This is a genomic window from Bacillus cereus group sp. BfR-BA-01524 (genome assembly GCF_022662595.1).
Taxonomy (GTDB): domain Bacteria; phylum Bacillota; class Bacilli; order Bacillales; family Bacillaceae_G; genus Bacillus_A; species Bacillus_A thuringiensis_S.
This window is the reverse complement of record NZ_JAKUDW010000001.1, coordinates 57412-115082: the sequence shown is the minus strand read 5'-3', so window position 1 is coordinate 115082 and position 57671 is coordinate 57412. Positions and strand designations below refer to the sequence as shown.

Genomic DNA, 57671 nt, shown 5'->3' with positions numbered 1-57671 from the left:
GATGGATTTTTACTAAGTTCCTCGCACTACCACCAATTGCAATAAGAGGCAATTTCTTATTGATTAACCATGGTAACGTTCGAAATTGAAACTCTAAATACTGTTGCATTCCCTCTAACTCATCTGTAGTAGGAATATCGCCTTTAATAAATTGTCGCTTTAAAGAAAGTGCCCCAAAAGGAAAACTATGGTACTCTAAAATCTCTCTATTTCTAAAGTATGTAACTTCCGTACTTCCCCCACCAATATCTACCGTTATTCCTTCTGAAAACGATGTAGAATTCATAACCGCCAAGTATCCGTAACGCGCTTCCTCATATTCTGATAATACTCTAAGAGTAAAGTCCGTTTGTCCTTCAACAAGCTTTTTAATTTCCTCTTGATTCTCAGACTGTCTAATTGTTGCTGTTGCAACACAAAGTACATGATGCAACTGATGGAACCTTGTACTTTCTTGAAATTGCACTAATGTCTGTAATAATACTTTTATTCCCTCTTCATTCAACACACCATCAATTAAGTAATTCCTTAACCTAGCAACCACTTTCGTATTTTCAATCTCTTTATAAAAACCTCCATTTTGCTTTTCATAAATAACTAAACGCATTGTATTAGATCCAATATCTATAATGGCATACTGTTGTTTTAATATTTCTTTCAAACTTCTCACTCTTTCATTATCAAATTTCAAAAACATATTCTATTACTATTATACAAAATAGTTGTTTTTTGTAACAATATTGCTTTAATATTGAAAATATATACAATCACTTTTTGCATATAATAAAAACCTCTTTTATTTATGGTATAATAATGAAAAATTGAAAGGAGATTCAATATGAAACCTTCACAACCACAATCTCAATTACAAAACCAACATTCTATTAATCGACTAGCTCAATCTATTTTCGTTGTGAATCGTCATGCTAAAGCAGCTACTAACCCTAAATATTTATACTGGTTAAAAAAGACAGCTTTAGAACGTTTGATTGCTGAAAAAAAAGCAATTAAAGAAGGATTACATTTTTCTAGAAACCCACGTTTTAGCCAACAACAATCTGATGTCCTTATACGTTTAGGCGATTATTTTTTCCACATCCCTCCTACAAAAGAAGATTTTCGAATTCTACCGCATCTTGGTCATCTTGAATCCTCCTATCGAAATCCGAAAACAACCTTATCTTTAACAGTAGCAAAAAAAACACTTCAAGATTATATTGGTCCTGAAGCATTGAAACAAGAAAAAAAATTAAGTGAACCTGTTCCATGGTATAGTCGTACTTATACAAAAAAATAAAACAGTTTGGCCAAGTGTAGGCCAAACTGTTTTATTTTTTCTCTTCTTTAATTTTAATATTTGCTTGTTTATAAAAAGCTACTTTTTCTGTATTATAAGACTTTGTGAATTCATTAAATTTATCTTTTTCTGACTCAATATCCTTATAAGATTGATTTACTACTTTTACTTTTTCACTAATATCTTTTAATTTAGTACCTTTATCTTGTAACATTGTATATAACTCTTTTTCTTGTTTTAAAGATTTATTATAGCTGTCATACATTTTATTAAATGAATCGTGTCGTTTCTCATAAGTGCTTTTCACTTTATCAGCTTGATTTTTCAACTTATTATCTTCAATTTTTTTCACATGCTTATCAGCTGACTTCACTTCTTCTTGCGCTTTATTTAAAGCCTCTTTTTCTTTTGTAAGTACTTTTTCTCGTTCAGTTGTATTCTTTGCTGCTTGATTCAGTTTTTCTTTAACAGTTTGATTATTATCTTTTCCCTCTTGCACAATCTGGTTATATAATTCTTGTCCTTCTTTCTCTAAATCCTCAAGTTTTTTTGCATCTTCAAACATTGTTTTTTCTTGTTTAGCAGCATTTTCAAACGCTACATATAATTCTTCTTCCGGTTTCGGTCCAAAACAACCGGCTAATAAAGTCATTGATAATGCAGTTATAATTGCTAATTTACTATATTTCAACATCTCTTCCTCCTACTTATAAACGACCATCGTGTAATATAAAAAAGTTATAAAATATGTAATTGTTCTATACACTCGCATCTTTTTTACGAAGATCATTAATATTGTTTGTACAAATTATTACTTAATATTACATTATTCTTTTTGAAGTATTTAGCAGTTCCATATCCATTTTTAAGTATAGTACTTCGTGTTTTTTAAAACCTGTTCACACTATGTATTCCCTTAATGGCCACAGAATTTCACCTCAGTCTTAATAAGACTATAATAGTTCACCTGATAAAAGGTGATCGTCCCGCTCTCACGTCTATCATTCCCTTTCCAGCTTTCTATCAAATAATCTCTTTGTTCATTTTACACAGTACAATCGATATCTCGCAACAACTTACAAATATTCTTTTCATTTCCTAAAAAGGAAAAGTGTAGAGCTTGCTTTCCTCTACACTTTTAAAATAAAACACATTGTGCAAATTGCATTGGCACTACCATCATAATTATATGCTTATTTCATATATTTTTAAAGACTTTTATTACAAACGCAGCGTTTTTTTGTAATAAAAGTCAAAAAAATGTTACAAATAAAACTTCTTCCTATCATATATCTTCAAATCAAAGTTTTACTCATTTTCTTGTAAATTTCTATACTGGTACAATTGATTTTGCGACTTTCTCAACAGTTCTTCAAATGTTTTTCCTTCTACTGGATAGCTAGCTGCTCCAAATAGAAGAGTGACACTGAGTAAATCACCTTCTATTTCACTTTCAATATTTTTCATTAATCTGTTTGTTATTGTTGATGTTTCATGACCATTATCAATTGCTACAATAACATACTTATTTTCATCCCACTTTGTAACAACATCTCCCTTCCGGATTGTCTTTACAATGGTACTCTCCAATTTTTTTACTAACACTCCCAATTTTTTTTCTTGCAACGTGTCTTTTAATCCTTCCCATTCTTTTACAGAAAGAATGTACACTGTAATATTACGGGAATCTCTTTCAGATAAAGCGGCTACTTTCCCAAAAAAATCAACAACAAAATCGTTGCTTGCCATTCCTCCTACTTCCACATTCATACGCTTGCTCGCTCTTTTATCGTACCAATGTCCAAAATAATAACTTAGTATCATTTGCAATATATAAATAATAAAGACGGTATAAAATGATCGTGAATCCAGTTTTGCAATTACATCCTGAAGTGCAATCCATTCTGTAACTGCCACTGTATTCCCAAGTAATAACCCACTAATTTTCCCTTTATGTTTCATACTTCTCCCCCCTTTTATACCAATATATGTTTCTATATCAATAATGTTTTTCTACAAAATAAAAAATGTACATATCCAATGTACATTTCTGTTTAAGCTTGTATACCTTTTCTACTCTATTTCATATATATAATATATAACTTTTATAGAAAGGAGTAATCTATATGCTACAAAAAGAGAATCTATCAGATTCTATGCGTTTACTAGCTGGTTTTCTATTATCATTAAAATTATTATTTACCTCTTTCGGCATACACTTTATTACAAACGATCAAATCGACGCTATTGTTAATGTTGTTTCATTTTTATTTATTCTATACTTTGGCTACAAAAATAACTATGTAGGAAAAAAAGGAATCGAACAAAAGAAAATACTCAAAAAACACAACCTTCACTAAAAAAAGGAACCTTTTGTATAGGTTCCTTTTTATCATTGACGCACAACAACTTCATTTGTTTGCAGTGGACCATATGATATCTCTTTATCTTGAAATGTATATGTAGCCTGAAAGAATGCTTGTTTAAGAGCTTTATCTTTATTAGCTTTTATTTTACAACGTAGTTCCACCTTTTCATTCGGTAACAAATCATCAATTCGCCACCTTACAAGCTGGAATAAAAACTCACTTATCCCCTTATCAACTTTTAAAGAATTAGGAATATAAGCAAAGTAATCTCGAATCATATGACTTACAACAACTCTCGAAATCATTTCTACCCCTTTATTTTCCACTTCAATTCGCATAATAAGTATGTCGTTTACATCGTAGGTCAATTCATACGAAAATTGTTCTGTATACATACTACCGATTTGTAATGTAACGGCTACTTGAGGAAATTCATTTTCCTTTTTCGATCCGTCAATCCACAATACTGGTTGTAGCGGTATTGAATACTTTCCTGTATTCGAAATTCGCCCCCATATTTTCATAATATATATTCACCTCATTTCAGATGTACCATACACACAATGAATTCCCAAAATTACTAAAGCTTGCTACAAGCAATGTTTAATATTTCTCTTCCTTTTATCTTATTCGACAATATGAAGAAAAAACCATTTTTCATCTATTAACAGAAGGTGTTCTTAATGAAATTTTTTTACAATTTCCTTCATTAAGTTTATGGCAATATTCAGTATGTCTCACTCTTTCTCTACTCATACGAAAGAATATTTTGACGGAAGAAAAAGTTTGCCTTATAGTCAAATTTGACTATAATATTCTTTATGGCATATTAGTGTACTTATGGAAAAGAAATTAAAATCAACTATACATTTAAATTTTTTATCCACTGCACTCAAAACTTAATATAGTTTACTTATTTCTAAAGGAGGGTTATATTTGGAAACTCAACCATTAAAAAAAGACGCCAACAAGACAAAATTTGTTGTTGCTGGTTTACTGCTTGGTATATTAATGGCGGCAATGGATAATACAATCGTTGCAACCGCAATGGCAACAATCGTTGGAGACCTAGGAGGCTTTGATAAGTTTGTTTGGGTCACATCAGCTTATATGGTAGCAACAATGGCAGGGATGCCTATCTTCGGGAAACTTTCTGATATGTACGGGCGGAAACGTTTTTATATTGGGGGCCTCATTCTTTTCTTATTCGGTTCTGCGCTTTGCGGAACAGCTTCAAGTATTGAGCAATTAAGTATTTATAGAGCTATTCAAGGTATCGGTGGTGGTGCCCTTATGCCTATCGCCTTTACAATTATGTATGATATCTTCCCACCAGAAAAACGCGGAAAGATGACAGGGCTATTCGGTGCTGTTTTCGGGACATCTAGTGTATTCGGTCCTTTATTAGGTGCTTATATTACAGACTATATAAGTTGGCATTGGGTCTTCTATATCAATATTCCATTAGGACTTATCTCCTTTTTCTTCATTACTAAATACTACAGTGAGTCTCTAGAATTTAGAAAACAAAAAATTGATTGGGCTGGTGCTATTACACTTGTCATAAGTATCGTTTGCTTAATGTTCGCATTAGAACTTGGTGGTAAGGAATATGCCTGGAATTCCACTGTAATTATTGGCTTATTTACAACAGTAGTTATTACACTTATTATTTTCTTCTTTGTAGAACGAAAAGCAACCGAGCCTATTATTTCGTTCCATCTATTTAAAAAACCTTTATTCGCAGCTAGTCAAGGAGTTGCCTTTTTCTATGGTGCTGCTTTTATTATCTGTACAGTTTATATTCCAATCTTCATTCAAGGCGTTCTTGGAGGTTCGGCCTCTAATGCTGGATTAATTTTAACACCAATGATGGTTGGTTCTGTAATTGGAAGTCAAACAGGAGGACAATTAGCTTCTCGAACAAGCTATCGTAACATTATGATGGTATCTGGTGTCTTCTTCGTTCTTGGTATTTATTCATTAAGTACTTTAACAATGGACACACCTCGTTTACTCGTAACACTATTTATGATTCTCGCTGGGCTTGGTGTTGGCTTCTCATTCTCAGTATTAAGTATGTCTTCTATTCACAAGTTAGAAATGCGAGACCGCGGTTCGGCGACATCAACAAACTCATTCTTCCGATCACTCGGTATGACTCTTGGTGTAACGATTTTCGGTACAATTCAAAATCATGTTTTTACAGATAAACTAAACTCTGTGTTCCCCCCTGAACTAGCAAAATTAGCTCCAAAAGGTGGAGACACAAGCTTCTTATTATCACCAGACGCTACCGCAAAAATTCCTGATGAAATATTAGCTGGTATTAAAGAAGCTCTCGCTACATCTATTGCGAACACATTCTTCTGGGCACTCATCCCGGCTGTACTAAGTGTTATTTGTATTTTACTTATGGGAAATGAACGCCTCTTTACAGGCCCTAAAAAGAAAGAAAAACAAAAGCAAGTCAGTTAATATAAAAAAGAAGCGGCATATCCCTTTATGAAAAAGGATATGCCGTTTATAATATGTATAAAGTTTTTATATACAGGAGTTGAGACAGCATGAGCATGAAATTAGTCATTCTCGGCTTGCTACTCGAAGGAGATAAACATCCATATGAAGTGCAGCATATTATGAAAGAACGACAAATGGATTGTTATATTAAATATGCTAAAGGATCACTTTATTACGCCTTCGAGCAATTAGAAAAGCAAGGTGCAATTCATATTACAAATGTAATTAGAGACACAAATCGACCTGACAAAACGATTTTTCATATAACAGAAGAAGGCAAAAAACTATTCCACACTTTACTATTAAAACAATTCGAAGCAAAAAACCAAATATATAAACCTATTTATTCAGCCTTATCTTTCGCTCACTTTAGCAATGATCACGAATTAGTTCCTATTTTAGAAAAAAAGAAAAACGATACTCTTCAATATTTACATACTATGCAAACGATATATGATTGTAATAAAGGAAAGGTTTCACGTGCACAACTATATATTTTACAAAGTGTAATTGAGCATATTACAGTTGAATTACAATGGCTAAACACCCTCCTTAAAGATGCTATAGCAGGCCGACTTTCAGAAGTTGCTATAGATGAAAATTGAGCTATGAAAGAAGGCATCCCTACTTCTTTCATAGCTCAATTTCTCTTTTTATACTGTAATATTATTAGTTACTTCAGAGCTAAAAAGTCAGAATAATAAGAAATAAAAACTTTGGAATTTTCTTATTTTAAAACAGTAGACAAAATTCCAAAAATTGTGTTAGAATTTGTTTCAATATCATATCGCTTGTTAAATTCCTTTCAAAAGGAAAATAGGTACACGAACATTTCGTTTCGTGTTTAAAAGGGAAGCTTGGTGAAACTCCAACACGGTCCCGCCACTGTAAATGCTGAGATTTCTTTTTGGTGCCACTGTGAAAACGGGAAGGTGAAAGAAATTATATGAAGCATAAGTCAGGAGACCTGCCTGTTTTAACAACACTGATAGATTCACGGATGATGATGAGGTGTTAAAACAAAAAGGAAGGCTTATTTTCTATGTCTTTGCACTTTTTGTTATAGGTATTTCCTAGTAAACGGAAATGCTTACTTTCAATTAGGGAGGAATTTAAAATGGCAATTCAAACAAGTAACTTAGGTTATCCACGTATCGGACTACAACGAGAGTGGAAAAAAACATTGGAAGCTTTTTGGTCCAATAAAATTGATGAAGAACAATTTTTAACAACAATGAAAGAAATTCGCCTTCAACACGTAAAAGTACAGCAAGAAAAAGGGATTGAACTCATTCCAATTGGCGACTTTACATATTATGATCACGTTTTGGATACTGCCTATATGCTAGGATTTATCCCATCACGTTTTTCTGAGTTTACATCTTACCTTGATGTATATTTTGCAATGGCGCGTGGCTCTAAAGATCATGTAGCTTCCGAAATGACAAAATGGTTTAACACAAATTATCACTATATCGTTCCTGAATATGAAGAGGGATTACAAATCTCTTTAAAAGATAATCGTCCACTTCGCTTATACGAAGAGGCAAAACAAGAATTAGGAGTAGATGGAAAGCCTGTTATTTTAGGTCCATATACTTTCTTAAAATTAGCTAAAGGCTATACACAAGAACAATTTCCTACCATTTTAAAACAGTTAGTTGCACCTTACGTACAACTGCTTTCAGAACTACATGCAGCTGGTGCACAAGCCATTCAAGTTGATGAACCGATTTTCGCTTCTTTAACTAAAGAAGAAGTTCAACAAGCAAAAGAAATTTATGAAGCTATTCGTAAAGAAGTTCCAAATGCGACTCTTCTTTTACAAACATATTTTGATAGCGTAGAAGAAAACTATGAAGAAATTATTACATTCCCGGTATCCGGTATTGGATTAGATTTCATTCATGGTAAAGAAGGTAATTTAAATGCTATTTCAAAATATGGATTCCCAGCTGATAAAACTTTAGCTGTCGGTTGTATAGACGGCCGTAACATTTGGAGAGCTGACCTTGATGAAGTTCTTGAGTTATTTACAACGTTACAAAAACAAGTTCAAACGAAAGATTTCATCGTTCAGCCTTCTTGTAGCTTATTGCATACACCGATCGATAAAACAGAAGAAACTCACTTATCGACTGAGCTATTTGATGCGTTAGCATTTGCAAATCAAAAATTAGAAGAGTTAGTTCTTATTCATTCCGCTCTCACTCAAGGTACAGAAAGCATTAGTAATGAGCTGGAAACATATCGAAACGTACATCATACAATTCGTTCATCTGCTGCACGTAACCGAGAAGATGTCAAAGCAGCACGAACAGCACTAAAAGAAGAAGATTTTTCACGTCCTCTTCCATTTGAAAAACGATACGAATTACAACAAGTTGCCCTGGAGTTACCGCTATTACCAACAACGACTATTGGTAGCTTCCCACAAACAACTGAAGTTCGTCAAACGCGAAAAGAGTGGCGTAACGGTGTTATTTCAAATGAACAATATGAACAATTTATTGAAAAAGAGACAGAAAAATGGATTCGTCACCAAGAAGAAATTGGTCTTGACGTCCTTGTACATGGTGAATTTGAAAGAACTGACATGGTCGAATATTTTGGTGAGCGCCTTGCTGGTTTCTCATTCACTAAAAACGGTTGGGTACAATCATACGGTTCCCGCTGCGTAAAACCACCTGTTATTTATGGTGATGTAGCCTTTATTAACGGAATGACTATTAAGGAAACTGTTTATGCACAAAGCTTAACGGAGAAAGTTGTAAAAGGAATGTTAACTGGACCTGTTACGATTTTAAATTGGTCCTTCGTTCGAAATGACATTCCAAGAAAAGAAGTTTCGTATCAAATTGCACTAGCTCTTCGTCACGAAATTGAACTACTTGAATCTTCCGGAATTAGAGTAATCCAAGTCGATGAGCCAGCACTTCGTGAAGGAATGCCACTAAAAGAAAAAGATTGGGATGCTTATATTACATGGGCAGTACAATCCTTCCTTTTAGCAACTTCTTCTGTAGCAAATGAAACACAAATTCATACTCATATGTGTTACAGTAACTTCGAAGATATTGTTGACGCGATTCGCGCATTAGATGCAGATGTAATTTCTATCGAAACATCAAGAAGTCACGGAGAATTTATTGATACGTTAAAACATACAACATATGAAAAAGGCATCGGTCTAGGTGTATATGATATTCATAGCCCACGTGTACCGAGTAAAGATGAAATGTATAAAATCGTAGAACAATCTTTAGAAGTATGCGATCCTAAATATTTCTGGATTAATCCTGATTGTGGTTTAAAAACGAGAAGAACAGAAGAAGTTATTCCAGCTTTAGAACATATGGTGCAAGCAGCGAAAGATGCTCGTTCCCTTTTAAAAACAAACGCATAACAAAAATGGGTTATCCTTTTCTCAGGATAACCCATTTTTTATTCTTTACTTTCAAAGAAGAATTCGTATTGTATTTTATATAATTCATCATCCGTTGGCTCTTCAAGAGGAATTGCTTGTAAGACAACTGTATAATCACCATTTGGAATAGGTATTTGAAATTTGTTTGAAAGAATACTCGTTATAACGATACTTTCATTTTCAACCGTAAAAGGAACCGTAATCGTTCTAACCACTTCTTCTTTTTCAATATGTTTCCCTGGGGTCACTTTCACTTCACAAGTATAATCAGAAAGTGCTTCAAAAATAACAGTTCCCTCTGCCTCAGCATAACCTCTTTCAAAATCTTCATCCGTCCAGTCTACATAAGGCTGCTCACCGTCATAGTTCATCAACATTAATTGCGAATAAGAAATTGTTAACTCCATAGTTCCCCTTCTCCTTCATTATGAAATGTACAAATACTACTTCACTTCAAACTTCACACGCGTACCATCTGGATATTTATCTAACTTATTCCCTACCCAAGAGCCTGCTCCGCGGTTATCCGCCGGACTTATATATTCAATATGTGCTCCTTTTCCGCCTTCCTTGCACATTGCCATTGGCCATTCATCACGATCATACCCTTTTTTTGATGGATATGGTGCTAACGACAATTTCCTTCTATCTGCAGCACCACCACGATCGATTGTACAAACTTCTGAATGCCCTTCTTTTATAGCATCCGTAATATGTTTTCCTGTCTCTGGATAACGTTCTTTCGGAAATTCTAACACTTGATCATACGTATTCGTTTTCTTTACACTTGTTTCCTCTGGCACAAGTACTTCATAGACTGCTACTAAAATAGACAGGATTGCGATAATTGAAATGATAATACCTTTTAATTGCTTCATGTATACCTCCATGTTTCTACCAGTTTCTTTTCCTCCGTTATTATAACAAACTTCTCCTGTATATGTTTTCAGACATTATTTTAGTTATTCCTTGCCATTCCGCCAAAAATTTTCATTTTTTCACTAATGCTGTAGAAAACTAATAGCCTTCCGACATTCTTTTTCAAAGGAAGTCCTCATAAAAGATTGAAATGATATATACGATACTTTTTGGGGAGGAAATATCATGGAAGCTACCTATAAAACGAAAGATGTCACGAATAAAACAGGCATCCCAAAACATATAGTCCGCAAATATAGTCAACTGTTAGAGGAACATGGTTATATGATTTCTAAAACAGCTGATGCTCGTATTTATAAACTTGATGATTTAAAACTATTGAAATCTATACATGAAAGAGCTGCCACATTACAAGAAGATATTTCAGAAACGATACCGATTATTTTAAAAGAAAAAGAGGACCCACCTGTACCAGTTATACAAGATAAGCAAGAGATACAACCGAAAGAAAAAGAAGATGGGCGTAACTTTGAGGAGTTCATGTTGAAACTTGAAATGCTAGCTCAATTAAATGAAGCAATTATTCATCAAAATTCTACTCTAATTACACAAAATCGTTTAAAGGATGAGAAACTAGATGAATTGATGCAACAAGTTTATGTAAAAGAAGGATCTCAAGAAAAAATGCTTCAAGAGTTAGTCGAGCACGCCGCTCAAACAGATGCATTGCAAAAAGAAAAGATGGACTTATTAATGAATCATATGTATAAACGAGAATCCAAACAGGAAGAAAAAATGAATAAACTTGTCAGTCAAATTTATAACAAGGACAGTAACCGTGATGCACAGCTTATGCAAGTTATTCGAGAAATTCAAGAAACAAAAAGAATGGTTGCTGCCTCAAAAGAGCAAAGCTTCTTTCAATCATTTAAAAGTTTATTTAGCCGAGCAAAACAAGAAAAAACAAATGAATAAACAATATAAAATAAAAAGTTACCTTCCATCGGTAACTTTTATTCCTTATTTTGTACAGCTGGTAATATAATAATTGCTTCAGTGCCTTTTCCACTTTCACTCTTATATTCCAATGTACCATTATGCGCTTGTAAAATACTAAATGTTACCATAAGCCCTAGTCCTGTCCCTTTTTCTTTTAAAGAATAATATGGTTGCCCCAGCCTTACTAACTGTTCTTTCGTCATACCAACACCACTATCTTTAACTCTTATTATGATTGTTTCGTCTTTTTGAATAGCTGTTACTTTTAAATATCCTTTATTTCCTTGAATTGCTTCAATACCATTTTTAACAACATTCATAATAGCTTGCTTTAATTTTGTCTTATCACCAATCGTATAAAGACTTTCTGAAATTTCAACTTGTAAATATACACCTTGCATCGCTGCAAATGACGACATGAGAGTGGTCATTTCTATTAATTGGGCTGATAAACAAATGTGTTCTTTTTTCTCAATTTGCGGCCTCGCTAAATTCAAGTAATCTGAAATAATTTGTTCCGCCCGATCCAATTCAGCTAATACGAGACGCATATAATCTTTATTCTTCACATCTTCCGTACTTTCTAGCAATTGGATAAATCCACGAACAACAGTAAGTGGATTTCGAACTTCATGTGCCACACTTGCTGCTAACTCACTTACAATATTAAGCTTTTCTGATTTTTGCATCTCTGTACGTAGCAATGCATTTTCATTTAAATATTCAGTTAAATACACCTGAAATACCATTGTCATAACCATGATAAGCGAGGCAAATATAAATCCACTATATATTTGCGAAATATACGGTGTAAACCCTGTTTCCAAAAGAACATTAATCATGCCTAATACTAAAGATACGAGCACATAAAATGATGAAATCATAAATGCTAAAATTAATTTCTTATCCCTTGAAAAAAGAGACCATTTCTTTGATAAAAACAGCGGAACTATCAATAGAAATATTACTTCTAAAACTGGAAGAAAGCTCATTCCCTTTAGTAACCATTCATATGCAACAAAAATAACCGCTGGGATTAAACCAACAATCCCACCATATAAAAAACCACTGACAATTGGAATTGGGTGAAAGTTATACCCACACACATTACCAAAACAAATAGAGTATGTCATGGAGAGAACGAGCGTAACGCTAGATAAAAACATAATAAAGTAACGATTTGGCTTCGGAGGCATTTCTTGATAGCGATTTAAACGAATCGCTTCATATGAAAATAGTGGTAAAATTATGATGGCAATTTGAATCAACAAATCACGGATAAGCTCCATAACCTCTCATCCCCTATATGTATTTTGATATGATTATATCATTTTATAGGTTTATTTGTTTTAAAATTTTGATTTTTCTTAACATATTTGTTAATTCTTTGTTAACAACTCATAATAATTGTTACAGATTTTCGAAATGATTGTAAACCCTGTACCAAATTTCCTTCGTGCAGTATACAATGAATACGGATTACAAAGAAAATGTAAAAATACTTTTTTAGACGGACAACTATAGCAAAATACAGCATATAATCCATACTATCTATGTTTACAAATAAGTGATCATTACTTTAGTAGGAGGAAGATAAATATGGCGGGTACTACGCTTGTTTTAAAAGAAGAAAATTTGGTTGTTCTAGAAAATGTTGAAAAATCAGTATATGAAGAGTTACAGCATAAAGCAGGAGATGAAGATTGCACATGTGCTGTGAACGAATCAGTTGTTCATCTTGGCAAGGTATCCTCTGTACTCTGGAATGAAGATGAAATAGATTGGGAATACGGATATTAAAAAGTCGCTTATAGCGGCTTTTTTTCTCTTTTCTCTCTCTTTCTAAATTACATATACAAAGCGCAATCATAGAAAATATGATAAAATGAACTTAATTTTCAAACGGAAGAAAGGGAGATACAATGGAACAATTCATTAACCCTAGAGTGAAGGATATCCAAATTTCTGGAATCCGTCAATTCTCTAACATGATTCAAAACTATGATAATTTGATTTCTTTAACAATCGGACAACCCGATTTCCCTACACCTTCTCTCGTAAAAGAAGCGGCAAAACGGGCTATTACAGAAAACTATACAAGCTATACACATAACGCTGGTTTACTAGAATTACGTAAGGCAGCTTGTAACTTCGTAAAAGATAACTACGATTTACATTACTCACCTGAAAACGAAACCATCGTTACAATTGGTGCTAGTGAAGCGATTGATGTTGCATTCCGAACGATTTTAGAGCCAGGAACAGAAGTAATTTTACCTGCTCCTATTTATCCAGGTTACGAACCTATTATTCGATTATGCGGTGCAACGCCCATTTTTGTAGATGTTCGTGAAACTGGATTCCGTTTAACAGCTGACGCGCTAAAAAATGCTATTACAGAAAAAACAAGATGTATCGTACTACCATATCCTTCTAACCCAACTGGTGTAACTTTATCCACAGAAGAATTAAAAGATATTGTAGATGTTTTAAAAGATAAAAATATTTTCGTCCTTTCAGATGAAATTTATAGCGAGCTTGTATATGAACAAAAGCATACATCTATCGCTCATTTCCCAAAAATGCGTGAAAAGACAATTGTCATTAACGGCTTATCTAAATCACATTCTATGACTGGCTGGCGTGTTGGACTTTTATTCGCACCAAGCTATTTAGCAGGACACATATTAAAAGTTCATCAATACAATGTAACGTGTGCTACTTCCATCGCTCAATACGCTGCAATTGAAGCATTAACAGCAGCTAAAGACGCACCAAAAATGATGCGCCATCAATATAAAAAACGCCGTGATTACGTATATAATAGACTCACTCAAATGGGCTTAACAGTTGAAAAACCAACAGGTGCATTTTACTTATTCCCATATGTTGGTCATTTGACATCTTCATCATTTGATTTTGCACTTGATCTTGTCAAAGAAGCTGGACTAGCTGTCGTTCCAGGAACAGCATTCTCTGAGTATGGTGAAGGCTATCTTCGCTTGTCCTATGCGTACAGCATCGAAACATTAAAAGAAGGTTGCGATCGATTAGAAGCCTTCCTAAAACAAAAAGCTAAGAGTTAAACTCTTAGCTTTTTTCTGCATAATGATCACAAGTGTGACGCTTTAGCAATTTATGTGGAATAATGATACATTTCGCAGTAGACTCCGCATTCTCTACTTTATCAACTAAAGCTTTTGCTGCTTCATATCCTAGTTGATAAATATTCACATCCACTGTTGAAAGCGGAGGACTCGCGATTTCTGATAGTAAAGCATTATTAAAACTTACAATAGAAACGTCCTTCGGTACAACGAATCCTTTTTTAGAAAGAGCACTTAACACACCCAGCCCAATTAAATCATCCGTTGCCATAATTGCTGTTGGCGGTTGCTTTAGTCCCATTAATTCTTCCACGGCTTGTTGACCACTTTCCCTTGAAAAATCAAAATGTAGAATATACTCTTTTGATAACGTAATGTCCGCTAGTTTTAAAGCATCGCTCATACCAGCTAAACGATCTCTCGTTACAAGTAAATCTGACCCACCACCAATGAACGCGATTTGCTTATGTCCCAATGAAATTAAATACTCTGCTACTTCTCTCGCAGCTGCATAATTGTCATTATCTACATATGTAATTTCATTTTTTCGATCATATGGTTTTCCTATTAGAACAAACGGGAAATTTTGTTCATGTAAATATTGAATAATCCGATCGTTCTCTCTTGAATATAAAAGAATAATGCCACCAATTTGGCGTCCCTGTACCATCTTTACGACACCATTAAAAATTTCCTCTTCCGTTTCACCTGTCGACATATAAAGCGCATATCCTTCTACATGTGCAAATGAACTAATCCCTCTTATAACTTCTGGGAAAAATGGATTTTGAAAAGCTTTACTTGCAGAACTTGGCATAACAAGACCAAGTGTCTTCGTCGTTTGGTTCGCAAGATTTCTCGCATTTAAATTGGGATGATACCCTAATTCACTCATCACTTTCCTAACACGGCGCTTTGTCTTTTCACTTATACTTGGATTATCAGCAATTACACGAGAAACTGTTGATGGTGCAACATTCGCTTGCTTCGCCACATCTTTAATTGTAACTGTCATAAAAATCCCCCTCCTCTCATTTCTCTGTCATTTTTCATATATTTTATCTCGCACTCATTGCAAGTCATAAACTTTCATTTCTTATATCTTGCAAAACTAATCCTATTCTCCCTCTTCATGTATTGTAAGGGATATAGCTATTTTTTCCTATACTATAATATACTATTTATTTCACTTCTTTTCACATGTGATGTCAAATCTCTTTTCATCTCCCTATAAAGTTATTTATAGGGAGATGAAAAGAAAAATGGGACGTAATGTCCCATTTTTCATCCTTTTGTACCTCCAGCTGTTAAACCAGAAATAAAGTATTTTTGTAGTGATAGGAATAAAATTGAAATTGGGATCGCAATTAACACAGAACCCGCTGCAAACGTTGTAAATTCATTACCGAATTTCTTCGCAACCATTTCATATAATCCAACTGCTAAAGTATAATTTTCTGGTGTTCGCAAAATAATACTCGCTAAAATGAAATCTGTAAATGGACCAATGAAAGTAAATAACGCTACAACCGCTACGATTGGCTTTGCAAGTGGCATAATGATTTGCCAAAAAATACGGAAATGTCCTGCTCCATCCATACGAGCTGATTCATCCAGTTCTTTTGGAATCGTATCAAAATACCCTTTCATAAGCCATGTATTCATCGGAATGGCCCCGCCTACATAAATTAAAATTAATGCAAGATGTGTATCAATTAATCCTGTTAACTGAGCTAATACGTATAGAGCAATTAACGCTGCAAAGTTTGGAATCATTTGCAGAATTAAAAATGTTAATAAACCATTTTTTCTTCCAACAAAACGATATCTCGAAAATGCATAAGCAGTAAAGCTAATTGCTAGCACTGAGAAAATCATCGTTAAAACACTTACTTTTAATGTGTTTTTATACCATAGTAAGTAATTACTATTCTCTAGATCTAATAGCTTACGATAATGATCTAACGTTGCATTTTGTGGAATAATACTTGATCCAGATAAACTATCACCCGGATTAAACGATGAGCCAATAATCCATAATAACGGATAGAAAATGATGGCACACATTACGAAAATAACTAAATAACTTAATGAGAGACGTAACATCTTCTGTCTTTTAATATTCATTTACATCATATCCTCTTCTTGGAATGATTTTGTTCTCTTAAATTGCCATAACGCAACTGTAATAACGATTAACGATAATATCATTGTAAGAGCTGCTGCTTTTCCGTACTGCGCTGAAGTCATCGTTAACTTATAAATCCATGAAATTAAAATATCCGTTCCACCTGCGTCTTGTCCAGCTACAGCAGGACCTCCACCGTTAAATAGATAGATGATACTAAAGTTATTAAAGTTAAACGTATATTGCGTAATTAATATTGGTGCTGTTGCATATAACACAAGTGGCAATGTAATTTTACGAAACTGTTGCCAAGCTGTCGCTCCATCTACTGTAGCCGCTTCGTATAATTCTCCTGGAATCGATTGCAGTATACCTGTTGTCATAGCAAAGACGAACGGGAATCCAAGCCAAGTTTGAATCATAATTAAAGCAATTTTCGCCCAAAATGGATCGGTCATCCAAGCAATCTTTTCAATTCCGAATAAAGCTAATACTTGATTGTTAATTGCTCCAAATGTTTCATTAAACATACCAGAGAAAACAAGAATAGATACGAATGCTGGAACCGCCCACGGTAAAATGAAGATTGTTCGAATAATCGCCTTTCCTTTAATACCAGGCTGATTTACGATAATTGCTAAGAAAATCCCAAGCGCAACTTGTAATGTTGTTGCAACGAATGTCCAAATGACAGTCCAAGAGAATACACTTACAAATGTCTCTCTCCACATCGGTAAAGTGAAAATATCAATAAAGTTTTTAAAGCCCACCCAATCTACTAATTTAGCTGGAGGAGAGTGATATAAATCATAGTTTGTAAATCCAATTAAAATTACGAAGATGATTGGAAATACGACAACAAAGATAAGTAGTAGAAAACCTGGTGAAACCATTAAATAAGGAAAACCTTGATCTAACAAATTACGATATTGCTCTTTTACAGAATTTAACGGTGTTCCGATATCACGTTTCTTTCCATTTTGATATGCATCATATAAGTTAAATGCATATATGCCAAGCCCAAACGTGATAACGATAAGGGCCAAGATTCCTTCTACTAATAGAAAGACAGAATGGTCACGTGGAACTTCTGTGCCGAGCGTTACAATACCCCATAATCCCATATTCAATAAATCAGCAAAGGCTACAATAAATGAACCTGTTAATACTAGAAAAATAAGACCTTTTACAAATTGTTTATTATACATTTGGCCCACGCCTGGAATGATTGATAACATGGTTGCCATTTTCCTATGCTTTGAATGGTTTAACCCATTTGCTGGTTCCATAGATGTTTGCATGTTCCTTCCCCCTTTTTTCTTCCTACATGGAAGGGAGAGAATTCGTGCCTCTCATATTAGAGGCACGAATTTCACCTTATTTTTTCTTGTTATGATTTGCCTCAATATTACCTTTAATTTGTTTCACTGCACTATCAAGCGCCGCTTTTGGTGCCTCTTTATCTGTAACAACTAATTGAAGCGCATCTCCAGCTGGTTTCCAAACTTCTTGCATTTCTGGAATATTTGGCATTGGAATTCCATTTTCAGATTGCGTTGCAACCGCTTTTGCAGCTTCGTTATCTTTAATAATTGGATCTTCCATTACTGATTTTACTGGTGGAATTTCTTTCGTTTTCTCAAATCGAATTTTTGCGTTTTCTTCATTCGTTACCCACTCAGTGAATTTTGTAGCTAAATCATTTTGTTTAGAGAAACTTGTTACATGCCATCCTTTAACCCCAACAAACGTTTTCATCGGTTGACCATTTGGTAATTTCGGCATTGGAGCAACGCCATAATCAATTCCGTTCTTTTCCATTGCTTGGAACGCCCATGGTCCGTTCATAATAGATGCTGCTTTTCCTTCATTGAATAGTCCATCAGCAGCAGGCCCACCTGATTCACCGATAATACCTTTCGGGAATAATTTTTCTTTGTACCATTTTTGAAGATATTCAGCACCTTGTACTGCTCCGCTATTATTTAATCCAACATCACTTGCATTTGGCTTTCCATCTTTTTCACCAAATACATAACCGCCCATACCTGCCATGAATGCATTAGCAAAGTAGAAGTTATCTCCTAATGCTAAAAATCCGTACTTGCCATCTTTCGTAAATTCTTTTGAGAAGTTAAATAGCTCGTCCATCGTTTCTGGCGCTTTTGGCATTAGTTTTTTATTGTAAATAAAGACTGGTGTCTCAATTGCTTTTGGTAAACCATATAATTTTCCGTTATATGTCTGTGCTTCTATTGATGAATTAGTAAATTTACTCTTTACAGCATCATCCGCTTTCACTTCAGAAAGTAGACCTTCTGTTACTGCATTTCCGATTTGATCGTGTGGCAATGTTACAACATCTGGTCCAGTCCCCGCTGGCCCATCAAGGCGTAACTTTTTCACTTGATCTGTCATTTGCATTTCAACAACTTTTACTTTTACTTTATATTTTTCCTCAAAGCTTTTCACTGCTGGTTCTAAACCAACACCTTTTTTATCATCTTCCCAAACAAGAAGATCATAGTCTTTTTTCGCTTTACTTTCCTCTTTTTTCCCTGAATCTTTCGGTCCACATGCAGATAACATACCAATAGATAATGCGGAAACCGTTAATAATGATAATGCTTTCTTCATCCCAAAAACCTCCCTAAATTGTCTATGTACCTTAGTAACTGAAAACGTTTGCATTTAATAGTTTAATTGAAGCGCAAACAATATCTCAAATCTATGAAAACGTTTGCGCTATTTGTCTATCATTATACATTCTTTTATTCATTTTGCAAATATTAATTTAAAAATTATGTCATTATACTCTTTATACATTGACTTTATATGAAATGAATACTACTCTTATAAGCAATATTAAAGCTATAAGAAAGGCAATCGTTTGCAATACAGGCTTTATTATTACACTTAAGGGAATACTATGTATAGAGATATTGAAGGGGGATTTTCCATATGTTTAAAGAAGCCATTTATCATAGGCCGAAAGATAATTATGCATACGCTTACAATGAACAAACAATTCACATCCGGGTACGTACTAAGAGAGATGATGTTCAAAGTGCCACTCTTATTTACGGTGATCCTTACGAATGGAAAGACGGGAAATGGATTTCATTAAGTACACCAATGAAAAAAACGGGTTCTACTGCATTATTTGATTATTGGTCCATTTCAATCGAACCAAAATTTAAGCGCTTACGTTATGGATTTGAATTAAAATCTGAAACAGATACTCTTATTTATACAGAGCGAGGATTCTTTTCTAACATTCCAAATGATGATGTTGGTAATTTTTTCTGTTTTCCATTTATTCATGCAGATGATGTATTCAAAGCACCATCCTGGATTAAAAACACCATTTGGTATCAGATTTTCCCTGAACGATTCGCTAATGGCGATAGTACGCTGAATCCAGAAAACACCCTTCCTTGGGGAAGTACGAATCCAACTCCAACTAATTTTTTCGGCGGGGATTTTGCTGGTGTTATTCAAAACCTTGATTACCTTGTTAAGCTTGGCATTTCCGGAATATATTTCACACCTATTTTCAAAGCTCATTCAAACCATAAATATGACACAATTGACTATATGGAAATTGATCCACAATTTGGGACGAAAGAAACTTTCAAAGAGCTCGTTGAAGAATGTCATAAGCACGGTATAAAAGTAATGCTCGATGCTGTGTTTAATCATAGTGGATACTTTTTCGAGAAATTTCAAGACGTTCTAGAGAACGGTGAGAAGTCTGCATATAAAGAGTGGTTCCACATTCATGAATTTCCAATTATAACCGAGCCACTTCCAAATTATGATACTTTCGCCTTTACACCGTATATGCCTAAATTAAATACAGCTCATCCAGATGTAAAAGAATACTTACTTGAAGTAGGACGTTATTGGGTACGAGAATTCAATATAGATGGCTGGCGCCTTGATGTCGCAAATGAAGTCGATCACAACTTTTGGAGAGAATTCCGAACTGAAATAAAGACATTAAATCCTGAAGTATATATTTTGGGAGAAATTTGGCACGATGCCCTTCCGTGGCTACAAGGCGATCAATTTGATGCTGTCATGAGCTACCCTGTTACAAACGCTCTACTTTCTTACTTTGCTAACGATTCCATTAAAGCAAGTGAATTTATGAAGCAAATTACAGAATCTCTACATTCCTACTCTATGAATGTAAATGAAGCAGCCTTTCATTTATTAGATAGCCATGATACTCCAAGAATTTTAACAACATGCAATGGAGATAAAAATAAGTTAAAATTGCTCTATGTATTCCATCTTTCTTTCATCGGCTCTCCTTGCATTTATTACGGAGATGAAATCGGCATGGATGGTGGTATGGACCCCGATTGCCGTAAATGTATGATTTGGGATACTAAAGAACAAGATCATGCATTATTTACACATATACAAACATTGATTTCATTACGAAAACAACATGAAGCTTTTGGAGGACATGGTACTTTTCAATTCATCGAAGCAAATGATGAACATAATTATATTTCTTATACGAAAACATATGAGGATGAAACTATCTTTTTCGTTTTAAACCCTACTAATAGTGAAGTTACAGTTTCACTCCCTCTTCATGTTACTGGTAAGAAAATAATTAACATTTATACAAATGAAGAATTTTCAGCGGAAGCAAGTGTATTACAAGTTACACTTCCTCCATATGGATTCTCCATATTAAAATGGTAATCAAAAAAGCCTTATGCCATAGTGGCATAAGGCTTTTTCTTATTTCAATTTGAATACCATCGCTTCATACGGACGTAATGTAATGTTATCTATCGATCCGATTTCTACATCGTAATTGTGTATAAATAATTCTGATTCACTATAACTAATCTCTTCAGGCATTTCAAATACACTTTCATCCGCAGTAAAGTTTGCAATAACAAGTAGTTTTTCGTCTCCATATGTTCTTACATAAGCAAAAATAGAAGGATTATTCTCTAATATTAAATCATATGATCCATATACAACTATTTCATTATTTTTGCGTAGCTCAATTAATTTCTTATAGTAATAAAAAATTGAACCTTCATCTTGGATTGCTTGTTTCACATTAATCTCTTTATAGTTAGGATTTACAGTAATCCAAGGTTCACCTGTTGTAAATCCAGCGTGATTCTGATCATCCCACTGCATCGGAGTTCTAGCATTATCACGACCCTTTATATAAATAGATTCCATTACTTTTTCTATATCTTCACCATGGTCTATCACTTTTTCTTTATACATATTTAACGTTTCAATATCTCGATATTCATCAATTGATTGGAATCGAACGTTCGTCATTCCGATTTCTTCACCTTGATAAATATATGGCGTTCCCTTCATCATATGAAGAACTGTCGCTAACATTTTTGCAGATTCAATGCGATACATTCCATCGTTACCAAAACGAGATACAACGCGAGGCTGATCATGGTTATTCCAATAAAGGCTATTCCATCCGGTATGCTCTAATGCTTTTTGCCACTTTGTTAAATTCTCTTTTAAAGTAAGAAGTGAGCATGGTTTTACATCCCACTTTCCACCTTCTCCTGAATCTAAATCCATATGTTCAAATTGGAATACCATTTGCAACTCTTTTCGTTCTTCTCCAGTATACAATTTGGCCTCTTCTGTCGTTACACCTGGCATCTCACCAACCGTCATAATATCATAATGCGATAATACTTCCTCATTCATTTCATGCAAATATTTATGAATGTTTGGACCGTTCATAAAATGTTTATGACCTGAAACATAGCCATCTTCATCTGTTTCAACAGTTGGTAAGCCTTCTTCTTTAGAAATAAAATTGATAACATCCATGCGGAATCCATCAATTCCTTTTTCTAACCAAAACTTCATCATCTCATAAACATCTTGTCTTACCTTTTCATTATCCCAGTTTAAATCTGGTTGTTTTTTAGAAAACAGATGTAAATAATATTCATCCGTCATTTCATCATACTTCCATGCAGATCCACTAAAAGCAGCTCCCCAGTTGTTCGGTTCTTTCCCTTCTTTTCCAGGACGCCATATATAGTAATCCCTATATTTATTATCTTTTGATTTACGTGATTCAATAAACCAATTATGTTCATCAGATGTATGATTAACAACTAAATCCATCATCAATTTCATATTACGTTCATGCATTTCATGTAATAGTTCATCCCAATCTTCCATTGTTCCGAACTCGTTCATAATTTTACAATAATCACTTATGTCGTAACCATTATCATCATTTGGAGATTCATAGACAGGTGATAACCAAATCACATCAATCCCTAACTCTTTTAAGTAATCTAGCTTTGAAATAATCCCTTGAAGATCTCCTATACCATCACTGTTACTATCCATAAAGCTACGAGGATAAATTTGATATACTACGCTTTCTTTCCACCATTGTTTTTCCATTATGCTACCCCATTTCATTCATAATTCATTTTTCTCTTTTTTAAGGCGCAAACGTTTTCATTAATGAATGATAACAGATTCTATCTCAATTTAAAATAGCGCTTACAATTTTTATTGTTCTTTTTCTAAGAAAACATGCGAAAATCACTAATAACTCTCCAATATATGAGAACGTTTTATTTTTTTATTTATTTTTTGAATCTATTCGTTTATAATGAACTCAAAGAAAACGTTTGCATAATTATTTCTAGGGGGAAATACCATGGCAGAACTTAAATTAGAAAACATTTATAAGATATATGATAATAACGTAACAGCTGTAACTGATTTTAATTTACACATTCAAGACAAAGAATTTATCGTATTTGTCGGTCCTTCTGGATGCGGAAAATCTACAACATTACGAATGGTAGCTGGACTCGAAGATATTTCAAAAGGCGAGTTTTCAATTGATGGTAAACTAATGAATGATGTTCCTCCAAAAGATCGAGATATCGCAATGGTCTTCCAAAACTACGCTCTTTATCCACATATGAGTGTATATGATAATATGGCATTTGGATTAAAACTTCGAAAAATACCAAAAGATGAGATCGATCGTCGTGTGAAAGATGCAGCAAAAATTTTAGGGCTTGAACAATATTTAGATAGAAAACCGAAAGCATTATCAGGTGGACAACGCCAACGTGTTGCGTTAGGTAGAGCAATCGTTCGAGATGCAAAAGTTTTCTTAATGGACGAGCCATTATCAAACTTAGATGCTAAACTCCGTGTTGCAATGCGCTCAGAAATTTCTAAGCTACATCATCGCCTTGGAACAACAACAATTTATGTAACACATGACCAAACAGAAGCAATGACTATGGCTTCGCGTCTTGTCGTTATGAAGGATGGAAAGATTCAACAAATTGGAACTCCAAAAGAAGTATATGAAACACCAGAAAACATTTTCGTGGGTGGATTTATCGGATCACCAGCGATGAACTTCTTCCGTGGTAAATTGACTGAAACCGATTTCGTTATAGATAATGCCATAAAAATCAAAGTATCTGAAGGAAAAATGAAGATGCTACGTGAACAAGGCTATGTAAATAAGGAAATTGTTTTAGGTATTCGCCCGGAGGACATTCATGATGAACTACTATTTTTAGAAGCTTCACAATCTACTACTTTCACAACAAAAATTGAAGTTGCTGAATTGTTAGGTGCTGAATCTATTTTATATATGAAACTTGGAAATCAAGATTTTGCAGCACGTGTTGATGCAAGACATATATTCTCACCTGGAGACCAAATTAAATTGGCATTTGATTTAAATAAAGCGCATTTCTTTGACAGCCAAACAGAACAACGTATCCGCTAAAAAAATTTCCTTCTATATAACATACAAAAAAACCGTCCACATATATTGAGGGCGGTTTTCATTATTATACTAGGGCTTCTACTGTATGAAATGATTGTCCTTTCGTGCCAATAATACCGAAAATCGGTAAATCACTAAGCACCACTTCTTCTTGCTGTTTCATAAAAGATGACGTTAATTGTTTTATCTCTATCCAAACGTCATTAATACAAAGTACATTGGAATCGTTCTCTTGTTGGCGAGAAAAAATAGAATCTATTTTATATAAACCAGCATTTTGAAAAAGCATATCAATGCGACTGAATGCATTCAAAGTAATGCTAATAACGCGTTGCCAATCTCCTTGCTTTTCCATATCATAGAATACAAAAAGTGCTTCTCCGCCTAGATTCGTAATTTCCTCCACTGTTGCTTGTCCACTTTCTTGATCAATGTCCGTCACAATTACTTTTGCGCCTTGTTTAGCCAACAAAAGAGCTGTATTACGTCCAATACCGATGCCACCGCCAGTTACGATAGCAACTTTTCCTGCAAGCTTCATTTTCATTACCCCTTCTATAAGTCTTACCGTCATTCAGTATACTCCTTTATGAGATTATTCTGCAAGCAAGAAAAATTGCTATTTAATTTGTAAGCATTTACTTTTTATCCTTCTTTTTTCTTACTATTACGCTGATCAAGAACTAGACCGATAAAAATGAGAATGCCCCAAAAAATTATGCTACCTCCTGTCATCTCAACTTCCTCCTTATTATATAAAGTAAAACTTTAATCCGCCCCAAATGGTGAGATAAAGATATTATTTTTAATCATTATACCATTATCTTAATTTTCAATCTATTGTAAATAAAAATGACACATTTTAGCTTTTCCTTACTGTAAACATTCAAAATAGACTTATAAAATCAAAAAGACCTTTTTATATATAAAAAGGTCTTTTTTTATTTTATTATACAAGACTTATTACTTTCGTTTTTGTAATTAAATCCTGAAAACCACAATTATCTTTGCGGAACAACATCATATATACGTTACATATTAATGGAATTCCTAATAGCAATACGTTCGGTAATAACACTACAAAAAATCTTATAATTAATGTTTGCAACGTTAGCTTTTCACTCTTCAATGAAATTAATTTTATTCTCGTTACCTTTTTGCCAAGTGTAACACCGTTCCAAATAAAGGGTAACACAATAAAATATATCGCCATTAATATGAAAACTACTGCGAAATCATATCTAAAATCACCTAAGCTTATATTAAAGCGCTTAAACATAGCACTATAGTTTCCGGTCATAATAGCTACTACTGCACCATACATAACCGAGATTAAAAACATGTCAATTAGGGAAGCACCTATGCGATTCATTACAAGCGCTGGACGATGCATCTTTAACTTCATTTTATGTCGACTCCTTCATATCCTTCTTTACCCGTCTCATCGTACCACTTCTAAAAAACATTGTAAACTAGCGTTTCTCTTACTTTTCTTGTACAATTTGTTACAATAGCATTATAAAGGAGGTTCCCATATTGAAAAAATGGATAATCCTATTCGTCGCCTTCCTATTAACTGGTTGTGCAGGAAACACAAGTCACTTAACTTATACGGTTAACGATGAATACGAACTCATACGTACTTCTGGAAATGCATTTGAACTTTTCCCCTCGCAAGATGCTGTATATGCCACACAATACATCCCTGCAAAAATTACAGACATTGCTTGGGATGATAAATACATTATTGCAAAACAAACTGAGGAAAAATCAGATCCAAATAACCCTGACGCAGCAATTGCAAATAAAAAAAGTGAACATTATTGGATTATTGACGTAAAGCACAATAAACGTTTCGGTCCCTACAATGAAAAGCAATTTAACGAACAAAAAGATGCGTTTAAAATTAAGGTGCCTTTTCAAAATGTAGATTCATACATAAAAGAAATAAAAAAACAGTCAGCATAATATTTGAGTGCTGACTGTTTTTCTTACATTATTTTAAAAACACCTTACTCTGAAAGTGAGATATTAAACGTTTGTGACTCTTTTACAACATCTTGTGTTTCTGAATCTCCTGCAAGTAAATCATCAGTTGTAAACTGAATATCCTTTACCTTGTCTTTTCCATCGTCAAGTATTAAACCAATAATACCATCTCTTGTTTCACCAGGCTTATAGTCTTCTCTTGACACATTTTTTGTACCAACTAACGTATCTTCATCATATAAAAAGTTTTGAGTCGCTACTTTAAAATGTTGCTTACCATTAATCATAACATCATTCATAGAGAAAAATTGCATATTTTTATTCCCGCTATTCTCCACTTTATATGTAATCTCAACATAACGAATTGTATTACTAATCTCTGTTCCACTTAGCGATGCATATAATTCTGCATCTTCTTGGCTTACTTTATCCCCTAATCTACGTTTTACTTCTTCAGGAGTTAGTGCCGTGTATACTTTCAATGTATTTTTTGCTTTTTCACTCATCTGTGATAAAGAGATTACTTTCACATCTTGTACGTGAATTTTCATTGGCGCTACTTCAAATGTTTGATTCACAGAGTGCATCTGCTCTAACTTGAAAGTACCCCATCCTGTTTCTTTCACTTTTTGTCCTACTTTTTTCAGCTCACGCCCACCATATTCTTTCGTTTCAGGAATAGATTCTTTCTTCTTCGGTTCAGCTTTCTTTTCTTCTTGATGGAAGCAACCACTTAACATAAGAAGAAAACTACATAAAACAAAAATACTTTTCCATGCTTTCATCATTTCATTTCTCCTAACACTATCATTCATGAATATAAAATTAGTCCCTTGCTTTGTAAACTATAGAAACAATGAAAAGTCCACAAAATGAACTTGTCAGTCCAGATACTATTATACCTCCAATTTGGAAAATATGAAAATAGGGATCTAGGAACGCATGCACGATAAATATAATAGTTGCCACAACAATTACTGAAATCCAATACTTTCTTTTCTCCGAAGCTAAAATAAGATCTTTACCCATTTCATTTCTATACTTCCATAAAACGTATACTAATAATAGAAAACCAATACATGTACTTCCATGTTGCATATATTTATAAACAGGGATACCGTACCATTCTCTTTGCAATAATGGTATTTTCATAACAAAATAGCCTGTCTTATGAGTGAATGCATCCCAAACAACATGCGTTAACATACCGAATAATGCTGAATAACAAAATATAAAAAGATCCTTCCATGTATGAATCCTCCACCCCTTATCTACTACATATGTATAATACCCAGCAAATGGTTTAGGTAAATGTGTTATAAAAGGCTTTTTTAAAATGTAATGATATATACATGCTAATAAGAAGACAAGTGGTAAATTTAAATATAAGAACCCAAGCCACGTATGCCCAATAACACCATACGGTCTAAAGTGTAAAAAATATTCAAAGTCAGGCGCCATACTACCTAATATAAGAGCCGTTACTGACATATATTTAGAATGCTTTTTCGCAAAAGGAAGAACTGCTGCTGGATGTGCAAATGTAAACGGCATACTTTAACTCCTTCTCACATTTTCAATAGAATACCATCTATCATAACGAGAGAATAGATCTTCATGCAATATTTATTTTCACATTGGAATATGATAGTTTAAATGATATAATCCACATGAAATATTCAGAAAATAAGGAAGGGATTCAGGTGTCATTAACACTTGTATTTGCTGCCTTTTTAGATTCAAAATCCGTTATGAATTGAGGTTTATATATTGATTGACGTACCCTTTTTACAAAATGTCACATTAAAAAAAGAAAATATCCCTAGTTTTTCCGCATATCCTTACTGCTTACCCGCTATCCGAACATTACAATCACTAGCTTTCCATCCAAATGTAACATTCATTATTGGAGAAAACGGAACGGGTAAATCAACATTACTTGAAGGGATTGCAATTGCGTTAGGTTTTAATGCAGAAGGTGGAACGAAGAATTTCCGCTTTAGCACAAACGATTCACATTCATCTTTACATGAATACCTTCGAATTTCAAAAAGTTTCAATACACCAAGCGACGGTTTCTTTCTTCGCGCTGAATCATTTTATAATGTCGCTTCTTATATTGATGAAATAGATGCTATAAAATCTTACGGCGGCGTTTCACTACACGAACAATCTCACGGTGAATCATTCTTTTCCTTATTTATGAATCGTTTTTCAGGACAAGGTTTATACATTTTAGATGAGCCTGAGGCAGCTTTATCACCGATGAGACAACTTTCCATGCTCATTCGAATGCACGAACTAGCTGAACAAGGTTCACAATTTGTTATTGCGACGCATTCTCCTATTTTAATGGCTTACCCTGAATCTACTATATACTCTTTAACACAAGAGGGGATTCACGAATCCACATTAGAAGAAACCGAGCATTATCAAACGACGAAACTTTTCTTTGAAAATCGCGATCGATTATTCCATCATCTATTTGAGTCATAAAAAAAGAAGCAGCAATAGCTGCTTCTTTTTTATAGTGCTTCTATAAATAAGGCAACCCCGATACCGCCACCGACGCATAAAGAGGCAATTCCTTTTTCTAACCCACGTCTTTTTAATTCGTGAATTAAACTTACCGTAATACGAGCCCCTGTACAACCAATTGGATGCCCAAGTCCTACGCCACTACCGTTTACGTTCACTTTTTCACGGTCTAAACCTAACTCTTTCTCTACAGCTAAATATTGAGCCGCGAAAGCTTCATTAATTTCAAGTAAATCTGCATCTTCTAATGACCAATCCACTTTTTCTAAACCTTTACGAATTGCTGGTGCTGGTCCAATACCCATAATTTTCGGGTCTACTCCAGCTACTGAATATCCAACAATTCTAGCTAACGGTTGTAAGCCTTTTTCTTTCGCTTTTTCTTCGCTCATTAATACTAGAACTGCACTTCCGTCATTCAGGCCAGATGAATTACCTGCAGTTACAGACCCATCTTTACGGAATGCTGGTTTTAACCCTGCTAATTTTTCCGCTGTAATATCTGCACGTGGATGCTCATCCTTCGAAAATACTACTTCTTTTCTACGTTCTTTTATTGTAATAGGAACAATTTGATCGTCAAAGTGTCCAGACTCGATTGCCTTCAGTGCCAATGTATGACTGCGAAGAGCAACTTCATCTTGTTCCTCTCTTGTAATTTCATATTGTTCAACTAAATTTTCCGCTGTTTCACCCATCATAATATGGTGAATCGGATCTTCTAACACTTCCCACACCGTATCACGAATTTCTCCGTGCTGTAGACGTTGTCCCCAGCGGTGCTGTTTCAATGCATAAGGGCTCGAACTCATCGCTTCTACTCCACCTGCAACAACAACATCACTTACACCTAATTGGATTTGCATTGCAGCTGACATAATTGCTTGCATACCTGAAGAACATTGGCGTTGGATTGTATATCCCGTAACTGTGTCAGGAAATCCTGCCGCTAATGCAGCTGTTCTCGCCGTATTTGCTTCATCAGTTCTTTGAATACAATGACCTAAAATTACTTCATCAACTTCATGTGGTTCTACCCCGCCTCGTTTTACAGCTTCCTGAAGTACAGGAACAGCTAATTCTACTGGCGTTACATTTTTTAGCGCTCCTCCAAAAGTTCCAATTGGCGAACGAACTGCAGCTGTAATAACAACATTATGCATTTTGTACTTGCCCCTCTCTTATGTACCCTAGTAAGTTTTTAGGTGAAATTCCATAAGATGTATATCTACAACTATCATACTATAAACATACTAAAAAATCAAAATATTTCATATAATAAAAATAGAAGGAATTAACCTTCTATTCTGTCAGCGCATATAAAAACTTTTGCAAAATTTTCTCTGTCGTTTCATTCAATTTTGGCAACTTATCTACTGGAAAATATTGAAGTTTCAACCCTTCATGATCGAGCTTTAATTCCCCGCTCACATGATGTGCCTGATACAGATGAATGACATTGAAAATTTCATCGCCATTCGGATAACGGAAATATACTTCTTTTCCTGATAGAACACCAAGAAATTGCATTATTTTTGCAGTTAACCCCGTTTCCTCAAATAACTCTCTACGTGCTGTTTCTTCTGTCGTTTCACCCAGTTCCATCGCCCCGCCAGGTACACCCCAATCATATGTATCTGAACGATATTGAAGCAATACTTCTTGTTTATCATTTAATATAATGATTGCTGATCCTACGAGAATAAGTGGCCTTGTACCAACGACTTTGCGTAACTCTTCAATATACCCCATATGTAAATTCTCCTTTCCCTAACCTCCCTTATCATAACAAAATTTCTCTCTTTTTGTTCATGTAATTTTAAAGAAAAAAAGGAAGCTTTCGCCTCCGTTTTTTCATCTTTATTTCTTAAAACTTTCATATTTTACAGCTTCAAAAGCTTCCTCAATTTCATCATTACGATAATGGACATATGTAAAACGACCCAATTCTACTAATCTTGCTATTTCCTGTAACGCTTTATGCTGCTCATATGTTTCTTTCAGCTTAATATGTACATAAAACTTCATTAAAGGATGTTCATATAAAGGTTCTCCCACCTCTACATATACATCTTCAACCCCTTGTACAACTCTTACATAACTCGCAAATTGATAAAGTGCTTCTCTGTCTGAAACGATTTTTAATGTATACATATATTCTCCCCCTTTCCTTTACTATATCAAAAAGACGACCATATCATGTTATAGAACTATGAAATTTTTTTGACTTGTCATCTATATATTCATGTAACAAAAAAGGCGTTTATCCATACATAGCACCTTTTCCCCACATATATTATAGGAAGAACTTTTTTCATTTGAGGTGTTCCTTATGGATCCATACGTCAATATATGTATTTGTATTACTCCCGGCGCCGATATTTCTGATGACCGCATCGCAAAAGATTTAGCTGTTGCAGAATCAATTTGGCACCCCATTACATTTCAAATTCAAGAAGTAATTGTATTAAATGAACTTTTCCGTTTTTTTGACCGTGAAATCAGTTATAAAAATTCCATTCAAAGTCAAGAAAAGTTGGCATCCTTTTTCCAAACATGTGTAAATGAAGCTCCTGAATGCGACCTTTATATTTGTTATATTGGCAGTGATTATTTCAAAGAAACAGCAGTAATTGCCTGCGCTTATTCTTTAGCAAAACAACAGCAACTTACTGGCTATATCGTTTTAACAAATTCGGCTGCCCCTATGAAAAATATATATACGCTCGCTCACGAAATCGGTCATATTTTATTTACAAGACGTATTCATGGAAAACTTACTCATGCAGATCCTCATTCTCCAACCGGCTCGGAGCACCACCCTTCTCCAACAAATCTTATGTATCCGATAGTCCCTCGTCCAGAAAACGTTCATATTCATTCCTTATTAACAACAGAACAAAAAGCGCTCTCTTTACAAAGCTCTTTACTACAAAGAAAAAAACAGTAACCTTCATGTTACTGTTTAAAACAACTTGTTCCAATCAACAAACCAAATCCCGGCTGCTAGAAATAAAAATAGACAACTAAATGTAAATGTAATCCCTCTAAAAATCCCTATATAATATTTCTTTGGAAATAATTTTTTGCATATCCAAAGCAGCCCTTTTCCAATTAAACCGAAGAACAGAATATAACCCGATGTGTCATCTAATAAAGTATCGAAATAGTCATCATGTACCTTTTTCGAAAAGGTAGTATAGAGCCCAAAAATCGTTAAACCTAAAAACACAATAGACAATATACCTAGAAATATACTTTGCATATTCGTTCCCCCCTTGATAAAAAATTCAGTTCGTTCACTTCACTATTAGTATAAAACTAGCTTACAGTTTTTTTCTCTTCATTTTTTAAAGACCATCTCATTAATACATATAAACTTCCGTACAGAAGTAAAGTCTCTAACATTCCCCAATATGGGTTTTGCTTCCCTAATTCTTTAAATACAAACATAATTAATAACGGTATGATAACAGCTAATATTCCAATCCATCCAAGTATGTACGCTTCACCAATTAGCAGTACTAATAAGATTATTCCAGCTAGTATATAACTTTGCATTGTAGTTAATTGCAATACAGGTGTCCCGTACCATTTATTCATAAACATTAATAGTACTAGTAATAAAATTGGTAGCAAAGCTGCTACATAAATCATGCTAAATTCTTTTATTTTGCTCTTAAATGATGACATTTTAAAGGCAAATATAACGCCTGCAACAGTAACCATTAATATAATTGGATATCCAATCAACTGCACATTCGTTAATACAAATTCATGATTAGAACTTTCAAATAAAATATTTGTAAGTAACCAATATCCGCCTATCCCAATTATCATTCCTAAGATACTTTTTATACTCCCACCTTTATCCTTCTCCATCTCTTTAGCTAACTCTTCCGCATACTCTTTTGGTGAGTCACCAAATATGTCCCTTACCGTCTTCCCCTTTTTTTCACCTTCTATTAAATGAAGCTCTGCATCTTCTAGAAAAGCATCCACATCTTCTTCTTTAATTCCCTTAGTTATTAAATATACTTTCGTATCAATTAAAAACTTTTCTCCTTCTTTAGAAATCTTCATGATAATCCCCCTTTATTTAACCATTTCTCTTCTATTCGTCTTCATCATAATTTCAAGGAAAATCAAAATAAACAAACTTCCGTATAAACATATAATTTGAAATAGTATTGGCATAAGATCTTCCGATGTAAATGTTTTAAACAGTAACATAATAGAAAGTGGAATGATTAAATATAAGTTTTTAAACCATCCTTCAAAATATATATTTATAGCTACTGTGATGATAAAAATCCCACCAGCTAATATATAACTTTGGACTTCGGTGAATGTGAGCATTTTTGTAGGATATATCACATCTAATATCGTAACAGCTCCTAATAAAAACAATGGAGCAATCATAACTAAAGACCACATGGAAAACCATGTTTTTGTAAAGCTTGTGACGAAGGCCATTTTGCGAAGTAGAAAATTAGGACCCATAACAACTAAAATCAATGAAAAACTGTAACCGATACACTGCATAAGTGAAATCTGTAACATTCCATTATTCACTATTAAAATAGAAGCAATAATCCAAAACGATACGATATTCATTACTGTAAAACCAATTTGCTGCCACGTTTCCTGTCTATCTCTTTCCATCACTTTTACAAGTTCATTTGCATATTCTTTCGGTGAGCTTCCGAAAATATCTTCTACACTCTTCCCCTCACTCTCACCTTCTATTAAATGCAATTCTGCATCTTCTAAAAAGTTTTCAATATCACTTTCTTTCACACTCTTTGCCGTCAAAAATAATCTCATATCTAACAAAAACTTTCGAGCTTCACTTGATAACATTATTTTCTCCTTCCCTTCCCTTCAAGTAGACGTTCTACACTACTTTGCATCGCTTCCCAGCGATCCATAAATTCATCAAGTGCTTCCTCGCCTTTTTCTGTTAATGTATAATATTTTCTCTTTGGACCAGATGGCGATTCCTTCATTACGCTTGTTATTAGTCCTTCTTTTTGCATTCGTATTAATAACGGATAAATACTTCCCTCACTCGCCATTGTAAAACCATACTTTGCTAGCTTTTCACTCATTTCATAACCGTATATTTCGCCTTCAGAAATAATAGCAAGTAAGCATCCTTCTAAAATCCCTTTCAACATTTGACTTGTCGACATAATTCAAATCCTCCTACTATCTTGTTTTACAAGATAGATAAGCGTAAGTATCTTGCTTTACAAAATAGTATAGCAAAGACTATTTTGCAAAACAAGATAGCTAACGATATTTTTTCCAAATGTTTGCAGGAATTTCATTATAACCTCTCTAAATAGAGCACTATGAAAACTTTATTATGAAGGGATGTTTTTCATCATGGTTACAAATCGAGTTGTCTTTTTAACAGGTGCTGCGAGTGGTATTGGATATGAAATGGGAAGTGCTTTTGCAAAAGAAGGTGCAAAAGTTGTGATTACTGATCGTCTTGAAGAACGTGCGAAAGAAGCTGCTGAACAATTACAAAATGAAGGTTTTCAAGCTATCGGTTTAAAATGTGACGTTACATCTGAAGAGGAAATTACAGCATCAATTTCTCAAACAGTTAGTCATTTCGGTTCATTAGATATATTAATTAACAACGCAGGAATGCAACACGTTTCACCCATTGAAGACTTTCCAACTGAAAAGTTTGAGCTACTAATTCAAATTATGCAAATTGCTCCGTTTATCGCAATTAAGCATGCCTTTCCGATTATGAAACAACAAAAATATGGTCGTATTATTAATGTCGCTTCTATTAACGGCCTTGTCGGGTTTGCTGGAAAAGCTGCCTACAATAGTGCAAAACATGGCGTAATTGGATTAACAAAAGTTGCCGCTTTAGAAGGTGCTACGCATGGTATTACTGTTAATGCCCTTTGCCCTGGTTATGTCGATACCCCTCTTGTACGTAATCAACTACAAGACTTAGCTACTACACGAAATGTACCACTTGAAAATGTTTTAGAAGATGTTATTTATCCACTCGTCCCACAAAAGCGCTTATTACAAGTACAAGAAATCGCTGATTATGCTATGTTTTTAGCGAGTGAAAAAGCTAAAGGTATAACTGGTCAAGCTGTCGTTATCGATGGTGGCTATACTGCTCAATAAAAAATAAAGTTTGCTCAAGAAGAGCAAACTTTATTTTTTATCGCGAGGATCTTCGTACTTTAGTAATTGCCGCGGGAGCTTCTCAATTGCAACAATTACCCCCTCTAATTTACTTTCAATACGGTGGAGTAAATATAATGTTACAACAATTGGAAACCCTACATTACCTATCATCTTGATCCACTCTTCCATCCTCTTCTCCTCCTTTCATTATATAAGTAAGAGAAAACAATGCATTTAGGCATAAAAAAACAAGCTATTATGTATTAGCCTGTTTTTCAAATAATGATGCAATTTCTCGTTTATAATCCCCGCTTATAATACCTTTCTCAGTAATAATTCCTGTAATTAATTCGTTCGGTGTTACGTCAAATGCAGGGTTATAAACATTCGTTCCGATTGGTGCTACTTGTTTTCCAAAGATTTTCGTAACCTCTGTTTCATCTCTTTCTTCAATAATTATTTCGGCTCCAGTTTCTTTCCTAACATCAAATGTTGACAGTGGCGCAGCAACATAAAATGGGATATCAAAGTGCTTTGCTAAAATAGCTAAATTCATTGTCCCTATTTTATTTGCCGTATCTCCATTTGCGACAATTCGATCCGCCCCTACAATAATTGCATTTATTTCTTTCGTTTGAATAGCATGAGCTGCAGTATTATCTGTAATAAGGGTCACATCAATATTTGCTTGCTTCAATTCCCAGGTCGTTAAGCGACCACCTTGTAAAACTGGTCTCGTTTCACACGCATATGCATGTAAACGCACACCTTTCTCTTTTCCAATATAAAAGGGAGCTAATGCAGTTCCATATCTGGCAGTTGCGATACTTCCAGCGTTACAGATTGTTAAAATATTATCGCCATCTTTAAAACATGTTAACGCATATTCCCCAATATTTCGGCACACCTCTTCATCTTCCTGCTGAATGCGAAGCGCTTCTTCTTCTAATGTTTTTTGTGCTTCTTTTATTGTAGTAATCTCTCGAATAGATTCTCTCATACGATCAATTGCCCAAAATAAATTTACTGCTGTCGGGCGTGACGTTCCTAAATAATTACAATCTCTATTAAACTTCTTTTGAAATTCTTCAATATGTACAGTGTTATATTTTTTTGATGCAAGCGCCAAACCAAATGCAGCTACAATTCCAATTGCAGGCGCTCCTCGTACTTCTAACATTACGATGCTTTTCCAAACCTCTTCAATAGTCGTCAATGTTTTGTATTCTGTGCTATGCGGCAATTTTGTTTGATTTAATACCGCAATTGCATCACCTTTCCAGCTTACAGATCTCGGAACAGTAACAATTGTACTCACGCTTTTACGCCCCCTGAAACTGTCTGTTGAAATAATGTTCGAAACAGTTGAATATCAGCACTTTTAGATTCATATTTTATTAGTTCTTTACCTAAGGATAGCGCTTGCTTCTTAGCTTGAATTCTTGTTTCTTTATTTTCTATTTCATCTAAATCTGCTACATGAGCTAAACCAATTGTTCTACGAATCAGTTCACATCCGGCAAATCCAACTGCATCAGTAAAGATATTTTGCAAAATAATTGGTAACCATTGTTTTTCTTTCGTATATGCTTCTACACCTTCTCCAATCCATAACTTTGTAAAAGTCTCTACAAAATAACTCCACGTCTTTTCTATATGGAAAAATAGTACACTTCTTTTTTCTTCTTCTCTAGATAAAGCATTTAATAATAGATTTGCAATAAATTGACCTATGTCAAATCCAAATGGGCCATATGTCGCAAATTCTGGATCAATCACTTTCGTTTCAGAAGGTGACGAAAAAATACTACCAGTATGTAAATCACCATGAATAAGAGTTTCTTTTCTTGTTAAGAACTTATATTTATATTGTGCTACTTTTAGTTTTAAAGTTTTATCACTCCAAAGTTCATCAACCACGAGCTGTAAGTCTGGCTCATAATCATTTGTATCATAATGTCCAAACGGATCTGTAAACACTAAATCCTCTGTAATTTTACAAAGGTCCGGATTTACAAAGGTACCTTCTAGTACCCTCTTCTCTTCTGACTGTAAACCAAAATCTGAAGTGTAAAATAAAACATGTGCTAGAAAACGGCCGATATGCTGGGATAAAAGCGGATATTCTTCTCCGTCTATTAATCCTTTTCTTGTAATTGTTAGTCTTGATAAGTCTTCTATTACCGTTATCGCTAACTCTTCATCAAGACTGTACACTACTGGAACATAATCCGGTACATACTGCGCAAAAATTTGTAAGGCCTTGCTTTCAATCGTTGCTCTTTTTATAGACAATGGCCAGCTTTCACCAACTACTTTCGCATAAGGCAGTGCTTGTTTTATTATAATGGATTTCTCTCCATCATCTAATTTGAACACGTAATTTAAGTTTCCGTCTCCAATTTCATGACAAACGACATTTGCCTTCGCTTCAAAATAGCCATGATCTTTCGCATATTGTACAGCTGTTATTTCTGTTAATGAATAATATCCCATCGTCTTCTCCCCCTTTTTAAATTCAGAGGTTTTTCTAACATAGAAAAACCTCTTTCCACTAAGAAAGAGGTTTGAAGTTTATCTTCTCCCCTCTTATCTGCCAGAAAGTTTTACTTTCTGCTGGAATTAGCACCGTGCCTTTTGGCGTAATAAACGCCCCATTTCACAATGGTATTACGGTCGGTTGCTGGGCTTCATCGGGCCAAATCCCTCCACCTGCTCTTGATAAGAGTTGTATAATTTTTTGAATTTTTAACTTTATGTTGAAGACTATACCAAGAATAAAAATCACTTGTCAACATTTTATTTGTATAATTCTGGACGGCGATCCGCAAAAACTGGAATTCCTTTACGTACTTCTTTAATTTTCTCGAATTCAAGCTCTCCAAATAAAATTGATTCCTCTTCATTCGCCTCTACTACAACTTCACCCCAAGGGTCCACAATTAAAGAATGACCCGCAAATACATTATTTGGATCCTTTCCTGCTCTATTACACGCAACAACATAACACTGATTTTCAACTGCTCTTGCTTGCAATAGCAAACGCCAATGTGCTAAACGAGCTAATGGCCATTCTGCTACAACAAATAATACTTTTGCCCCTTTAGCAGTATGGACACGCATCCACTCTGGAAAACGAATATCATAACAAATTGTTCCAGCACATTCAACATCATCTAGCTTAAATTCGCCCGTACTATTACCAGCTATTAAATATTTATGTTCATCCATAAGCTGAAATAAATGTACTTTACTATATTCGTTGACTAGCTGTCCTTCATTATTTACAACATACATCGTATTTGTAACGCCTTGCTCCGTTTGCTTTGCTATGGACCCACCAACAATATGTACATCATATTGCTTCGCCCATTCTATTAACTTTTCTTTCGTTTCCACTCCATCCCTATCTGCAATTTCAGAAAGTCTCGTTAAATCATATCCTGTTGTCCATAACTCTGGTAAGACGATAACATCTGGCCTTTCCTTCATAGCTTCGCTTATTTTATTTTTAGCATTCTCAATATTTTTTTCTACATCTCCAAAAACAATATCCATTTGAATACATGCGACTTTCATTTTTTCAGCCCCATTCTTATTTTTCTCTTTACAAAATACTGGAAAGATTATATCATTTGTCACTAGAATTGTAACAACTTTCAAAAGAGGTGGAAAGTATGAAATTATTTCAACCTTCTGAGATAGTAACATCATTGCCAACACAATTTTTCGCTTCACTTGTTGCAAAAGTTAACAAAGTCGTTGCAGCTGGTCACGATGTTATTAATCTAGGTCAAGGTAATCCAGATCAACCAACACCGCAGCATATCGTAAAAGCTTTACAAGATGCTGCCGAAAAGACCATTCATCATAAATATCCGCCATTTCGCGGACATGAAAGCTTAAAGGAAGCCGTAGCTACATTCTATAAACGTGAATACGGCGTCGAATTAAACCCAAAAACTGAAGTTGCTATTTTGTTTGGCGGAAAGGCTGGACTAGTAGAATTACCGATTTGTTTTACAAATCCTGGTGATACGATTCTCGTTCCGGATCCAGGCTATCCAGATTATTTATCCGGGGTTGCCTTAGCAAAGGCACACTTTGAAACCATGCCACTTATTGCAGAAAATCATTTTTTACCGGATTATAAACAAATTGATGACTCTATCGCTGAGCAAGCAAAGTTAATGTTTTTAAACTATCCAAATAACCCTACCGGTGCTACTGCATCAAAAGATTTTTTTGATAAAACCATTCACTTTGCTAATAAACATAATATATTAGTTGTTCACGATTTCGCTTACGGCGCTATCGGATTTGATGGTCAAAAACCTGTTAGTTTCTTGCAAGCAGATGGTGCCAAAGATACAGGAATTGAAATTTACACTCTATCGAAAACTTTCAATATGGCTGGCTGGCGTATTGCTTTTGCAGTAGGGAATGAAAGTGTCATTGAAACCATTAACCTATTGCAAGATCATATGTATGTTAGTATTTTTGGTGCAGTTCAAGACGCTGCCCGCGAAGCACTATTAAGTTCACAGTCTTGCGTAATAGACCTTGTAAATAGTTACGAATCTCGAAGAAATGTCCTTATAGAAGCTTGTCATTCCATTGGTTGGAATGTTGATATTCCAAAAGGATCATTCTTTGCATGGCTTCCTGTACCAGAGGGCTATACATCTGAGGAATTTTCTAATATTTTATTAGAAAAAGCACACGTTGCAGTTGCTCCAGGTGTTGGCTTCGGTGAGCACGGCGAAGGTTATGTTCGCGTTGGGCTCCTGCATACAGAGGAGCGATTGCGGGAAGCAATTAATCGAATTGAGAAATTAAAAATTTTCAAAAAGCCATTGACAACATGAAAAATATCTGACAAAATTCAGTTATCTTAAAAATTTAAACATTTCTAAATACTTCTTATCAAGAGCAGGTGGAGGGACGAGCCCGACGAAGCCCGGCAACCGATCTACAATTGTAGACACGGTGCTAATTCTCGCAGCATTATGCTGACAGATAAGGAGCTGGTTGTAAAAAAACCTCTCCTTAGCTGAGAGGTTTTTTTATTTAACTAGGGGGTTATAACAATGAGCGGAATTATAGCGACGTATTTAATTCATGACGATTCACATAACTTAGAAAAAAAGGCGGAACAAATTGCACTCGGATTAACAATTGGTTCTTGGACTCATTTGCCACACTTATTACAAGAACAATTAAAACAGCATAAAGGCAACGTCATTCATATTGAGGAATTAGCTGAACAAGAACATACGAATTCATATTTACGCAAAAAGGTAAAACGTGGGATTATTAAAATCGAATACCCGTTATTAAATTTCAGTCCAGACTTACCAGCGATTTTAACAACTACATTCGGAAAGCTATCACTTGATGGCGAAGTAAAATTAATTGACTTAACTTTTTCAGAAGAATTGAAAGAACATTTTCCTGGTCCCAAGTTCGGGATCGATGGCGTTAGAAACCTGATAGAAGTGTATGATCGTCCCCTTTTAATGAGCATTTTTAAGGGAATGATTGGACGAAATATTGGATACTTAAAAACTCAATTACGTGATCAAGCAATTGGTGGTGTAGATATTGTAAAAGATGATGAAATTTTATTTGAGAACTCATTAACACCACTCACGAAACGAATAGTATCTGGAAAAGAAGTTTTACAATCAGTCTATGAAACATACGGCCATAAAACGTTATATGCCGTAAATTTAACAGGACGCACTTTCGACTTAAAAGAAAATGCAAAACGTGCAGTGCAAGCTGGGGCTGATATTCTATTATTTAACGTATTTGCTTACGGACTAGATGTACTACAATCACTTGCAGAAGATGATGAAATCCCGGTTCCTATTATGGCACACCCTGCTGTAAGTGGTGCTTATTCGGCATCGAAGTTATATGGAATTTCATCTCCATTATTACTTGGAAAGCTACTACGTTATGCTGGTGCAGATTTTTCTTTATTCCCGTCTCCATACGGAAGCGTTGCATTAGAAAAAGAAGAAGCTCTCAGCATTTCAAAATATTTAACTGAGGAAGATGCATTTTTCAAGAAAAGTTTTTCTGTCCCATCTGCGGGTATTCATCCTGGTTTCGTTCCTTTTATTCTGCAAGATTTCGGTAAAGATGTTGTTATTAATGCCGGCGGCGGGATACATGGGCATCCGTATGGAGCGCAAGGCGGTGGTAAAGCTTTCCGTACTGCAATTGAAGCTACTCTGCAAGGTAAATTACTCCATGAAGTAGATGAAATTAATTTACATAGCGCACTACAAATATGGGGAAACCCCTCTCATGAGGTGAAGTTATGAGTATTCAAGTGTTTTGTGATTTCGATGGGACGATTACAAATAATGATAACATTATGTCCATTATGGAAAAATTCGCTCCACCAGAAGCAGAAGAAGTAAAAAATAGAATTTTATCACAAGAGCTATCTATTCAAGAGGGTGTTTCTCGATTATTTCAATTGATACCTACTCATCTGCGCGATAATATAATTCAATTTTTAAAAGAAACTGCCGAAATTCGCAGTGGCTTTCATGAATTTATACAATTCGTAAAGGAAAATAACATTTCTTTTTACGTGATATCAGGTGGAATGGATTTCTTCGTCTACCCACTTTTACAAGGGATCATTCCAAAAGAACAAATTTATTGTAATGAAACAGACTTTTCAAAAGAGTTCATTACAGTTAAATGGCCTCATTCTTGTGATGATCATTGTCAAAATTATTGCGGATTATGTAAATCATCATTAATTCGTAAATTAAGTGATACAAATGACTTTCATATTGTAATTGGTGATTCTATTACTGATTTACAAGCTGCGAAACAAGCTGATAAAGTATTCGCTCGCGACTTTCTTATTACAAAGTGCGAAGAAAATCATATTGCTTATACACCGTTTGAAACATTTCAAGATGTGCAAGCTGAATTAAAACTTTTGTTGGAGGTGAGGGCATGAAACAACTTTTTCGTCAGTGGTATGACTTGAGCGAGATAAAAAAAGAATTAACAACTCGAAATTGGTTCCCAGCAACAAGTGGTAATATTTCTATAAAAGTTAGTCATGAGCCACTTACTTTTCTCATTACAGCAAGCGGTAAAGATAAAACAAAAACCACTCCAGATGATTTTCTATTAGTAGATCATGTAGGAGTTCCCGTTTTAGAGACTGAATTACGCCCTTCAGCAGAAACAATATTGCATACACATATTTATAACAATACGAATGCTGGGTGCGTACTTCATGTTCATACAACTGATAATAATGTCATTACAAATTTATATAGTGATGCAGTTACCCTTCAAAATCAAGAAATTATTAAAGCTCTCGATATTTGGGAAGAAGGTGCAACAATTCACATTCCTATTATCGAAAACCATGCCCATATCCCAACGCTTGGAGAAAACTTCCGAAAGCATATACAAGGTGATTCGGGAGCGGTATTAATCCGTAACCACGGTATTACCGTATGGGGCCGAGATAGCTTTGATGCAAAGAAGAGATTAGAAGCTTATGAGTTTTTATTCCAATTTCATATAAAACTATTATCAATTCAAGGAGGCGTTTCTAATGGCGCAAATTCGTATTCATGAAGTAAATACTCGTATTGAAAATGAAGTGGAAGTATCTAAATTTCTACAAGAGGAAGGCGTTTTATATGAGAAATGGAATATTTCTAAACTTCCTACTCATTTAAATGAAAATTATTCTTTAACAGATGAAAACAAAGCTGAAATATTAGCTGTTTTTTCAAAAGAAATTGCTGATGTTTCAGCACGTCGAGGTTATAAAGCATATGATGTAATTTCACTTTCAAATAGCACACCTAACCTTGACGAATTATTAATTAATTTCCAAAAAGAACATCATCATACAGACGACGAAGTTCGCTTTATCGTCAGTGGTCATGGCATTTTCGCTATTGAAGGCAAAGATGGGAAATTCTTTGATGTTGAACTTGAGCCAGGCGATCTAATATCTGTTCCTGAAAATGCAAGACATTATTTTACCTTGCAAGATGATCGTCAAGTTGTAGCTATTCGTATTTTTGTGACAACTGAAGGCTGGGTTCCAATCTATTAAGGTAGTTAGTTGAATAAAAGGACTTGGACCCCCTTTTCCAAACTTTTATTCACTCTACATATATACATCCTCCTATGGAACAGGCTTATTTCACTTTTGAAATAAGCCTGATTTTTTATTTACTCAAAAGTACCATTTCACCACAAATTTAACGTCTTGATTTTTCAAGTGTATTTTTCGAACATTTTTTGAACATTTATTGAATTTTTTCTGAAAATTCTGTTTTGTATGTGATATACTACAATTAACTAAGAAGGAAAATAATATCGCAAACAGAGGGGGATAATCATGAGCTTACTTATCGCACTTATACTTGGAGTTACATGTGGAGCATTTCCTGTTATTTTAGGAGCTATTATGGAAGAGTTAGAAATTGGTGTTTTAGGATTTGTCGCATCTTGTGTAAGCGCTTTATTGTTTGGTTTATTCGGCGCTATTCCTGTTTCAATTCTGTGTGCTTTTTATATAATACGCCATGCTCGTACAAAACAATTTGGTCCTAATCACATCGCACAAATTATCCCATTCCCGGTTGAACGATGCCGCCGCGCTTCTAACTTATAATTATAAAAATTAAAGATGACTAAATAAATAAAAGTCCTCAAATGAGGACTTTTATTTATTTTCTTCTAGAAATTGAAACAATTCTTGTAGATGTAGGGCATCTTCACCATAGCTAACAGATACATGAAATATACCGTCAATCTCAGCTTGCATATAAAGATCCACTCCATCACGATCATATTTCAATGCCAAATAAAATTCCATTTCTTCTAACATCTTTTTAGAGGTTCGAATTACATAATGCCCTTTCTCATCTCTTCCATATTCAAATTCTGGTTCAAAATCATATTTTTGTTTAAAAGCTCCTTTTTGTTTTTCATTAATTTTCATACAAGTAGCTCGCTGTACAGTATCAATCATCTCATCAAACTTTTGAAGGTCCACCTCGTTTACCCCCTTATATATTTTTTATATAATACTTGTGTTCCACTATTTTCTTCGCCATCCTTAATTAACTCTTCATACAATTCTTTCGCCAAACTTAAGCCCGGGACTGGTAATTGTAATTTTTCTGCTTCCTCTAAAGCAATTTTCATATCTTTCATAAAATGCTTCACATAAAATCCTGGCTCAAAGTCTCCTTTTAACATTCGAGGAGCTAAATTACTTAATGACCAGCTACCTGCTGCCCCTGTTGAAATACTCTCTAACACTTTATCTGGATTCAATCCAGCCTTCTTCGCGTAAGCAACAGCCTCACATACTCCAATCATATTGGAAGCAATCGCAATTTGATTGCACATTTTTGTATGTTGTCCACTCCCAGCTGGTCCTTGTAATTGAATGTTTGTTCCTAACTTTTCAAGTAAAGGTAAGCATCTATCATATATTTCTTTCTCTCCACCTACCATAATTGCGAGTTTTGCTTCTTTTGCACCAACATCTCCTCCTGAGACAGGTGCATCTAACGTATATATATTTTTGCTTTTTGCAACTTCATTAATACGTTTTGCTAAAGTAGGTGTAGATGTCGTAAAGTCAATTGCTATCGTACCTTCTTTTGCATGTTCTATAATTCCTTCTATACCAAAATACACTTCTTCTACATCATGTGGATATCCAACCATTGTCATTACAACATCAACTTGCTTCACTAACTCTTTTGGCGTATCACACCATTGTGCACCATCTTGCACTAAAGAATCTGTTTTTGCTTTCGTTCTATTATATACATATACTTTATGACCATCTTGCATTAAGTGATAAGCCATACTTTTTCCCATTACGCCAATACCAATGAAACCTATTGATAAAGTTTTATGTTCCATTTTCTCATCCCCTTTGTTCTAATAAATCATTTACCATCTTTCGAAACTCTTTATTAAAGTCATCATCCATACTATTTTTCACATTTGAAAATAACATAACAAAAATCCCTTTTTCTTTATTAAAATTATTGAAAGTGTTCCAACCAGATAATACACCATGATTATGAAAATAATCTGGATATATATAAAAACTAAATGCATATTTCCGTTCTGCTGAAGGCGAAAACATTGCTTGTATACTTTGTTCAGAAAGAAGTTTTCCATTTATAATTGCTTCGTCTAACTTCTTCATATCTCCAACTGTCGTATACATCTCACCGCAACCATATAGCCAATCCATGCCTAACTTCTGCGCTGGTACAAGTTCTTGATCTTTTTTCACATAACCCTTTGTAAAATTTTTATCTCCAGGTACCATATTTCCCATACCGGATTCATGCATATCTGCTTTTACAAATATGTTTTCTTTTATGTAATCTCCTAAAGGTTTTTTCGATATATGTTCTATTATATAAGCAAGCACCATATAATTATAATCTGTATATCTCCAACCTGTTCCTGCAGGAAATTCTAAATTTTGACGTCCAATCCAATTAATTAACTGTAAACGGGAAGCAGCATTCACATTGCCTTTTGCGTGTTCAGGTAAACCAGAGGTATGTGTTAATAAATGATATAGTGTAATATTTTTATTCTCCGGAAATGAAGGAATATATTTATTTACATTATCTTGAATATTCAATTTCCCTTGTTCTTGCAACTGTAAAATAGATGTGGCAACAACTGTTTTCGTAATAGAACCGATACGATATTTTGTTTGAGGTGTATTTTCTATTTTATTTTGAACATCAGCATACCCATATCCTTTATTCAATATAACACGCTCTTTATCTGTTACCAAAACTGTTCCATTGAATTGCTTTCCGACTAAATATTGATCTAATTTTTGAGATATGCTAGCATAATCAATTTGTTGCTCTTCTTTTTCTTCTATATTCCCTTGTACTTCCGATTCAATAGTAGGATTCACTTTAGTTGTTAATACAGTGTTTTCCTTTATATTAGGGCTAACAAGAAAATAGTATACTCCGCCGCCAACTATAACAGACAGTGAAGCCATTATCATTACTTTTTTTATCATATTGATCCTCCATAATTCCTTCGCTAAAAATTGTCCCCCTATTCTATTATCAAACAATAAAAAAAAATCGCAACAATTTGTTGCGAAAAATTACATTTTTTCTTTTCTATACACACATACTTGATTCTTGCCATTTTTTTTCGCTTCATATAATGCAATGTCCGCTCGTTGCATTAATTCTTCTCTTGTAGTTCCTTGTTCATATAACGCAACTCCAAAGCTAGCTGTTAACTTCGAAATTCCAGTGAATTGCTTTGTTTCAATGAAGAATCGTAATGACTCCGCAACTTGAAATGCTTCCTTTTCTACTGTATTTGTCACTAATATAATGAATTCTTCTCCTCCCCATCTTGCAAATACATGTTGCTGCTCCACTTTAGATTTCATAAGCTCTGCAAGTTGTATTAATGCCAAATCACCAAAATCATGACCATATGTGTCATTAACTGTTTTAAAATTATCTATATCAAATAAAATAATTGCTATTTTCTCATCACTACGTATTACCTTTTCCCACTCTACCTCTAGTATTTGTTGAAACTTTAAACGATTATAAATCTCTGTCAATGAATCTACCATAGCAAGTCTTTCTTGCTCTTGATAGATTTCATCTAATTCTGTAATTTCCGTGCACTTTACAATAAATCTTGATAAATCTTCTGGCAATGGTGTCGCACGTAATAGAAAAGTAGATACTGCCCCTTCATAATTTGACATCTTAATTCTTCTACCACTTGATAAAGTATCGTCTAGCCATGTTATATCATGCGTCGTCGAGTAGTATCCATTTTCTCTAATAAAATGTTCAGCAAATACTAAATGTTGCTCACGATAGGCAAACAAATCTTCATATCCGAAAAACGTTAAAAAATTTGTATTACAATCAACAATCTCATCATCTTCTACTATAAATAATAAATCATTTTGAAAATCAAACATCGTTTGAAGCAGTTCCTGCTGCAAACTAACTTGCCTTACTAAAGAAAGTTGATACAAACTCTTATTCACTTCTTCTAACACTGCTTGCGGAGTTACAGGAGCTATTACAATATTACGTATTCCTAATGCAAGTACATCTGTAAATTCTTTTGTTATTTGTTGATCCCAAATGACAATGAATGTACTTTGCGGGGTATACATATTCTTAATATATTTTATTTGAGAATATTCTGTTACATACATAATTATAATGTGTGGTTTCGTTCTTTGAAATAATAGTTCGCCCTCTTCAAAACTATTTGCTATAAACATACATTTTGGATGGATATTTTCTATCGTTTGTTGGTGTTTACATCCATTTTCTATATAAAGGACATTTAACTGCAGATCTTGTAACACATTTTGGAAAACCGTATTCTCTAATAAAAAATGTAGTATGTTCATCACTAGTCTTCACTCACTTCATATATCTTGTTCTACTGAATTCCTCACAAACATTTTTAAAAGGCTGTTCTCCAATAAACTTTAATTTGTGAGAGATACATATTAACAAGCTAATTGAGAATGTTATCTTCCCTTTTCACTCTATAAATTCCTTTTTTAGTGTATGATTATAGGAATTATATCGTTTGTATGAATGCCCTAGCTTATTTCTTAAAACTTGACAATTAAAATAAAGATATTATATTCTTAAATTCGATAACTTACAAAATGTAAGTTATATACATTGCGTTTTCCTGATAATTTTATATACAATTTGGAGGATATATAATGACAAACGACAACTTTTTTAACGTTCTATATGAACGCACATCTACACGTGCATTCAACCCAAATAAAGAAATCTCATCTACAGAATTACATGAGATTTTAAAAGCCGCAGCACAAGCACCTTCCGCTTGGAACTTGCAACACTGGAAATTCCTTGTTTTTCAAGGTGAAGATGTACAAAAACGATTACACCCAATAGCTTATAACCAACAACAAATTCTTGATGCTTCTGCAGTAGTCGCTATTTTAGGTGATTTAGAAGCTTATAAAAATGTTGAGCCAGTATATGGTCCAATTGTAGAACAAGGATTTATGAAAGAAGAAGCAAAAGAACGCTTAGCTAAAAATATTGAATCTGCATATGCTCGTGAACAATTCCCAAGAGATGCTGCCTTTTCAAATGCATCTTTAGCAGCAATGCAACTTATGCTTGCAGCTAAAGCAACTGGTTGGGATACTTGTGCTATTGGTGGCTTCAATCCACAAGCACTGACAGACGAATTTAACGTTTCATCTCGTTACGTTCCAATTATGCTTATTACAATTGGTGAATCAACTTTAAAAGGCCATCCTGCACCTCGTATGAGCGTAGAGCAAGTGAGTGAGTGGGCAAAATAATAAAAAACGAAGGTAACTACATTGCCTTCGTTTTTTTATTTCTTGTCATACTTTTGTAATATTACTACAAATCATTCGACATTTATACTTATAGAAAAGTATATTCCATTCCCTTATCATAAATAAACATGACGTTTTGTGTCGAATTTTGTTTAGGTGTTGAAATATACCCGTGTGTTTTTGTTACAATTGTGATACAATGATAACAAATAGATAACAAGAGAGGGATTTTCATTGAGTTCATACGGAAGCTTTATCGCACTTTTATGTTACATAGTAACTGTACTGCTTCTATATTTTATTGGTGATGCCGCAAACATCTCCATTTTACAATTCCCAAAAGAAGAAGCGTTCCAATTAGAATCAGAAAAACATACTGCACGATCCATTGTACCACTACTGCTAGCTCTTCCTGTATATATCATCGTTTTATATAAAAGTAAAAAAGTGTAAAGGCTACCCATTTCATTTATTTCGGTGGTTTTTACATTTTTTTGTTATATTTCCCCTATTTTAAACATCATTCCATACTAAACACCCAGCTAGTCATTTAAAATGAGAAAATCCCCTAGAAAAAATTCCACTCTCTGTCCAGTCACTCACTACCGAACTTACATAGATTATAAGTGTGAAGGGGGTGATGAGGATTATGTTTGGATCATTTGGATGCTGTGATAACTTTAGAGACTGTCATCATCATGAAAGAGAGTGCAGACATCATGAGAAAGAGAAAGAGAAAGAAGTGGTTAGACCACAACAACCAGCTGTATGTAACGTACTTGCTAGCATTTCAGTTGGAACAGAGCTTTCTCTTTTAAGCATTAGAGGTAACGGCACTTTCAACAATGTAATTTTTGAAGGTTTCGCTAACGGTGTTGCTCTTTTCTCTGCTTTAGCTCGTAATAACAATGATAAAGATAACAATAAAGACGATAAGAACAATCAAAATCGAAATACTTTTACTGGTATTTTACGTGTATGCCCAACTGATATCGTTGCAATCGCTATCTAATTCTGTCTCTTATCCTCGATAGTAAGCAAATATGATTTACTTTTCTCATAGAAAAAACCTGAGACCGATTTCAAATCGACTCAGGTTTTTTTATTGATTATATGCTTTTAACTAGTTCAACAACTTCTTCAGCAGTTGACATCATTAATGCTTTTTCTGCTAATGTTTCCATTTCTGCTTTTGACAACTTGCTTAGTTGTGTTCTTGCAGGAAGAATAGATGTTGCACTCATACTGAACTCATCTAAACCTAATCCTAATAATAATGGGATAGCAAGTGAATCGCCTGCCATCTCACCACACATACCAGCCCATTTGCCTTCTTTATGAGCAGCATCGATAACCATTTTTACAAGACGTAAAATAGATGGGTTATATGGTTGGTATAAGTATGATACTTGTTCGTTCATACGGTCTGCAGCCATTGTGTATTGGATTAAATCATTTGTTCCGATAGAGAAGAAGTCAACTTCTTTCGCGAATTGATCTGCTAATACTGCTGAAGCTGGGATTTCAACCATCATACCAACTTCAATAGAATCAGAAACAGTTGTACCCGCTTCTACAAGTTTCGCTTTCTCTTCTAATAAAATTGCTTTTGCTTGACGGAACTCATCAAGAGTTGCAATCATTGGGAACATAATTTTTAAGTTACCGTATACGCTAGCACGAAGTAATGCACGAAGTTGTGTACGGAACACATCTTGCTCATCAAGACATAAGCGAATTGCACGGTATCCTAAGAATGGGTTCATTTCTTTTGGTAAATGTAAGTATGGAAGCTCTTTATCTCCACCGATGTCAAGTGTACGAACAACGACTGGTTGACCTTCTTTTACACCTTCAAGAACTGCTTTATACGCTTCGAACTGCTCTTCTTCTGTTGGAAGATTGTCACGACCCATGTATAAGAATTCTGTACGGTATAAGCCAACGCCTTCTCCGCCATTATCGATAATACCTTGTACATCATTTGGTGTTCCGATATTTGCAACAAGCTCAACATGATGTCCATCACTTGTTACAGTAGCTTGGTCTTTTAATTTTGCCCATTCAGTTTTTTGCTCTTCAAATTTCGCTTTCTTTTCTTCAAACGAACGAAGTGTTTCTTCTGATGGGTTTACAATTACTTCTCCATCTAAACCGTCAATGATAACGATATCGCCGTTTTGGATTTTCTCCATAACAACTTTCGTACCAACAACAGCTGGAATTTCCATAGAGCGAGCCATAATTGCAGAGTGAGATGTACGTCCACCGATATCAGTAGTGAAACCTTTTGCATACTTACGGTTTAACTGAGCTGTATCAGATGGTGTTAAATCTTCAGCAATAATGATTACCTCTTCAGAAATTGTACCAGGATTTGAGAAGTTAATCCCTAGTAAATGTGCAAGAACGCGTTTTGTTACGTCACGAATGTCCGCAGCACGTTCTTTCATATATTCGTTATCCATGTTTTCAAACATAGAAATAAACATTGATGCAACTTCATCCATTGCAAATTCAGCATTTACTTTTTCGCTATTTACTTTATCTTTTACTGGGTTTACTAGTTCTGGATCATTTAACACTAATAAATGTGCTTCAAAGATCGCAGCTTTGTCAGCACCTAGCTCAGCAAATGCGTGGTCCTTAATAGCTTCTAATTCAGTTTTTGCTTTCTCAAGCGCAGCGTCTAAGCGTGCAATTTCTGCAGCTTCGTTTGTAATTGATTTCTTTTCGATGTTAAATTCAGGATTTTCAAGTCTGAAAGCCTTTGCAATAGCAATCCCACTTGATGCAGCGATCCCTTGAATGTTAAGAGTCATTATTCTCCTAATCCTTCGTTTTTCATAGTTTCTTCGATAGCTGCTAGTGCTTGAGCTGCATCATCACCATTTGCAGTGATTTTAATTTCTGCGTTTTGTTGAATGCCTAAAGACATAACGCCCATGATTGATTTTAAGTTAACGTTCTTTCCGTTATACTCTAAGTTAATGTCAGAACCGAATTTGCTTGCAGTGTTTACAAGTAGAGTTGCTGGACGAGCATGAATTCCTGAGTCGCTAGTTACTTTAAAGATTTTTTCCATGATAATTTATCTCCTTTAAATTACAGTTTTTTTTAGTTGTATAGACGTGAGTACTACATCATCTATTGTATATAATAGGCGATGTTCGGTCAACCACATCGCCTATTATAATTATAAACATTTTGCGTCAAATTCCTACTGAATGTCAATAATAGCGGTTTCGCCCTTCTTAACATTTCCATCTTTTTTCAATTCGACTTGTTGCCCTTGTTGTAAGTTTGTAAATACAATTGGTGTAATGATAGATGGTGCATTTCCTTTTACAAATGCAAGATCTACTTTTAATAACGGTTGGCCTTGCTTCACTTTATCACCTTGTGCTACAAGTGCCTCGAATCCTTCACCATTTAATTTTACAGTATCAATACCAAAGTGGATTAAAATTTCTTTTCCACCTTCAGATTGAATACCAATCGCATGTTTTGTAGGGAATACATTGACAATTTCACCGTTAACTGGAGAAACTACTGTTCCTTCAGTTGGCTCAATTGCAAATCCGTCTCCCATCATTTTTCCTGAGAATACTTGGTCAGGTACTTCTGTAATTGGTAAGATTTTCCCTTCAATTGGTGATACAATTGTTTCATTTTCATCAACTTTTTGAGGAGTTTCTTCCACTTTTACAGGTTCTTCTTTTTCAACATGAGGTGTACGACCTGACATTATATCATGAATTTGTGATTTTAATGTGTCAGATTTCGGTCCGAAAATAGCTTGAATGTTATTTCCAACTTCAAGTACACCAGCTGCTCCAAGTTCTTTTAAGCGGTCTTTGTTTACATTCTTTTGTTCGTTAACTTGAACACGTAAACGAGTAATACAAGCATCTAAAGAAGCAATGTTTTCTTTACCACCAAGTGCTACTAATACTTCACGAGGAAGTTCGCCTGCTTCTGTTTTTCCTGCACCGTCATTTGCATTTGCCTCTTCACGACCAGGTGTTTTTAGATTCCATTTACGGATTGCAAAGCGGAATCCGAAGTAGTAAATAACTGCTAGTACAAGACCAACAATAATTACCCACCACCATGCTGTACGGCCTGGTAGTACACCGAATAATAAGAAGTCAATTAAACCACCAGAGAATGTCATACCAATTTTAACACCTAAAATTTGCATTGTCATAAATGATAGACCAGCAAATACAGCGTGAATTCCGAATAATACTGGCGCTACGAATAAGAATGAAAATTCAAGTGGCTCTGTAATACCTGTTAAGAAAGATGTTAATGCTGCAGAACCTAAAATACCTGCTGCTAATTTTTTATTTTCTGGACGTGCTTCATGGTACATTGCTAAAGCTGCTGCTGGAAGACCGAACATCATGAACGGATACTTACCAGTTGTAAATGTACCTGCTGTTAATTCTACACCGTCTTTCAACTGTGCCATAAAGATTTTTTGATCACCACGGATTAATTCGCCAGCTGCATTTGTATACTGACCGAATTCGAACCAGAACGGTGAATAGAAAATGTGATGTAGTCCAAATGGAATTAATGAACGTTCAATTAAACCGAATATAAATGCTGCGATTGTTCTATTTGCATCAATCATTTGATGTGAGAACGTGTTTAAGCCACCTTGAATGTATGGCCAAACGAAGCACATGATAATACCTACTATTAAAGAGAATGTTGCAGTTGCGATCGGTACGAAACGCTTACCTGCAAAGAAACCTAGGTATGATGGTAATTCAATGTTGAAGTATTTATTATAGCAATATGCCGCTACTATACCGACGATAATACCACCAAATACCCCTGTTTGTAGCGTTGGAATACCTAATACGTTTGCATACGCTGGATCTGCAAATCCAATTTTTACTGGGTCTGCTCCAGAACTTGTTACTTTCACTAGCTTATCTACTTCTAAGAACACACTCATCGTTTTGTTCATAATTAAGTAGCCGACGAATGCTGCTAAACCAGCTACTCCATCTCCACCAGCTAAACCAATTGCTACCCCAACTGCGAATAATAATGCAAGGTTAGCGAAAATAATATCACCAGATTGTTCCATAATTTTTGCAACCATTACGAACCAATCTGCTTTTAAAGCAGGAATAACATTTGTTAACTGTGGATTTTGAAATGCATTACCAAATCCAAGTAAAATACCTGCCGCCGGTAAAATCGCTACTGGAAGCATTAACGCTTTTCCGACTTTTTGAAGAACACCAAAGATCTTCTTAAACATGGAAACCCTTCCTCTCTTATCTATATTGATACCTTCCGACAAACGCCAAAAAGACATGAGGAAAAAAAGATAGAACGATAGCTATACAAAGGGTAGTATATCCCTTTCTCTAGCTTACATTCCTTACTTTTCTCCACTCATGCCTGATCGAATCAGTAACACGTGTCAAAAATAGGTTTACGTATAAGTTCACTATAATTAAGGCAAACGTTTTCGTTACTCACCTTAATGTGTTTGTCGAAATTTGTATAACTTTGCAATAGTTATTATACATAACTATTGTAAGCGATTCAATCATTTTTTTTAACGTTTTCATTTTAGACAAAAATATATGACTTATTACACATGCTCTGCCTTTACTAAGCGTTGCAAGTGCATCGTTAAATAAATACTTTCAGCTTCATATACAGGTAGTTGCAACTCTTTTTGCATGACCTTGACTAGCTTCCAAGCTACGTTATAGCAAACTGGATACTCCGCCTTTAGTAAATCAGCAAAACTTTGCGATTCTTCTACTTTTTCTCCTTTTTTCACCCTCTCAATAGCATATTGAAGATGACGAATAAGGCGTAAATAATGAATGCTCTCTTGATCTAATGTAATTTGTAAGTTTGTCTCAATTAAAGATACAAGTTGTGCAATGAGACGGGAGTTTTGATTAACTGAAGATAAATCAGAATTTGTAAGCGAACTGTAAATGTGAAGTGCAATAAAACCAATTTCTCCTTCTGGCAATGTAATTTGCAAACGAGAATTTAAAAGTTCTACAACACCTTCCGCAATTTCATATTCCTCTGGATAGAGCATTTTTGTTTCAACTAAAAAAGGATTATCAATTGTAAGTCCTTGTTTTAACCTTTTAATTGCAAATGAAATATGATCTGTTAACGCAATATGAATATGTTCATTTAGTGGAGATTTCGCTTTTTCTTGAATGTACAGCATAATATCGTTCATCAATTCAATTAATTTTTCACTAACATGCGGCACTAATAATTTATATTGTTCACGATCACGTTCATTTTTTAAGACAAACATTTTTTCGATTTGTTCTTGCTCCAATACATCTTTCGCTTTTTTCCCAAATCCAATTCCTTTACCAATCACTACTACTTCCTCGTGTTCAGGATGGCTAGCAATGATGACATTATTATTTAAAACTTTTTTAATTTCTAGATAATTATTCATATAACACCACCCTCGTACTTAAATAGCCTACTTTTATGTTACAGAATATTCTTCTTTGTCGTCAATGTAAAACATCTGCCATTTAATAAAAATTCATTTTTTAGACATGTTTATATATGATGCGTATAATGTAAGAGCAACTGTACATAGAAAGGAGATAACAGCATGATTAAAATGTTTGTAAGTGATATCGATGGTACAATGATGCAACACGGAGGTCTTATTGATGAACAAGATGTTGCGGCACTACGCAGCCTCGCCGAGCAAAATGTTATTCTTTGCTTCGCTTCCGGAAGACTTGATAATGAAATTGCAGACTTAATGAAAGCTGTAAATACAAATTTTCATCGCATTAGTGTAAATGGTGTTTTTGTATATACACATGAAAATAAACAACTATTATCTGCAACTTTTGATTCCAGCATACTTCCCGATTTGTTAGCTATGACGAATGAAAATCCTTATTTCCGTTATGTAAGTGATGAGCATAATTATTACATTGAAGAGAAAACACCTTTTATTCAAGAACTTGAACAACAAGTAACTATGACTTCTGTTGAAGAACCAAACTTACTACAGAAGATTGATGATACAATTTTCCCAAATAAAATTTCTGTCGGTGGAACAAAGGAGAGCTTGCAACTCCTTCAGAAAAAAATTGATGAAAAATTCCACGGGAAAGTTAGTACTTTCATCTCAGCAGAACAATGTTTAGATGTAATGCCACCGAATGTTAGTAAAGGCTCTGCCATTTCTGTTTTATTAAATGAGTTTCAAATAAAACCTGAGGAAATTGCTTGTATAGGGGATTCTTACAATGATATTCCTATGTTTTCTTTAACTCCTCACAGTTTTGCTATGTCGCAAGCAGATGATGCAGTAAAAAAATACGCTCACTATGTAGTAAATCACGTCAAAGATGCTGTTAACCACGTAATTGCTCATAATAAAAATACGACTCATTCCTTATAAGGATGAGTCGTATTTTTATTTCTTTACATGTTATCCATTTTCATTTCCACTGTACTTCACAAACTGAAATATACTATTTGTTACGTGCGATATTCGTAATAAATTTATAACGATCTCCACGATAAATACATTTCACGTACTCTAGCGGTATCTCACCTTCTGAATATGACCATTGACGCATTACAAGTACAGGCGCCTTTTTAGGAATATGCAGATGTTCAGCTTCATTTTCCGTCGCAACAGAAGCTTCAATTGACTGAGTAGCGCTAACAAGTTTAAAGCCCAGTTTTTTCTCTAAATGTTCATATAAAGATTGTTGCAATATCTCTTCGTTAATATCTTTTACAAGAGCTGGCGACAAATATGTCGTCTCAAAAGCAATCGGTTCATCATCAGCTAAGCGAATACGCCTCACTTCATAAACCGATTCCCCCTCCTGTATTCTCAACCGGTCTGCTATTTTAGCAGTAGCTGGAACTAGGCGGAAACTAAGTAATTGACTACTTGGGTTCATTCCACGAGAAATCATATCTTCTGTGAATCCCGTCATTCCTTGCAATTTTTGTTCCACTTTCGGAAGTTGGACAAATGTTCCAATTCCACGCTTCCGATATAAATAGCCTTGTTCCACTAAATTATTAATCGCCTGTCTGATTGTCATACGACTCACTTCGAACTTATCACAAAGTTCATTCTCAGATGGGATTTTATCTCCCGGCTTCCATTCGCCGTCCTCAATTAGCTGTTTCACCCACTCTTGAATCTGATAATAGATCGGAAATGGTGAATACTTGTCGATGTTCATCAGCAATCGCCTCACTGCATAAAGATAGAGCTTCTTGATCTGCGATTACGGTTACATTCGGATGACGTTGTAAAACTGTTGCCGGACACTCTTCACTATATTCACCTTGCAATAATTCTTTAACAGCTTCTGCCTTTTTAGCTCCCATAGCTACAAGTAGAACTTGTTTCGCTTTCATAATGCTTCCAATTCCCATTGTAATCGCATGAGTTGGCACATCTTCTTCTTTTTCGAAGAAGCGAAGGTTTGCTTGGCGTGTAGATTCTGTTAATTCAACAATGTTCGTTGGAGAATTAAACGGTGTTCCTGGCTCGTTAAATCCGATGTGACCGTTTTCACCGATTCCAAGAATCTGTAGGTCAACTGGGTTAGCAGTTAGAATGCCCTCGTAACGTTTGCACTCTTCCTCTAAATCACTTGCCATCCCGTTTGGTACATAAGTTTGTTTAAATGGAAGATGATCAAACAACTGTTCTTGCATGAAATAGTGATAGCTGTTTTTATCTTCATGTGGTAAATTTACGTACTCATCTAAGTTTACAGTGGTTACACGGCTTGTATCAAGTTTATTTTTTCGCATTTCTGCATAAATACCTAATGGAGAGCTTCCTGTAGCCATTCCTAATGTTGGATTTTCTTTTGTTTTTACAACTTCTTCGATTAATTTATAACCTGCTTCTGCTAGTTCTTCTGGAGTTTTTACAACAAGAATATTCATTTAATTACTTCCCTTCCTTCATATGAATTCCTAAACGAACCGTATCATATACATGTAAATCT

The 57671-nt window shown here is 34.6% G+C and carries 63 protein-coding genes and 3 riboswitches (2 of these 66 only partly in view); of the genes, 24 read left to right on the top strand and 39 right to left on the bottom strand.

Annotated elements, in window-relative coordinates; translation table 11 throughout:
- Positions 1-697: the 5' portion of a Ppx/GppA family phosphatase gene (locus tag MR170_RS00660; RefSeq protein WP_242306761.1), read on the bottom strand. Its footprint begins 878 nt before the window's first position; only the first 697 of its 1575 coding nucleotides appear in the window; the start codon lies at positions 695-697; its stop codon lies beyond the left edge, outside the window.
- Positions 698-838: 141 nt separating this feature from the next.
- On the opposite strand from MR170_RS00660, the gene MR170_RS00655 reads away from it, so the two are divergent.
- The gene (locus tag MR170_RS00655) at positions 839-1297 is read left to right on the top strand and encodes a YkyB family protein (RefSeq protein ID WP_000804864.1); all 459 of its coding nucleotides are present in this window, start codon (positions 839-841) and stop codon (positions 1295-1297) included.
- Between the two features lie 31 nt (positions 1298-1328).
- Here the strand turns inward: MR170_RS00655 and MR170_RS00650 are convergent, their stop codons facing one another.
- Both MR170_RS00650 and MR170_RS00645 read right to left on the bottom strand, forming a co-directional pair.
- Positions 1329-1991, bottom strand: coding sequence for a YkyA family protein (locus tag MR170_RS00650; protein WP_242306760.1), 663 nt, complete (start codon positions 1989-1991; stop codon positions 1329-1331).
- Between the two features lie 614 nt (positions 1992-2605).
- On the bottom strand, positions 2606-3259 hold the full coding sequence (locus MR170_RS00645) for a diguanylate cyclase domain-containing protein (RefSeq protein WP_016080438.1): 654 nt from the start codon (positions 3257-3259) through the stop codon (positions 2606-2608).
- 164 nt (positions 3260-3423) lie between these two features.
- On the opposite strand from MR170_RS00645, the gene MR170_RS00640 reads away from it, so the two are divergent.
- On the top strand, positions 3424-3657 hold the full coding sequence (locus MR170_RS00640) for an SPP1 phage holin family protein (protein ID WP_016080437.1): 234 nt from the start codon (positions 3424-3426) through the stop codon (positions 3655-3657).
- A 32-nt stretch (positions 3658-3689) separates the two neighbouring features.
- On the opposite strand, the gene MR170_RS00635 is transcribed toward MR170_RS00640, so the two are convergent.
- Complete coding sequence (locus MR170_RS00635; protein ID WP_016080436.1) at positions 3690-4190, bottom strand: hypothetical protein; 501 nt, start codon at positions 4188-4190, stop codon at positions 3690-3692.
- 412 nt (positions 4191-4602) lie between these two features.
- Here MR170_RS00635 and MR170_RS00630 point away from each other — a divergent pair, with 412 nt between their 5' ends.
- The 3 genes from MR170_RS00630 (at position 4603) to metE (ending at position 9592) form a co-directional block, all read left to right on the top strand.
- A complete protein-coding gene (locus MR170_RS00630) occupies positions 4603-6144 on the top strand; it encodes an MDR family MFS transporter (protein ID WP_029443156.1) in 1542 nt (513 codons plus the stop codon).
- Positions 6145-6233: 89 nt separating this feature from the next.
- On the top strand, positions 6234-6791 hold the full coding sequence (locus MR170_RS00625; protein WP_016080434.1) for a PadR family transcriptional regulator: 558 nt from the start codon (positions 6234-6236) through the stop codon (positions 6789-6791).
- Positions 6792-6987: 196 nt separating this feature from the next.
- Positions 6988-7175: riboswitch (cobalamin riboswitch) on the top strand.
- A 128-nt stretch (positions 7176-7303) separates the two neighbouring features.
- Complete coding sequence (gene metE, locus MR170_RS00620; RefSeq protein WP_242306759.1) at positions 7304-9592, top strand: 5-methyltetrahydropteroyltriglutamate--homocysteine S-methyltransferase; 2289 nt, start codon at positions 7304-7306, stop codon at positions 9590-9592.
- A 38-nt stretch (positions 9593-9630) separates the two neighbouring features.
- Here metE and MR170_RS00615 read toward each other — a convergent pair whose 3' ends face one another.
- Complete coding sequence (locus MR170_RS00615) at positions 9631-10020, bottom strand: competence protein ComJ (RefSeq protein WP_016080432.1); 390 nt, start codon at positions 10018-10020, stop codon at positions 9631-9633.
- Between the two features lie 36 nt (positions 10021-10056).
- Entirely contained in the window at positions 10057-10491 is a 435-nt protein-coding gene (gene nucA, locus MR170_RS00610) for a DNA-entry nuclease (protein WP_000811494.1), read from the bottom strand.
- A gap of 226 nt (positions 10492-10717) precedes the next feature.
- Between nucA and MR170_RS00605 the strand changes: the two genes are divergently transcribed.
- Positions 10718-11467, top strand: a complete 750-nt coding sequence (locus tag MR170_RS00605) for a DUF3967 domain-containing protein (protein ID WP_242306758.1) — start codon at positions 10718-10720, stop codon at positions 11465-11467.
- A 38-nt stretch (positions 11468-11505) separates the two neighbouring features.
- Here the strand turns inward: MR170_RS00605 and kinB are convergent, their stop codons facing one another.
- Positions 11506-12780 (bottom strand): sporulation sensor histidine kinase KinB, encoded by a 1275-nt coding sequence (gene kinB, locus MR170_RS00600; RefSeq protein ID WP_242306757.1) that lies wholly within the window; start codon positions 12778-12780, stop codon positions 11506-11508.
- 310 nt (positions 12781-13090) lie between these two features.
- Between kinB and MR170_RS00595 the strand changes: the two genes are divergently transcribed.
- Both MR170_RS00595 and MR170_RS00590 read left to right on the top strand, forming a co-directional pair.
- Positions 13091-13291: a hypothetical protein gene (locus MR170_RS00595; protein ID WP_000929276.1), complete on the top strand. Its 201-nt coding sequence runs from the start codon at positions 13091-13093 to the stop codon at positions 13289-13291.
- Positions 13292-13413: 122 nt separating this feature from the next.
- Positions 13414-14577, top strand: coding sequence for an aminotransferase A (locus tag MR170_RS00590; RefSeq protein WP_242306756.1), 1164 nt, complete (start codon positions 13414-13416; stop codon positions 14575-14577).
- A 4-nt stretch (positions 14578-14581) separates the two neighbouring features.
- Here the strand turns inward: MR170_RS00590 and malR are convergent, their stop codons facing one another.
- The 4 genes from malR to MR170_RS00570 form a co-directional block, all read right to left on the bottom strand.
- The gene (malR, locus tag MR170_RS00585) at positions 14582-15613 is read right to left on the bottom strand and encodes a maltose operon transcriptional repressor MalR (protein WP_016080429.1); all 1032 of its coding nucleotides are present in this window, start codon (positions 15611-15613) and stop codon (positions 14582-14584) included.
- A gap of 269 nt (positions 15614-15882) precedes the next feature.
- Positions 15883-16725 carry a maltosaccharide ABC transporter permease MalD gene (malD, locus tag MR170_RS00580; protein ID WP_001022608.1) on the bottom strand — a complete coding sequence of 281 codons (843 nt, stop codon included), beginning with the start codon at positions 16723-16725 and terminating at the stop codon, positions 15883-15885.
- Entirely contained in the window at positions 16726-18027 is a 1302-nt protein-coding gene (gene malC, locus MR170_RS00575; RefSeq protein ID WP_016080428.1) for a maltosaccharide ABC transporter permease MalC, read from the bottom strand.
- 76 nt (positions 18028-18103) lie between these two features.
- Positions 18104-19363, bottom strand: coding sequence for an extracellular solute-binding protein (locus tag MR170_RS00570; protein WP_000709923.1), 1260 nt, complete (start codon positions 19361-19363; stop codon positions 18104-18106).
- 324 nt (positions 19364-19687) lie between these two features.
- Here MR170_RS00570 and MR170_RS00565 point away from each other — a divergent pair, with 324 nt between their 5' ends.
- Positions 19688-21448 carry an alpha-glycosidase gene (locus tag MR170_RS00565; RefSeq protein WP_016080427.1) on the top strand — a complete coding sequence of 587 codons (1761 nt, stop codon included), beginning with the start codon at positions 19688-19690 and terminating at the stop codon, positions 21446-21448.
- 39 nt (positions 21449-21487) lie between these two features.
- Here the strand turns inward: MR170_RS00565 and malL are convergent, their stop codons facing one another.
- Positions 21488-23164 (bottom strand): oligo-1,6-glucosidase, encoded by a 1677-nt coding sequence (gene malL / locus MR170_RS00560; protein ID WP_242306755.1) that lies wholly within the window; start codon positions 23162-23164, stop codon positions 21488-21490.
- 262 nt (positions 23165-23426) lie between these two features.
- On the opposite strand from malL, the gene MR170_RS00555 reads away from it, so the two are divergent.
- Positions 23427-24527, top strand: a complete 1101-nt coding sequence (locus tag MR170_RS00555; RefSeq protein ID WP_016080422.1) for an ABC transporter ATP-binding protein — start codon at positions 23427-23429, stop codon at positions 24525-24527.
- 64 nt (positions 24528-24591) lie between these two features.
- Here MR170_RS00555 and MR170_RS00550 read toward each other — a convergent pair whose 3' ends face one another.
- The 3 genes from MR170_RS00550 to MR170_RS00540 all read right to left on the bottom strand — a co-directional run bounded on the left by MR170_RS00550 (position 24592) and on the right by MR170_RS00540 (position 25932).
- Positions 24592-25101, bottom strand: a complete 510-nt coding sequence (locus MR170_RS00550; protein WP_000218413.1) for an SDR family NAD(P)-dependent oxidoreductase — start codon at positions 25099-25101, stop codon at positions 24592-24594.
- 71 nt (positions 25102-25172) lie between these two features.
- Positions 25173-25262, bottom strand: a complete 90-nt coding sequence (locus MR170_RS00545; RefSeq protein ID WP_016080421.1) for a hypothetical protein — start codon at positions 25260-25262, stop codon at positions 25173-25175.
- 214 nt (positions 25263-25476) lie between these two features.
- Positions 25477-25932, bottom strand: coding sequence for an RDD family protein (locus MR170_RS00540; protein WP_000769081.1), 456 nt, complete (start codon positions 25930-25932; stop codon positions 25477-25479).
- A 131-nt stretch (positions 25933-26063) separates the two neighbouring features.
- Between MR170_RS00540 and MR170_RS00535 the strand changes: the two genes are divergently transcribed.
- The gene (locus tag MR170_RS00535) at positions 26064-26495 is read left to right on the top strand and encodes a DUF3997 domain-containing protein (protein ID WP_000758789.1); all 432 of its coding nucleotides are present in this window, start codon (positions 26064-26066) and stop codon (positions 26493-26495) included.
- Positions 26496-26539: 44 nt separating this feature from the next.
- Here MR170_RS00535 and MR170_RS00530 read toward each other — a convergent pair whose 3' ends face one another.
- Together MR170_RS00530 and MR170_RS00525 are read right to left on the bottom strand one after the other, a co-directional pair.
- A complete protein-coding gene (locus MR170_RS00530) occupies positions 26540-27304 on the bottom strand; it encodes a hypothetical protein (protein ID WP_000973900.1) in 765 nt (254 codons plus the stop codon).
- Between the two features lie 37 nt (positions 27305-27341).
- Positions 27342-28070 carry a DUF4184 family protein gene (locus MR170_RS00525; protein WP_016080420.1) on the bottom strand — a complete coding sequence of 243 codons (729 nt, stop codon included), beginning with the start codon at positions 28068-28070 and terminating at the stop codon, positions 27342-27344.
- 216 nt (positions 28071-28286) lie between these two features.
- On the opposite strand from MR170_RS00525, the gene MR170_RS00520 reads away from it, so the two are divergent.
- Complete coding sequence (locus tag MR170_RS00520) at positions 28287-29012, top strand: AAA family ATPase (RefSeq protein WP_000568005.1); 726 nt, start codon at positions 28287-28289, stop codon at positions 29010-29012.
- A gap of 29 nt (positions 29013-29041) precedes the next feature.
- Here the strand turns inward: MR170_RS00520 and MR170_RS00515 are convergent, their stop codons facing one another.
- The 3 genes from MR170_RS00515 to MR170_RS00505 all read right to left on the bottom strand — a co-directional run bounded on the left by MR170_RS00515 (position 29042) and on the right by MR170_RS00505 (position 31208).
- Positions 29042-30217: an acetyl-CoA C-acetyltransferase gene (locus tag MR170_RS00515; protein WP_242306754.1), complete on the bottom strand. Its 1176-nt coding sequence runs from the start codon at positions 30215-30217 to the stop codon at positions 29042-29044.
- 139 nt (positions 30218-30356) lie between these two features.
- Positions 30357-30806, bottom strand: a complete 450-nt coding sequence (locus MR170_RS00510) for an NUDIX hydrolase (protein WP_002005651.1) — start codon at positions 30804-30806, stop codon at positions 30357-30359.
- A 108-nt stretch (positions 30807-30914) separates the two neighbouring features.
- Positions 30915-31208, bottom strand: coding sequence for a DUF3928 family protein (locus MR170_RS00505; RefSeq protein WP_000288330.1), 294 nt, complete (start codon positions 31206-31208; stop codon positions 30915-30917).
- Between the two features lie 178 nt (positions 31209-31386).
- On the opposite strand from MR170_RS00505, the gene MR170_RS00500 reads away from it, so the two are divergent.
- A complete protein-coding gene (locus tag MR170_RS00500) occupies positions 31387-32004 on the top strand; it encodes an ImmA/IrrE family metallo-endopeptidase (protein ID WP_000371606.1) in 618 nt (205 codons plus the stop codon).
- A gap of 15 nt (positions 32005-32019) precedes the next feature.
- Here the strand turns inward: MR170_RS00500 and MR170_RS00495 are convergent, their stop codons facing one another.
- The 4 genes from MR170_RS00495 to MR170_RS00480 are packed head-to-tail and all read right to left on the bottom strand — an operon-like array spanning position 32020 to position 34249.
- Positions 32020-32319: a DNA-binding protein gene (locus MR170_RS00495; RefSeq protein ID WP_144465503.1), complete on the bottom strand. Its 300-nt coding sequence runs from the start codon at positions 32317-32319 to the stop codon at positions 32020-32022.
- A 56-nt stretch (positions 32320-32375) separates the two neighbouring features.
- Complete coding sequence (locus MR170_RS00490) at positions 32376-33137, bottom strand: DUF1129 domain-containing protein (RefSeq protein ID WP_088114595.1); 762 nt, start codon at positions 33135-33137, stop codon at positions 32376-32378.
- Positions 33138-33149: 12 nt separating this feature from the next.
- Positions 33150-33917, bottom strand: a complete 768-nt coding sequence (locus tag MR170_RS00485) for a DUF1129 domain-containing protein (protein ID WP_242306753.1) — start codon at positions 33915-33917, stop codon at positions 33150-33152.
- Positions 33917-34249 (bottom strand): PadR family transcriptional regulator, encoded by a 333-nt coding sequence (locus tag MR170_RS00480; RefSeq protein WP_000107977.1) that lies wholly within the window; start codon positions 34247-34249, stop codon positions 33917-33919. The genes MR170_RS00485 and MR170_RS00480 overlap by 1 nt, the downstream gene beginning before the upstream one ends.
- Before the next feature lie 196 nt (positions 34250-34445).
- On the opposite strand from MR170_RS00480, the gene MR170_RS00475 reads away from it, so the two are divergent.
- On the top strand, positions 34446-35222 hold the full coding sequence (locus tag MR170_RS00475) for a 3-hydroxybutyrate dehydrogenase (protein ID WP_016080416.1): 777 nt from the start codon (positions 34446-34448) through the stop codon (positions 35220-35222).
- A 30-nt stretch (positions 35223-35252) separates the two neighbouring features.
- Here MR170_RS00475 and MR170_RS00470 read toward each other — a convergent pair whose 3' ends face one another.
- The 4 genes from MR170_RS00470 to MR170_RS00455 all read right to left on the bottom strand — a co-directional run bounded on the left by MR170_RS00470 (position 35253) and on the right by MR170_RS00455 (position 38888).
- Complete coding sequence (locus MR170_RS00470; RefSeq protein ID WP_000393336.1) at positions 35253-35414, bottom strand: YvrJ family protein; 162 nt, start codon at positions 35412-35414, stop codon at positions 35253-35255.
- A 67-nt stretch (positions 35415-35481) separates the two neighbouring features.
- Positions 35482-36543, bottom strand: coding sequence for an S-methyl-5-thioribose-1-phosphate isomerase (gene mtnA / locus MR170_RS00465; RefSeq protein ID WP_000104611.1), 1062 nt, complete (start codon positions 36541-36543; stop codon positions 35482-35484).
- The gene (gene mtnK / locus MR170_RS00460) at positions 36540-37721 is read right to left on the bottom strand and encodes an S-methyl-5-thioribose kinase (protein WP_242306752.1); all 1182 of its coding nucleotides are present in this window, start codon (positions 37719-37721) and stop codon (positions 36540-36542) included. Before mtnK ends, mtnA begins: the two co-directional genes overlap by 4 nt.
- A gap of 90 nt (positions 37722-37811) precedes the next feature.
- Positions 37812-37953: riboswitch (SAM riboswitch) on the bottom strand.
- A gap of 71 nt (positions 37954-38024) precedes the next feature.
- On the bottom strand, positions 38025-38888 hold the full coding sequence (locus tag MR170_RS00455) for a carbon-nitrogen family hydrolase (RefSeq protein WP_242306774.1): 864 nt from the start codon (positions 38886-38888) through the stop codon (positions 38025-38027).
- A gap of 14 nt (positions 38889-38902) precedes the next feature.
- Between MR170_RS00455 and MR170_RS00450 the strand changes: the two genes are divergently transcribed.
- From MR170_RS00450 to MR170_RS00425, 6 genes are all read left to right on the top strand, one after another.
- Positions 38903-40093 (top strand): pyridoxal phosphate-dependent aminotransferase, encoded by a 1191-nt coding sequence (locus tag MR170_RS00450; protein WP_043937268.1) that lies wholly within the window; start codon positions 38903-38905, stop codon positions 40091-40093.
- Between the two features lie 52 nt (positions 40094-40145).
- Positions 40146-40251, top strand: a riboswitch (SAM riboswitch).
- Positions 40252-40315: 64 nt separating this feature from the next.
- The gene (mtnW, locus tag MR170_RS00445) at positions 40316-41560 is read left to right on the top strand and encodes a 2,3-diketo-5-methylthiopentyl-1-phosphate enolase (protein WP_016080411.1); all 1245 of its coding nucleotides are present in this window, start codon (positions 40316-40318) and stop codon (positions 41558-41560) included.
- Positions 41557-42216 (top strand): 2-hydroxy-3-keto-5-methylthiopentenyl-1-phosphate phosphatase, encoded by a 660-nt coding sequence (locus tag MR170_RS00440; protein WP_016080410.1) that lies wholly within the window; start codon positions 41557-41559, stop codon positions 42214-42216. The genes mtnW and MR170_RS00440 overlap by 4 nt, the downstream gene beginning before the upstream one ends.
- Complete coding sequence (locus MR170_RS00435) at positions 42213-42851, top strand: methylthioribulose 1-phosphate dehydratase (RefSeq protein ID WP_000811341.1); 639 nt, start codon at positions 42213-42215, stop codon at positions 42849-42851. Before MR170_RS00440 ends, MR170_RS00435 begins: the two co-directional genes overlap by 4 nt.
- Positions 42829-43341 (top strand): 1,2-dihydroxy-3-keto-5-methylthiopentene dioxygenase, encoded by a 513-nt coding sequence (locus tag MR170_RS00430; RefSeq protein WP_029443178.1) that lies wholly within the window; start codon positions 42829-42831, stop codon positions 43339-43341. Before MR170_RS00435 ends, MR170_RS00430 begins: the two co-directional genes overlap by 23 nt.
- A 288-nt stretch (positions 43342-43629) precedes the next feature.
- On the top strand, positions 43630-43905 hold the full coding sequence (locus tag MR170_RS00425; RefSeq protein ID WP_000054659.1) for a hypothetical protein: 276 nt from the start codon (positions 43630-43632) through the stop codon (positions 43903-43905).
- A gap of 51 nt (positions 43906-43956) precedes the next feature.
- Here the strand turns inward: MR170_RS00425 and MR170_RS00420 are convergent, their stop codons facing one another.
- From MR170_RS00420 to MR170_RS00405, 4 genes are all read right to left on the bottom strand, one after another.
- Positions 43957-44289 (bottom strand): DUF3909 family protein, encoded by a 333-nt coding sequence (locus MR170_RS00420; protein ID WP_029443179.1) that lies wholly within the window; start codon positions 44287-44289, stop codon positions 43957-43959.
- 5 nt (positions 44290-44294) lie between these two features.
- Entirely contained in the window at positions 44295-45173 is an 879-nt protein-coding gene (locus tag MR170_RS00415) for an NAD(P)-dependent oxidoreductase (RefSeq protein ID WP_016080407.1), read from the bottom strand.
- Between the two features lie 4 nt (positions 45174-45177).
- Complete coding sequence (locus tag MR170_RS00410) at positions 45178-46314, bottom strand: serine hydrolase (RefSeq protein WP_029443180.1); 1137 nt, start codon at positions 46312-46314, stop codon at positions 45178-45180.
- A 90-nt stretch (positions 46315-46404) separates the two neighbouring features.
- Positions 46405-47697 carry a GGDEF domain-containing protein gene (locus MR170_RS00405; protein WP_016080405.1) on the bottom strand — a complete coding sequence of 431 codons (1293 nt, stop codon included), beginning with the start codon at positions 47695-47697 and terminating at the stop codon, positions 46405-46407.
- A gap of 327 nt (positions 47698-48024) precedes the next feature.
- Here MR170_RS00405 and MR170_RS00400 point away from each other — a divergent pair, with 327 nt between their 5' ends.
- The 3 genes from MR170_RS00400 (at position 48025) to MR170_RS00390 (ending at position 49654) form a co-directional block, all read left to right on the top strand.
- Positions 48025-48642 (top strand): nitroreductase family protein, encoded by a 618-nt coding sequence (locus tag MR170_RS00400; protein WP_000180387.1) that lies wholly within the window; start codon positions 48025-48027, stop codon positions 48640-48642.
- Between the two features lie 234 nt (positions 48643-48876).
- Positions 48877-49095 (top strand): hypothetical protein, encoded by a 219-nt coding sequence (locus MR170_RS00395; protein WP_000100485.1) that lies wholly within the window; start codon positions 48877-48879, stop codon positions 49093-49095.
- Between the two features lie 196 nt (positions 49096-49291).
- Positions 49292-49654 (top strand): DUF3915 domain-containing protein, encoded by a 363-nt coding sequence (locus MR170_RS00390; RefSeq protein WP_016080403.1) that lies wholly within the window; start codon positions 49292-49294, stop codon positions 49652-49654.
- A gap of 97 nt (positions 49655-49751) precedes the next feature.
- Here the strand turns inward: MR170_RS00390 and ptsP are convergent, their stop codons facing one another.
- The 4 genes from ptsP to glcT all read right to left on the bottom strand — a co-directional run bounded on the left by ptsP (position 49752) and on the right by glcT (position 55114).
- Positions 49752-51464, bottom strand: coding sequence for a phosphoenolpyruvate--protein phosphotransferase (gene ptsP, locus MR170_RS00385; RefSeq protein WP_000174216.1), 1713 nt, complete (start codon positions 51462-51464; stop codon positions 49752-49754).
- Positions 51464-51727: a phosphocarrier protein HPr gene (ptsH, locus tag MR170_RS00380; protein ID WP_000411080.1), complete on the bottom strand. Its 264-nt coding sequence runs from the start codon at positions 51725-51727 to the stop codon at positions 51464-51466. The genes ptsP and ptsH overlap by 1 nt, the downstream gene beginning before the upstream one ends.
- A gap of 135 nt (positions 51728-51862) precedes the next feature.
- Entirely contained in the window at positions 51863-53926 is a 2064-nt protein-coding gene (gene ptsG, locus MR170_RS00375) for a PTS glucose transporter subunit IIABC (protein ID WP_016080402.1), read from the bottom strand.
- A gap of 339 nt (positions 53927-54265) precedes the next feature.
- Complete coding sequence (gene glcT, locus MR170_RS00370; protein WP_001067323.1) at positions 54266-55114, bottom strand: glucose PTS transporter transcription antiterminator GlcT; 849 nt, start codon at positions 55112-55114, stop codon at positions 54266-54268.
- A gap of 165 nt (positions 55115-55279) precedes the next feature.
- On the opposite strand from glcT, the gene MR170_RS00365 reads away from it, so the two are divergent.
- Positions 55280-56086 (top strand): HAD family hydrolase, encoded by an 807-nt coding sequence (locus MR170_RS00365; RefSeq protein ID WP_242306751.1) that lies wholly within the window; start codon positions 55280-55282, stop codon positions 56084-56086.
- A 73-nt stretch (positions 56087-56159) separates the two neighbouring features.
- Here the strand turns inward: MR170_RS00365 and MR170_RS00360 are convergent, their stop codons facing one another.
- The 3 genes in view from MR170_RS00360 to nagA are tightly spaced (at most 4 nt apart) and all read right to left on the bottom strand, a layout consistent with a single transcriptional unit that may run on beyond the window.
- Complete coding sequence (locus MR170_RS00360; RefSeq protein ID WP_014894892.1) at positions 56160-56891, bottom strand: GntR family transcriptional regulator; 732 nt, start codon at positions 56889-56891, stop codon at positions 56160-56162.
- Positions 56821-57609 carry a glucosamine-6-phosphate deaminase gene (gene nagB, locus MR170_RS00350; RefSeq protein WP_016080401.1) on the bottom strand — a complete coding sequence of 263 codons (789 nt, stop codon included), beginning with the start codon at positions 57607-57609 and terminating at the stop codon, positions 56821-56823. The genes MR170_RS00360 and nagB overlap by 71 nt, the downstream gene beginning before the upstream one ends.
- Positions 57610-57613: 4 nt before the next feature.
- A protein-coding gene (gene nagA / locus MR170_RS00345; RefSeq protein ID WP_016080400.1) for an N-acetylglucosamine-6-phosphate deacetylase crosses the window boundary here: on the bottom strand, positions 57614-57671 show its 3' end. Its footprint extends 1085 nt past the window's final position; the window shows 58 of its 1143 coding nt (coding positions 1086-1143); its start codon lies off the right edge, out of view — the gene reads right to left on this strand; the stop codon is at positions 57614-57616.

Coding starts and splice junctions, on each gene's coding strand:
- MR170_RS00655 (WP_000804864.1), top strand. CDS start 839: ATGAAACCTTCACAACCACAATCTCAATTACAAAACCAACATTCTATT.
- MR170_RS00650 (WP_242306760.1), bottom strand. CDS start 1,991: ATGTTGAAATATAGTAAATTAGCAATTATAACTGCATTATCAATGACT.
- MR170_RS00645 (WP_016080438.1), bottom strand. CDS start 3,259: ATGAAACATAAAGGGAAAATTAGTGGGTTATTACTTGGGAATACAGTG.
- MR170_RS00640 (WP_016080437.1), top strand. CDS start 3,424: ATGCTACAAAAAGAGAATCTATCAGATTCTATGCGTTTACTAGCTGGT.
- MR170_RS00635 (WP_016080436.1), bottom strand. CDS start 4,190: ATGAAAATATGGGGGCGAATTTCGAATACAGGAAAGTATTCAATACCG.
- MR170_RS00625 (WP_016080434.1), top strand. CDS start 6,234: ATGAGCATGAAATTAGTCATTCTCGGCTTGCTACTCGAAGGAGATAAA.
- metE (WP_242306759.1), top strand. CDS start 7,304: ATGGCAATTCAAACAAGTAACTTAGGTTATCCACGTATCGGACTACAA.
- MR170_RS00615 (WP_016080432.1), bottom strand. CDS start 10,020: ATGGAGTTAACAATTTCTTATTCGCAATTAATGTTGATGAACTATGAC.
- nucA (WP_000811494.1), bottom strand. CDS start 10,491: ATGAAGCAATTAAAAGGTATTATCATTTCAATTATCGCAATCCTGTCT.
- MR170_RS00605 (WP_242306758.1), top strand. CDS start 10,718: ATGGAAGCTACCTATAAAACGAAAGATGTCACGAATAAAACAGGCATC.
- kinB (WP_242306757.1), bottom strand. CDS start 12,780: ATGGAGCTTATCCGTGATTTGTTGATTCAAATTGCCATCATAATTTTA.
- MR170_RS00595 (WP_000929276.1), top strand. CDS start 13,091: ATGGCGGGTACTACGCTTGTTTTAAAAGAAGAAAATTTGGTTGTTCTA.
- MR170_RS00590 (WP_242306756.1), top strand. CDS start 13,414: ATGGAACAATTCATTAACCCTAGAGTGAAGGATATCCAAATTTCTGGA.
- malR (WP_016080429.1), bottom strand. CDS start 15,613: ATGACAGTTACAATTAAAGATGTGGCGAAGCAAGCGAATGTTGCACCA.
- malD (WP_001022608.1), bottom strand. CDS start 16,725: ATGAATATTAAAAGACAGAAGATGTTACGTCTCTCATTAAGTTATTTA.
- malC (WP_016080428.1), bottom strand. CDS start 18,027: ATGCAAACATCTATGGAACCAGCAAATGGGTTAAACCATTCAAAGCAT.
- MR170_RS00570 (WP_000709923.1), bottom strand. CDS start 19,363: ATGAAGAAAGCATTATCATTATTAACGGTTTCCGCATTATCTATTGGT.
- MR170_RS00565 (WP_016080427.1), top strand. CDS start 19,688: ATGTTTAAAGAAGCCATTTATCATAGGCCGAAAGATAATTATGCATAC.
- malL (WP_242306755.1), bottom strand. CDS start 23,164: ATGGAAAAACAATGGTGGAAAGAAAGCGTAGTATATCAAATTTATCCT.
- MR170_RS00555 (WP_016080422.1), top strand. CDS start 23,427: ATGGCAGAACTTAAATTAGAAAACATTTATAAGATATATGATAATAAC.
- MR170_RS00550 (WP_000218413.1), bottom strand. CDS start 25,101: ATGACGGTAAGACTTATAGAAGGGGTAATGAAAATGAAGCTTGCAGGA.
- MR170_RS00545 (WP_016080421.1), bottom strand. CDS start 25,262: ATGACAGGAGGTAGCATAATTTTTTGGGGCATTCTCATTTTTATCGGT.
- MR170_RS00540 (WP_000769081.1), bottom strand. CDS start 25,932: ATGAAGTTAAAGATGCATCGTCCAGCGCTTGTAATGAATCGCATAGGT.
- MR170_RS00530 (WP_000973900.1), bottom strand. CDS start 27,304: ATGATGAAAGCATGGAAAAGTATTTTTGTTTTATGTAGTTTTCTTCTT.
- MR170_RS00525 (WP_016080420.1), bottom strand. CDS start 28,070: ATGCCGTTTACATTTGCACATCCAGCAGCAGTTCTTCCTTTTGCGAAA.
- MR170_RS00515 (WP_242306754.1), bottom strand. CDS start 30,217: ATGCATAATGTTGTTATTACAGCTGCAGTTCGTTCGCCAATTGGAACT.
- MR170_RS00510 (WP_002005651.1), bottom strand. CDS start 30,806: ATGGGGTATATTGAAGAGTTACGCAAAGTCGTTGGTACAAGGCCACTT.
- MR170_RS00505 (WP_000288330.1), bottom strand. CDS start 31,208: ATGTATACATTAAAAATCGTTTCAGACAGAGAAGCACTTTATCAATTT.
- MR170_RS00500 (WP_000371606.1), top strand. CDS start 31,387: ATGGATCCATACGTCAATATATGTATTTGTATTACTCCCGGCGCCGAT.
- MR170_RS00495 (WP_144465503.1), bottom strand. CDS start 32,319: ATGCAAAGTATATTTCTAGGTATATTGTCTATTGTGTTTTTAGGTTTA.
- MR170_RS00490 (WP_088114595.1), bottom strand. CDS start 33,137: ATGAAGATTTCTAAAGAAGGAGAAAAGTTTTTAATTGATACGAAAGTA.
- MR170_RS00485 (WP_242306753.1), bottom strand. CDS start 33,917: ATGTTATCAAGTGAAGCTCGAAAGTTTTTGTTAGATATGAGATTATTT.
- MR170_RS00480 (WP_000107977.1), bottom strand. CDS start 34,249: ATGTCGACAAGTCAAATGTTGAAAGGGATTTTAGAAGGATGCTTACTT.
- MR170_RS00475 (WP_016080416.1), top strand. CDS start 34,446: ATGGTTACAAATCGAGTTGTCTTTTTAACAGGTGCTGCGAGTGGTATT.
- MR170_RS00470 (WP_000393336.1), bottom strand. CDS start 35,414: ATGGAAGAGTGGATCAAGATGATAGGTAATGTAGGGTTTCCAATTGTT.
- mtnK (WP_242306752.1), bottom strand. CDS start 37,721: ATGGGATATTATTCATTAACAGAAATAACAGCTGTACAATATGCGAAA.
- MR170_RS00450 (WP_043937268.1), top strand. CDS start 38,903: ATGAAATTATTTCAACCTTCTGAGATAGTAACATCATTGCCAACACAA.
- mtnW (WP_016080411.1), top strand. CDS start 40,316: ATGAGCGGAATTATAGCGACGTATTTAATTCATGACGATTCACATAAC.
- MR170_RS00440 (WP_016080410.1), top strand. CDS start 41,557: ATGAGTATTCAAGTGTTTTGTGATTTCGATGGGACGATTACAAATAAT.
- MR170_RS00435 (WP_000811341.1), top strand. CDS start 42,213: ATGAAACAACTTTTTCGTCAGTGGTATGACTTGAGCGAGATAAAAAAA.
- MR170_RS00430 (WP_029443178.1), top strand. CDS start 42,829: ATGGCGCAAATTCGTATTCATGAAGTAAATACTCGTATTGAAAATGAA.
- MR170_RS00425 (WP_000054659.1), top strand. CDS start 43,630: ATGAGCTTACTTATCGCACTTATACTTGGAGTTACATGTGGAGCATTT.
- MR170_RS00415 (WP_016080407.1), bottom strand. CDS start 45,173: ATGGAACATAAAACTTTATCAATAGGTTTCATTGGTATTGGCGTAATG.
- MR170_RS00410 (WP_029443180.1), bottom strand. CDS start 46,314: ATGATAAAAAAAGTAATGATAATGGCTTCACTGTCTGTTATAGTTGGC.
- MR170_RS00405 (WP_016080405.1), bottom strand. CDS start 47,697: ATGAACATACTACATTTTTTATTAGAGAATACGGTTTTCCAAAATGTG.
- MR170_RS00400 (WP_000180387.1), top strand. CDS start 48,025: ATGACAAACGACAACTTTTTTAACGTTCTATATGAACGCACATCTACA.
- MR170_RS00390 (WP_016080403.1), top strand. CDS start 49,292: ATGTTTGGATCATTTGGATGCTGTGATAACTTTAGAGACTGTCATCAT.
- ptsP (WP_000174216.1), bottom strand. CDS start 51,464: ATGACTCTTAACATTCAAGGGATCGCTGCATCAAGTGGGATTGCTATT.
- ptsH (WP_000411080.1), bottom strand. CDS start 51,727: ATGGAAAAAATCTTTAAAGTAACTAGCGACTCAGGAATTCATGCTCGT.
- ptsG (WP_016080402.1), bottom strand. CDS start 53,926: ATGTTTAAGAAGATCTTTGGTGTTCTTCAAAAAGTCGGAAAAGCGTTA.
- glcT (WP_001067323.1), bottom strand. CDS start 55,114: ATGAATAATTATCTAGAAATTAAAAAAGTTTTAAATAATAATGTCATC.
- MR170_RS00365 (WP_242306751.1), top strand. CDS start 55,280: ATGATTAAAATGTTTGTAAGTGATATCGATGGTACAATGATGCAACAC.
- MR170_RS00360 (WP_014894892.1), bottom strand. CDS start 56,891: ATGAACATCGACAAGTATTCACCATTTCCGATCTATTATCAGATTCAA.
- nagB (WP_016080401.1), bottom strand. CDS start 57,609: ATGAATATTCTTGTTGTAAAAACTCCAGAAGAACTAGCAGAAGCAGGT.